We start from the raw sequence: 56,424 nt of genomic DNA, 5'->3' as shown, positions 1-56,424 counted from the left end.
GTGCATCGTGTTGGTGCACAGCACGATCAGCTCAGCGCCTCCGGCCTCGAGTCCCGCGGCGGCCGCGGCGAGCAGCACGCCGGCCTCGTCCCAGCGGTCCTCGGCCTGCAGGCGCTCGACCTCGGCGAAGTCGACGGAGTGCAGCAGCAGTCGCGCGGAGGCGAGCCCGCCGACCCTCTCTCGCACGAGCTCGTTGGCGAGCCGGTAGTACTCCGCGCTCGACTCCCAGCTCATGCCGCCGAGCAGGCCGATGAGCCTCACGCCGGTCTCGCGCTGGGGAGTGCGCCGAGCTCGGTCTCTGCGTCGCGCGGGTGCACGCACCTGGCGCCGTGGGCCTGTGCCTCGGCGACCACGTGCGGCTCGTCGCACCAGAGGGCGATCCCGCGGCGGACGAGGATGTGGGGGGGTTTCCGTCGCTCGGACAGGTCCCGCACGAACCGGCGCAGGGCCGTCAGGGTGCGGTTCTGCCGTACGCACAGGGCGTCGGCGAGCAGGGCCTCGCGCTGCAGGGGCTCGACGAGCCGGCCGGCGAAGAGACCCTCGGCCAGCACGAAGTCGGTCGGGCCGGCGTGCACGACGTGCCGACCCGTCACGGCGGACGCGCCGATGTCGTAGACGGGGACCTCGACGTGCCCCTCGTCGACGAGCCGACGCAAGGCGTCGACCGCGGCCTGGCTGTCCCACGAGTCGGCGTGGTCCCAGTCGGGGATGCCGATGGGGGACCGCGGCAGTCGGGGATCGCTCGCCTCGCGGTAGAAGTCGTCGAGGCGCACGACCGGCCACCCGTGGGCGGCGCTCAACCGAGCCGAGAGGCGGCTCTTGCCGGCGCCGCTGGGTCCGGTGAGGAGGATGACGCGGCGACGACCGGCACCCGTCTCGCGGTTGCCGCCCGCGCGGTGGTCGACCGACGCCACCTCGTCTCCTCCCACCGAACCAGGGGTCCGACCCGAACCGGGCTCAGAGACCCTTGGGGTGCCAGACGGTCTTCGTCTCGACGAAGGCGCGGATCCGACCGAGCCCCGGGTCGGCGTTCCAGTCGGGCTCGACGGGGGCGCCGTCGGCCAGGGCCGGCCGGTAGACACGCTTGAGGTTGCCCGCGGCCTCGGCCTCGAGCGCGGCCCAGTCGACGCCGTTGGCGCCGGCCACTCCGGTCAGGTCGATGGCGTTGACGTCGCGGTGCGCGGCGAGCCACGTCGCGACCTCGGCGGTCTGCGCGGTGACGATGTTGACGACGCCACCCGGGACGTCGGACGTCGCGAGGACCTCGCTGAAGGTCACCGCCGGGAGCGGTCGGGCAGCCGAGGTGACGACCACGGCGGTGTTGCCCGCCGCGATGACGGGGGCCACGACCGACACGAGACCGAGCAGCGAGGAGCCTTGGGGCGCAAGGACGCCCACCACACCGGTCGGCTCAGGAGCCGACACGTTGAAGAACGGCCCGGCGACGGGGTTGAGGTTGCCGAGCACCTGGGCGATCTTGTCGGTCCACCCGGCGTACCAGACGACGCGGTCGATCGCGGCGTCGACGACGGCACCTGCGGCACGGACCGTGAGCCCCTCGCTCGCGGCGACCTCGTCGACGAACTGGGCTCGGCGGCCCTCGAGCACCTCCGCGACGCGGTAGAGCACCTGGCCGCGGTTGTAGGCCGTCGCGCCCGCCCAGCCGGCCAGCGCGCCCCGAGCGGCGACGACGGCGTCCCGGACGTCCTTGCGAGAGCCCATCGCGGCGTTGGCGAGGAACTCGCCCGAGGCCGAGACGACCTCGTAGGAGCGACCGGACTCGCTGCGCGGGAACTTGCCCCCGATGTAGAGCTTGTAGGTCTTGCGCACGTCGAGGCGGCTCATCGGGCGGCTCCCGTCAGGGTCGAAGGGGCGGTGGTGACGTAGGCCTCGAGGCCGTGGCGGCCGCCCTCGCGGCCATAGCCCGACTCCTTGTAGCCACCGAACGGCGACGTCGGGTCGAAGCGGTTGAAGGTGTTGGCCCAGACCACGCCGGCCTTGAGCTGGTCGGCCATCCAGAGGATGCGCGAGCCCTTCTCGGTCCAGACGCCGGCCGAGAGGCCGTACGCCGTGTTGTTGGCCTTGGCGACCGCCTCCTGCGGTGTGCGGAAGGTCAGCACGGACAGGACCGGGCCGAAGATCTCCTCGGTCGCGACACGGTGCGTCTGCGAGACGCCCGTGAGCACCGTCGGCGGGAACCAGTAGCCCTTGGCCGGCAGGGTGCACTCGGGGCTCCAGCGCTCGGCACCCTCGGCGACGCCTGCCTCGACGAGCGAGGTGATGCGGTCGAGCTGCGCCTTGCTGTTGATCGCGCCGAGGTCGCTGTTCTTGTCCATCGGGTCACCGACGCGCAGCGTGCCGAGACGACGCTTGAGCTTCGCGACGACCTGGTCGTGGACGTTCTCCTGCACGAGCAGGCGCGAGCCGGCGCAGCACACCTGGCCCTGGTTGAAGAAGATGCCGTTGACGATGCCCTCGACGGCCTGGTCGAGCGGGGCGTCGTCGAAGACGATGTTCGCGGCCTTGCCGCCGAGCTCGAGCGTGGCCTTCTTCGACGTGCCGGCGATGGTCCGGGCGATCGCCTTGCCGACCTCGGTCGAGCCGGTGAAGGCGATCTTGTCGACGTCGGGGTGCTCGACGAGGGCCTGACCCGTGCGGCCGTCTCCGGTGATGATGTTGACGACGCCGGCGGGCAGCTCGGCCTGCTGGCAGACCTCGGCGAAGAGCAGGGCCGATAGCGGTGTCGTCTCGGCGGGCTTGAGCACGACGGTGTTGCCCGTCGCGAGGGCCGGGGCGATCTTCCACGCGAGCATGAGCAGCGGGAAGTTCCACGGGATGACCTGGCCGACCACGCCGTGCGGGCGCGGCACGTCGGCGCCCGAGGCGGACAGGCCGGCATACTCCAGCTTGTCGGCCCAGCCCGCGTGGTAGAAGAAGTGCGCCGCGGCGACCGGGACGTCGACGTCGCGGGTCTCCTTGATCGGCTTGCCGTTGTCGAGCGTCTCGAGCACGGCGAACTCACGGGCCCGCTCCTGGAGGATGCGGGCGATGCGGAAGAGGTACTTGCCGCGCTCGGCGCCGCTCATGCGACCCCAGACGCCCTCATAGGCGCGGCGAGCCGCAGCGACCGCCTTGTCGACGTCCTTGGGGCCGGCCTGGCTCACCTCGGCGAGGACCGTCTCGTCGGCGGGGTTGAGCGTGGGGAAGGTCGCCTTGGGGCGCGTGAAGGCGCCGTCGATGAAGAGCCCGTAGGACTTCTCGATCGTGACGATGGCGCGCGACTCCGGCGCGGGGGCGTACTCGAACTTCGGCATCAGGGTGTCTTTCGTGGGCGCTGTCGTGTGGCGCGGTCGGTCAGTCGCGGTCAGTCGATCGTCACGTAGTCGGCGCCGGAGTAGGCACCGGTGGCGAGCTTCTGCCGCTGGAGGATGAGGTCGTTGAGCAGGCTCGAGGCACCGAAGCGGAACCACTCGGGGGTGAGCCAGTCGTCGCCCGCGATCTCGCTGACCATGACGAGGTACTTGATGGCGTCCTTGGTGGTCTTGATGCCACCGGCCGGCTTGACGCCCACCTGGGTGCCGGTGAGGTCGCGCCAGTCGCGCACGGCCTCGAGCATGATGAGCGTGACGGGCAGGGTCGCCGCAGGCTGGACCTTGCCGGTGGACGTCTTGATGAAGTCGCCGCCGGCGAGCATCGAGAGGTAGGACGCGCGGCGGACGTTGTCGTAGGTGACGAGCTCGCCCGTCTCCATGATGACCTTGAGGTGCGCCGTGCCGCAGGCCTGCTTGACCTCGGCGATCTGGTTGAAGACCGTGAGGTAGTCGCCCGAGAGGAACGCCCCGCGGTCGATGACCATGTCGATCTCGTCGGCTCCGGCCTCGACGGCGTCACGGGTGTCGGCGAGCTTGACCGGCATGCTCGCGCGCCCGGACGGGAAGGCGGTCGCGACGGCCGCGACGTGGATGCCGCTGTCACCGAGCGCGGCCTTCGCGGTCGCGACCATGTCGCCGTAGACGCAGATCGCGGCGGGCCGCGGCGTCGTGGGGTCGAGCGGGTCGGGCACGAGGGCCTTCGCGCACAGCGAGCGGACCTTGCCGACCGTGTCGGAGCCCTCGAGGGTCGTCAGGTCGATCATCCCGATGGCGGTGTCGATCGCCCAGGCCTTGCTCGTCGTCTTCACCGAGCGGGTGCCGAGGGACGCGGCTCGCGCCTCGCAGCCGACCTGGTCGACCCCGGGCAGGCCGTGCAGCCAGGAGGTCAGGGCATGGTTCGTCAGGCGCGACACCCCGAGGACGTCCCGCGCCTGCGCGGTGAGGTCCTGCGCGGTGCGCGTCGTGGTGCTTACTGTCACCACGGGAGTCTATCCACCTATCGAGACGGCCCGTCACGCGTGAGAGAGTCGGTCCGTGAGCCCTGACGTGTCCCCACCGCCCTCCGACTCACCGGCCGAGGCCCCCGACGAGAGCGACGCTCTGCGCGATGCCCGCACCCTCCGGCCGGGCTCGTCGATCGTCGTCGGCGTCGTCGGCGGGGTCGCCGGACTCGCCCTGCTCGTCCTCGCCGCGCTGACCGAGCCGCGGAGCTGGACGCTCATCTCGACCGTGGTGCTCGCCCTCGCGCTGCTGTGGCTCTTCGTCGTGCGACCGTGCGTCGTCATCCACGCCGAGGGCATCCGGCTCGTCAACCCGCTGCGGGTCGTCGACGTCACGTGGCCCGCCATCGCCGAGGTGCGGTCGAGGTGGGCGCTCGAGATCGTCGCGGAGGGCCGGCGCTACACGGCATGGGGCGTGCCGGCCGATCCCGGCCGTCCGAGGTACGGCCGCGGCATGCTGACCGTCGGCGCCAACAAGGTGCGGGGCAAGGGGACCACGGAGGAGCCGACGAAGTCCAAGGTCGAGGCGCAGGCCGTCGCGGCCGAGGTCGAGGCGCGCATGAGCGCCGACCGCAAGCGCAAGGACGGCCGGACGCCGCGCATCGCGCACCAGGCCTGGGACCCGGTGTCCGTCGGCCTGCTCCTCGCCGCCGCGGCCTTCTTCGTCATCGGCACGTTCGTCGTGTGACGGGCTGCCGCTCACCCTGCCCCACGCGTACGCCGTCGATGGCGTACGCGTGGGGCTCCCTCAGAGAGACGTGAGGCGTTCCATGTCGGCCCGGACGCGGGCGAGCCGGGTCTCGGCGAGCGCGCGTGACTCGCCGAGGGCCGCCGGACCGGCGACCGGCTCGATGACCTCGAGGTAGACCTTCACCTTGGGCTCGGTGCCGCTCGGGCGCACGATGACGCGGGAGCGGTCGACGAGGTGGTAGCGCAGGCCCTCGGTGGGCGGCAGCCCGCCGTCGCCCCGGGCGAGGTCGTCGATGCGGTCGACCTCCACGCCGGCCACCGAGGCCGGCGGCTCGGCGCGAAGGCGCCCCATCAGGGTGTCGATCTGGGCGAGGTCCGAGACGCGCACCGAGAACGAGTCGGTCGCGTGCACGCCGTGCTCGACGGCGAGGTCGTCGAGCTGGTCGATGAGCGTGCGCCCCTGTGCCTTGAGGGTGGCTGCGAGCTCGGCGAGCAGCAGGGCGGCGCTGACGCCGTCCTTGTCGCGGACGAGCTGCGGCGCGACGCAGTAGCCGAGCGCCTCCTCGTAGCCGTAGCGCAGCCGGTCGACGCGGGAGATCCACTTGAAGCCGGTGAGCGTCTCCTCGTGGGCGAGTCCGGCGGCCTTCGCGATCGACGCGAGCAGGCGCGAGGACACGATCGAGTTGGCGAAGACGTCGCGGCGCGAGACGCCACGCCGGACGATGTGGGCACCGAGGAGCGCCCCCACCTCGTCGCCGCGCAGCATCCGCCAGTCGCCGAGGGCCGGGTCGAGCACGGCCGCAGCGCACCGGTCGGCGTCCGGGTCGTTGGCGATGACGAGGTCGCACCCGACGGCGCGGGCTCGGGCCAGCGCGAGGTCGATCGCGCCCTTCTCCTCGGGGTTGGGGAACGCGACGGTCGGGAAGTCCGGGTCGGGTACGGCCTGCTCGTCGACGACGACCGGCGCCGCGAAGCCGGCCTGGACGAAGGCGGTGTGCACCGTGCCGTGACCGACGCCGTGCAGGCTCGTGTGGACGACGCGGAGGTCGCGCGGCGAGCTCGGGTCGACGACGCCGACGACGGCGTCGACGTAGTCCTCGAGGAGGTTGTCGCCCAGCATCTCCCAGCCATCGGCGGCGCGCGGCACGTCGGCCACCCGCTCGACGCGGCCGATGTGGGCGGCGATCCGGGCGTCGGCGGGCGGCACGATCTGGCTGCCGTCGCCGAGGTAGACCTTGTAGCCGTTGTCCTGCGGCGGGTTGTGGCTCGCCGTCACCATGACGCCGGCATCGGCGCCGAGGTGACGGATCGCGAAGGCGAGGACCGGCGTCGGAAGGGGCTGGGGCAGCAGCAGCGCCCGGCCGCCGGCCGCGACGACCACGGCGGCGGTGTCGCGGGCGAAGACGTCCGAGTTGTAGCGCGCGTCGTAGCCGACGACGACCGTCGGCGCGTCGCCGGCGCGCCCCTCGTCCTTGAGGTATGCCGTCAGGCCGGCCGCCGCTCGGATGACGACGCTGCGGTTCATCCGGTTGGGGCCGGCGCCGAGGGCCCCGCGCAGCCCGGCGGTGCCGAACTCGAGCAGTCCGGCCATGCGGTCGGCGAGGTCGGCGGCTGCGTCCGCGTCGCCCGCCGTCGCCCTGCCGAGGACGGCGTCGAGCTCGGCCCGCGTCGTCGGGTCGGGGTCGTCGTCGCGCCAGGCCCGCGCCGCGGCATACAGCGTCTCGGTGGTGTCGATGGTCGTCATCAGAGGCGCCCCACGACCTGGGCGAGCAGCCGGCCGCAGCGTTCGGCGGCGGCCTGTCCGGCCTCGAGCACCTCGGCGTGGCTGAGCGGTTGGTCCGAGATGCCGGCCGCGAGGTTGGTCACGAGCGAGATGCCGAGCACGTCGAGCCCGGCCTGGCGCGCGGCGATCGCCTCGAGGCTCGTCGACATGCCGACGAGGTCGCCGCCGATGACCTTGGCCATCTGCACCTCGGCCGGCGTCTCGTAGTGCGGCCCTCGGAACTGGACGTAGACGCCCTCGTCGAGGTCGGGGTCGACCTCGCGGGCGATGTCGCGCAGGCGTGGGGTGTAGAGGTCGGTGAGGTCGACGAAGTTCGCACCCTCGACGGGGGAGTGCGCGGTGAGGTTGATGTGGTCGCGGATGAGGACGGGGGTGCCGGGCGCCCATGCGGGGTTGAGGCCACCGCAGCCGTTGGTCAGCACGACGGTCGAGCACCCCGCCGCCTTCGCGGTGCGGACGCCGTGGACGACGGCCCGCACGCCGCGCCCCTCGTAGAAGTGGGTGCGGGTGCCGAAGACGAGCGCCCGGCGGCCGGTGTCGCCGATGGCCACCGAACGCATGCTGCCGGAGTGTCCGGCGACGGCGGCCTTGTGGAAGCCGGGGACGTCGGCGTTCTCGACGGTCGCGAGCGTCTCACCGATGAGGTCGGCGGTCTGGCCCCAGCCCGATCCGAGCACGAGGGCGACGTCGTGGTGGTCGGCGCCGGTGCGCTCGGCGATGACGGCGGCGGCGTCGGCGGCGACGGCGAAGGGGTCGGTGGAGGGGTCGCTGAGATCACGGTGGGAACTGGTCACGCTCAGGACTCTAGCGAGGTCGACCCGGTGCAGGAACCGGCCCGGTCGGGTCGGCCCAGACTCTCCGCGAACGCCGTGAGCACCGTGTCGACGGTGCGCGTGACGAAGGCCCGCCGGCGCCGCGCCGGCTGCGCCAGGGCGCTGAGCAGGACGCCCTCGAGGGCGGCCACGACGGCCTCTGCGCGGGTCCTCGTGTCGCCGTCTCGGCTGCGGCTCACGACCTCCTCGACGACGTCGAGCAGCCGGATGCGCCACTGCGCGAAGGCGGCGGCCAGCTCGTCGTCGCGGGCCGCCTCGAGCGTCAGCTCCAGACGGGCCAGCACGACGTCGGGATCGCGCAGCCAGCCGGCGAAGAGGTCGGAGACCTGGGCACCTGCGAAGGTCGGGTCGCCGGGTCGAGTGGCGAGGCGGCGGGCGAGTGCCTCGACGTCGTCGGTCAGGCCCGTGGCGACGTGCTGGGCGAGGGCGTGGACCAAGGCGGCACGCGTGCGCAGGTAGGCCGAGCAGGTCCCCGGCGGCAGCCCGGCCCTGGCGTCGACGGCGCGATGGGTCAGTCCACGGAGCCCGCCCGCGGCGACCACCTGCACGGCGGCCTCGAGCAGCTGTCGGCGGCGCGGGGAGAGGGGGGCGTCCGTCGGGGACATCGGTCCTGCCTGTCGCACGAGTGGGAGTCGTCACACCGAGGGTAGCCGGGAATGTGTGGCGGCTCGGACGGTGTTTCTACATATGTAGAATCTACGGATGTAGAAACCTTCAGGAGGTCCACCATGCAGATCCTCACCGGCATCACGCCGTTCCTCGTCGTCTTCTTCTCTCTCGCCGCGATCGCCGCGCTGCTCGTCCTCGGGGCTGCAGGCGCCTTCCTCGTGCGCAACCGCTCCCTGCGTGTCCGCGCCGGAACGCCCCTCGTGCCCTACTACCGTGGGCTTGCCCTCAGCCACTGACGGCCGGCTCCGCCCGGTCGCCGGGCGGTCGGACGCCCGTCCGAGGGATGGTTGGATGGTCCCGTGATCACGCGCGAGACATCCGTTGTCATCATCGGCGGCGGCCCCGGGGGCTATGAGGCGGCGCTCGTCGCGGCCCAGCTCGGGGCGCAGGTCACGATCGTCGAGAAGGACGGCCTCGGCGGCGCGGCCGTCCTCACCGACTGCGTCCCCAGCAAGGCCCTCATCGCGACCGCCGACTACATGTCCGACTTCGAGACCGCGTCGCGGCTCGGTGTGCGGCTGCAGGACGACGACGGTGACGAGGTGTCCGACGCCGTCGCCCAGGCGCACACCGTCAACGACCGCATCCTCGAGCTCGCCGCCGCTCAGAGCGCCGATATCCAGGGGAGCCTCGAGGCGGTCGGCGTCACCGTGCTGCGCGGCACCGCCCGGATCGTCGGCCGTGAGCGCGTGGTCGCCGAGCTCGCGGACGGGACGACGCAGGAGCTCACCGCGCACGTCGTCCTCGTCGCCACCGGCGCTGCACCTCGCGTCATGGACACCATGCGGCCGGACGGCGAGCGCATCCTGACGTGGCAGCAGATCTACTCCCTCGACGAGCTGCCCGAGCGGATCATCGTCATCGGGTCAGGTGTCACCGGCGCCGAGCTCGCCCAGGCCTACCTCGGCCTCGGCTCCCAGGTCGTGCTCGTCTCCTCACGCGACCGGGTGCTGCCCGGCGAGGACGCCGACGCCGCCACCGTCATCGAGGACGTCTTCCGCAAGCGCGGCATGGAGGTCCTCAACAAGTCGCGAGCGGCGTCCGTCGAGCGCACGGCCGACGGCGTCGTCGTCACGCTCGTCGACGGGCGCACCGTCGAGGGGTCGCACGCCCTGCTCGCCGTCGGATCCGTGCCGAACACCGACGGTCTCGGCCTCGAGGAGGCCGGTGTCGAGCTCAGCCCCTCGGGGCACGTCCAGGTCGACCGGGTCTCGCGCACCAGCGTCGGCGGCGTCTACGCGGCCGGCGACTGCACCGGCGTGCTGCCCCTCGCGTCCGTCGCCGCCATGCAGGGACGCATCGCCATGTGGCACGCGCTCGGCGACGCCGTGTCGCCCCTCAACGTGCGGGGCGTCGCCGCCAACATCTTCACGGAGCCCGAGATCGCGACCGTCGGCATCAGCCAGAACGCGGCCGACGAGTCACCCGACGTCGAGTCCGTGACCCTGCCGCTCGCACGCAACCCGCGCGCCAAGATGCAGGGCATCAGCGACGGCTTCGTCAAGCTCTTCTGTCGCAAGGGCTACGGGACGGTGCTCGGCGGGGTCGTCGTCGCGCCGAAGGCGTCCGAGCTGATCTACCCCGTCGCGCTCGCGGTGCAGAACCGCCTCAGCGTGGACCAGGTGTCGAGCACCATCACGGTCTACCCCTCGCTGTCGGGCTCGATCGCCGAGGCGGCGCGCCAGCTGCACCAGTCCGACTGACCTCGACCGAGGCCGCGCCGTCCCGGGGTGAGCAGACGTCCGACGCGGGACGACCGACCCGGCCGGACGGCATACCGTGTCGGCGGCTGCTCAGTGCTCGTCGTCGCGCGGCGCCGGGCGGTCAGCCTGCCCGCGCTCGAGCTCGGCTCGACGGTCCTCCTCAGCCCATCGTTCGCGCCGGCGGCGCGAGACCACCTCGCGCAGCTTCTTCTGCAGCGGGTAGACGATCGCGGCCACGATGACGAGGATGACGAGGTTCGCCACGGAGAAGACGGGCTGGTCGGCCGAGGCAGTGGGGAGGGTCGCAAACACATGAGCAGTGTGCCAGAGGCGTAGCGTCGGGCCCGTGGCGGCGTCGTCGCCATGTCAGGGATGGCTGTCCACCCGCGGGCGGTGGTTCCTGAGCAGGTCGGACCGTGGAGGCAAACGCAGTGAGCGACTGGATCCAGAAGGCCAAGGACTTCGTCAAGGGCCACCCCGAGCAGGCCCAGCAGGGACTCGACAAGGCCGAGGAGCTCATCAACGAGCGCACCGGGGGGAAGTACGCCGACCAGGTCGACCAGGGCAGCGACAAGCTGAAGGAGGGCCTCGGGCTGCCGCCGGACGCCGAGGGCACCCAGCCTCCCGGCGCCCCGGAGCCGCCGGCCACCCCGCCGCCGGCCACCCCGCCGCCGGCTCCGAGCCCGCCGCCGGCCCCGACGCCCGAGCCCACGCCGACACCGGAGCCCGTCCCGACGCCGGAGCCCGTTCCGACACCGGAGCCCGGACCCGTCGAGCCGAGGCCGCCGGTCGACCCGACCGACCCGGCTCCCGTCGACCCCCACCTGCCCGGCGGACCCGGCCCGTCGGAGATCCCGCCGGCGGGAGGGCCTGCCGGCGAGCAGGAGCTGCCCGGAGTCCCCGACCCCAACCTGCCCGGCTCGGGCGACGGCGACGTCACCCTCGGCGACCCGCCCGCCAAGCAGGGCTGACGAGACGCTGCCGGCGACGGCGGCACACGACGAGGGCCGACCCCGCCACGCGGGGTCGGCCCTCGTCGTCGGTCCGGTGGGTGGGCTCAGCCCTCGGCGACGTCGGTGATCTCGGCGAGCACGGCACCCGACGTGACGGTCTCGCCGACCTTCGCGGTGAGGCCCGACACGACGCCGGCCTTGTGGGCGGTGATGGGCTGCTCCATCTTCATCGCCTCCAGGACGATGACGAGGTCGCCCGCCGCGACGGTCGCGCCCTCCTCGACGGCGATCTTGACGATCGTGCCCTGCATCGGGGCGGTGAGGGAGTCGCCGGAGGCCGCGCCCCCGGACTTGCCGCCACCGGACCTCTTGGGCGCCTTCTTCTTGGCCGCAGACGCACTCCCGCCGCCGCCGAGCGACAGACCGCCCGGGAGCGAGACCTCGAGGCGCTTGCCCCCGACCTCGACGACGACGGTCTGGCGCTCCTCGGCCTCGGCCGCGTCGGCCGACCCACCGGCATACGCCTCGATCGTGTTGTCGAACTCGGTCTCGATCCAACGGGTGTGGATCGTGAAGGGCGCACCGTCGGCCGGCGCGAAGGCCGGGTCGGCGACGACGGCCCGGTGGAACGGCACGACGGTCGGCATGCCCTCGATGGTGAGCTCGGCCAGGGCCCGGCGCGACCGCTCGATGGCCTGCTCACGGGTGCGGCCGGTGATGACGAGCTTGGCGATCATCGAGTCGAAGGCGCCGGCGACGGTGTCGCCCTCGACGAGGCCGGCGTCCCAGCGCACACCGGGACCCTGCGGGACGACCATGCGGCTGACGGTCCCCGGTGCCGGCAGGAAGCCGCGGCCGGCGTCCTCGCCGTTGATGCGGAACTCGATCGAGTGGGCGTGCGGCTCGGGGTCGCCGTAGTCGAGGGACTCGCCGTTCGCGATGCGGAACTGCTCCCGCACGAGGTCGATGCCGGTGACCTCCTCGGTCACGGGGTGCTCGACCTGCAGACGGGTGTTGACCTCGAGGAAGCTGATGTCGCCGGCCGGGCCGACGAGGAACTCGCACGTGCCGGCTCCGACGTATCCGGCCTCCTTGAGGATCGCCTTGCTCGCGCGGAGCAGCTCGGTGTGCTGCGCCTCGGAGAGGAACGGTGCGGGCGCCTCCTCGACGAGCTTCTGGTTGCGGCGCTGGAGCGAGCAGTCGCGCGTCGACACGACGACGACGTTGCCGTGCTGGTCGGCCAGGCACTGGGTCTCGACGTGGCGGGGGTGGTCGAGGAAGCGCTCGACGAAGCACTCGCCGCGGCCGAAGGCCGTCACGGCCTCGCGGACCGCCGAGTCGTAGAGGTCGGGGATCTCCTCCATGGCGCGGGCGACCTTGAGGCCGCGGCCGCCGCCGCCGTAGGCCGCCTTGATCGCGACGGGGAGGCCGTGCTCCTTCGCGAACTCGACGACCTCGTCGGCTCCCGAGACGGGGTCCTTCGTGCCGGGCACGAGTGGCGCGCCGGCCTTCGTGGCGATGTGGCGCGCCTTGACCTTGTCGCCGAGGGAGTCGATCGCCTGGGGGCCGGGGCCGATCCAGATCAGGCCGGCGTCGATGACCGCCTGCGCGAACGAGGCGTTCTCGGCGAGGAAGCCGTAGCCGGGGTGGACCGCGTCGGCGCCCGCCTGACGGGCGATGTCGAGCAGCTTCTCCTGGACGAGGTAGCTCTCGCCGGGGGTCGAGCCCCCGAGGGCGTACGCCTCGTCGGCGACCTTGACGTGCAAGGCATCCCGGTCAGGCTCGGCGTAGACGGCGACCGAGGCGATCCCGCTGTCCGCGCACGCCCGCGCGATGCGGACGGCGATCTCACCACGGTTTGCGATCAGTACCTTGCTGATGGATGCCATGGTTCGGACTCTATCGGGATGACGTCGCGTCAATTCGGCGTCCTCGGGTCTATTCCCGGTCGTCTCGGAGTGAGGTCGGGCACACCACCCCGAGCGGCACCGACCTAGCGTGGGCAGCATGACGACACACGAGCCAGTCCACACCCTCGGCCTCGGCCACGCCTCAACCCCGGGCCTCGCTATCCCGCAGGTCGGCTTCGGTGTCTGGGAGGTCCCGGACGCCGCCGTCGACGCCGCCTTCGGCCGTGCGCTCGATGCCGGCTACCGCCACATCGACACCGCGCGGATCTACGGCAACGAGGAGGGCGTCGGCCGGGTCCTCGGGCGCAGCGACGTCGACCGCGACGACGTCTTCGTCACGACGAAGGTCTGGAACGACGACCACAGGAGCGTGCCCGCGGCCTTCGACGCCTCGATGCAGCGCCTCGGCATCGAGGTCCTCGACCTCTACCTCATCCACTGGCCGGCCCCGCAGCAGGATGCCTACGTCGACGCCTGGCGGGCGATGCTCGACCTCCAGCGCGAGGGACGGGTCCGCTCGGTCGGTGTCTGCAACTTCCAGGTGCCCCACCTCGAGAGGCTGCTCGAGGAGACCGGGGTCCTGCCGTCGGTCAACCAGATCGAGCTGAGCCCGTACCTCCAGCAGAGGGAGCTGCGCGCCTTCCACGCCGAGCACGGCATCGTCACCGAGGCCTGGAGCCCGCTCGCCGTCCGTGCCGGGCTGCTCGACGACCCGGTCGTCGTCGCCCTCGCCGCGACGCATGCCGTGACGCCCGCCCAGCTCGTGCTGCGCTGGCACGTCGAGCTCGGCAACGTCGTGCTCACGCGCTCCGTCACCCCGGCACGCATCGCGGAGAACGTCGAGATCTTCGGGTTCAGCCTCGGCGAGGACGACCTCGAGGCCCTCGCCGGGCTCGACCGGGGCACCCGTACCGGGCCCGACCCGGACGCCTTCGGCTGACCGGACCCGGGCCGCGTCCGAGCCACTAGATTGGCGGGCATGGGACTGTTCTCGCGCAAGGGCAAGGACGACACCGACGAGCCGGCGGGCGCGGCCCCCACGGTCGACGAGGACGCCGACGACGCCCTTGCCGCCGACTTCACCGGACGGCCGGTCGCGGTGCCGCTCGGTGACGAGGAGCGCGCGCGCATCACCGCGGCCCTCGAGCACGCGACGGATGACGGGGTGGACGTCGACGACCTCGCGTCCATCGGCGCGCACTACGACGCGGCCTACCGCCGCTGGGCCGACGCGGGCGGTTCGGGCGAGGGGCCGGACATCGTCGTCGAGACGTATGCCGTCGCCATCGGCGAGCACCTCGCGCGCCACAGCGCGCGTGACTGGGCGATCGTCACCGACGTCTTCGGCACCGACCTCGGTCTCGTGGCTGCACGTGCCGACACCGTGGTCGTGCCGCACAACCTCGTCGGCGCCCGGTGGATGCGCGGTGAGACCGGCTGGGTCCCGGGCGTCGTCTCCCACCTCGTGAGCATCCGCCCGCGCTCGCGCTGACGCGACCTCTAGGATCGCGGGCATGGACAGTGCCGCCCAGGGTGGGCTCGACCGGCGGAGCAAGCGCGACCTCGAGGAGGGCATCCAGCGTGACTTCACGCGCAGGATGTCCTACGGCGACTACCTCCGGCTGGACACCCTCCTCAGTGCGCAGCAGCCACTGAGCGAACCGCCCCAGCACGACGAGCTGCTCTTCATCATCCAGCACCAGACGTCGGAGCTGTGGCTCAAGCTCCTGATCCACGAGCTCCGTTCTGCCCGAAGCCTGCTCCGCGACGACGAGCTGGCTCCGGCGCTCAAGCGCCTCGCCCGGGTCAAGCACATCCAGCACACGTTGACCGACCAGTGGTCGGTGCTCGCGACCCTGACCCCGAGCGAGTACGCCGAGATCCGACCCTTCCTCGCCACGAGCTCGGGCTTCCAGTCGGCGCAGTACCGGGAGGTCGAGTTCCTCCTCGGCAACAAGAACGCCGACATGGTCGCCGTCTTCTCGCACGACGAGGGCGCCCGGGCGGCCCTCGACGCCCTGCTGCACGAGCCGAGCCTCTACGACGAGTTCCTCGCCTACCTCTCCCGACGGGGGTATGCCGTCCCGCCGGCTCTGCTCGACCGTGACTGGACGCAGCCCTACCGCCATGACGAGGGGCTCGTCGACGTCTTCGCGGCCGTCTACGCGCAGCCGAACGAGCACTGGGGCGTCTACGAGACCTGCGAGGAGCTGGTCGACCTCGAGGACAACTTCCAGCAGTGGAGGTTCCGGCACCTCCAGGTCGTGCAGCGCACGATCGGGCAGAAGACCGGGACCGGTGGCTCGACGGGTGTCGACTTCCTGCGCCGCGCGCTCGACCTGACCTTCTTCCCGGAGCTCTACGAGGTGCGCACCCGCATCGGCGGCTGACGAGCGTCTCGGGAGCGGCGGCGCGCGCAAGGGTGACCTTTCGGACAGGTCTGTCGTTGCCGACCCGTGGGCTCATCACCTACGTGTCGGGCGCCAGCGAGGACGCCGTCGCCGCTCTGGGCGGTACGACCTCCCTGCTGCTGCTCGGTGTGTTCACGATCGTCAACATCGTCGTCCTCGTGCTGCGCCGCGACCGGCAGACGAGCGACCACTTCGTCACGCCGTCCGTGCTGCCGGTCATCGGTGCCGTCCGCTGCTTCTTCCTGGTGCTGCCCTTCTCGGGACGACCGTCGGAGCACTACAGGATCGGCGGCGGACTGCCCGCGCCCGGCGTGGTGCTCTGGGCGTTGACGTGGATGGCCAACCGCGGCCTGCGAGCGAAGAAGACCTACTTCCGTGACACCGACGACCTCGGGGGCGGTGGGCCCGTCAACTAGGGGTGCCGTCACCCTCGAGCTCCCCGCGCTCCTCGTCGACCACGTCGGCGGGGAGCGCTCGGCGTCTGCCCAGCCGGTCGCGTCCCGGCTCGCACTGGCACGGGCACGCGGCGACGCAGAGCTCCTCGAAACACCTGTCGAGGCAGTGGCACTCGATGTCGGCCGTGGGTGGCGCGTCGACGCGCGGCTGCCGTCCACGCATCAGTCGACGCCGGAGCAGCAGCTCGCCTTCGGTCGGGTGGTCGGCCGGCCGCTCGCGGTGCGGGGCGTCGTCCGCGAGCTGGTCACGCGTCGAGCGGTGACGGAACCAGGCGCGTGCATCGGGACGGTCGTAGCGTGGGAAGGCCCAGCGTTCGAAGGGCACCTCGTCGGGAGGCGCGACGTCGAGGTGGGCGGGAAACCGTCGCCCCTGGTTGTCGCGCACCGTGTCGACCGGCACCGGCAGGACCTCGTGCCCCTCGCGGTCGACGACCACCAGCCGGAGTTCCGCCAGTGCGAGCAGTCGGACGTAGAGGGCGATGCTGGGCACCACGGCGCCGGACTCGATGCGACTCACGGTGCTCGCGGAGATGCCCACGAGGGCGGCGAGCTCCCGCTGGCTGAGGTCGGCGCGACGCCGCGCGCGAACGACATACCGTCCTGGCTCGTCGTCGGGGGCAGGGCTGCCTGCTGTTGCGCTCATGCGGACACGTTCGGTGTCGGCACCGACAGCGCCGTGCGCTCGAAGGGCCCTGTCCACATGTCCGGTGACCGACTCAGAGGGGTGTGGACATCCCGTCCACGGCTACGTCACTGCTGCATGGGGTGCAACAGTGACGTAGCGGGTGGGTCTGGTCACCCGGCGGGCGGTGGGGGTCCAGCGGCTACGTCACTGCTGCATGGGGTGCAACAGTGACGTAGCGGTTGGGTCTGGTCACCTGGCGGGCGGTTGGGGTCCAGCGGCTACGTCACTGCTGCACGGGGTGCAGCACTGACGTAGGAGGTGTGCCGGGGTTCTGCTGGTCAGGAGGCGGTCTTGGCGCGGACCTGGCGCTTGATGCGGCCGAGCATCGCGACCATGCCGCGCATCCGCAGCGGTGACACCGCTTCGGCGAGGCCGAAGCGCATCGGGGCGTCGTCGGGGACGTCGAGCACCTCCGCAGCCGAGAGGCCGTCCAGGCCCTCGTGCAGGATGCCGGCGAACCCGCGGGTCGTCGGTGCCTCGGGCGGGGCGTCGAAGAACAGGCTGACGACGCGGTCGTCGAGCGAGGCGCCGTCGCCCACCTCGACGGTGAGGAAGAGGGGTGACTGGCACTCGTCGACGCGTTCGAGCTGGTCGAGGTGGCCGGCATACCGCTCGGGAAGGCCCGGCAGCTCGTCGCTGAACTCGAGCAGCAGCTGGAGCTTGAGGTCGTTGCTCGCCGACCGGAAGTCCTCGGCGATCTCGGCGAGGGGGGCTGGCAGTGGGGTGTCGCTCACGAGAGACTCCTGGCTCGCATCCGGGTCACTTCTCGATCGGCACGCGCACGGCGTTGCCCCACTCGGTCCACGAGCCGTCGTAGTTGCGCACCGTCTCGAAGCCGAGCAGGTGGGTCAGCACGAACCACGTGTGCGACGAGCGCTCACCGATGCGGCAGTACGCGACGACGTCGTCCGAGGCCGTGAGGCCCTGCTCCTCGAGGTAGATCGCCTCGAGGTCCTCGCGCGACTTGAACGAGCCGTCCTCGTTCGCGGCGCGTGCCCACGGCACCGACCTGGCGCCGGGGATGTGCCCGCCGCGCATCGCCCCCTCCTGGGGGTAGTCCGGCATGTGCAGCAGCTCGCCGGAGTACTCGCCGGGGGAGCGGACGTCGACCAGAGGCTTGCCGAGGTGGGCGAGCACGTCGTCCTTGAAGGCGCGGATGGGGGCGTCGTCACGCTCGGCCACGGGGTAGTCCACCGTGGCCGGCGACGACACGTCGCGGGTGAGCTCGCGGCCCTCGGCGACCCACTTGGCCCGGCCACCGTCGAGGAGCCGGACGTCCTCGTGCCCGAAGAGGCTGAAGACCCACAGGGCGTACGCCGCCCACCAGTTGCTCTTGTCGCCGTAGATCACGACGGTCGTGTCGCGGCTGATGCCGCGGGCGCCCATCACCTCGGCGAAACGCGCACCGTCGACGTAGTCGCGCGCCACCGGGTCGTTGAGGTCGACGTGCCAGTCGATCTTGAGCGCCCCTGGGATGTGGCCGGTCTCGTAGAGCAGCACGTCCTCGTCGGACTCGAGCAGCACGATGCCGTCCGGGCCCCCGAGGCCGCCGGCCGCGATCTGCTCCGCGAGCCACTCGGTCGTGACGAGGCGCTCAGGGTGGGCGTAGGCGGAGATCTTCGTGTCTTCAGCGCTCATGCACCCATCGTGTCACGCGCGACGAAAGGCTTCACACGTGGTCGAGGCGCCCGAGGTCGTCGCGGCAGCGCCGCTCGAACTCGCCCAGCTCGGCGATGGCGTCCTGCACGTCGCGCAGGCGCTGCTCGAGGTCGGTGCGACGCTCGTCGATCTGGCCGAGGACGTACTCGAGCTGCGTGCGACGGCCGCGCGGCGCGTCGAAGAGGTCGATGATCGTGCGGATCTCCTCGAGCGGGAAGCCCAGCCGCTTGCCGCGCAGGATGAGGCTGAGGCGCGTGCGGTCGCGGCGGTGGTAGACGCGCTGGGTCCCGCGCCGCTCGGGCGAGATGAGGCCGAGGTCCTCGTAGTGGCGAACCGTTCGGTGGGTGACGTCGAACTCCTCGGCCACCTGGGCGATGGTCCACGTCTCGCCGGTCCGCGAGGACGGGCGCGCGATCGAGGTGTCACTTGTCATGCGGTCGATAGTGCTTTACGTTTACGTCAACGTCAAGCATGCGTCACGAGCGCGTGATGGCCGCCACCCCTTCAGGAGAACAGCGATGTTCGAGCTCAGCCAGGACCACGAGGACTTCCGGATGGTCGTCCGCGACTTCGCCGAGAAGGAGGTCGCGCCCAACATCGCCAAGTGGGACGCCGCCGCGTACTTCCCGACCGACCTCGTGCCGAAGATGGGTGACCTCGGGCTGTTCGGCCTCGTCGTGCCGGAGGAGTACGGCGGCGCGGGGGAGTCCGGCGACTTCACGAGCCTCTGCGTCGCCATCGAGGAGCTGGGCCGCGTCGACCAGTCGATCGGCATCACGCTGTCCGCGGGCGTGGGGCTCGGCATCAACCCGATCCTCACCTACGGCACCGAGGAGCAGAAGCAGCGCTTCCTGCCCGACCTCGTCGCCGGCCGCGCCCTCGCCGGCTTCGGGCTCACCGAGCCCGAGGCCGGCTCCGACGCCGGCGCGACCCGCACGCGAGCCGTCCGCGACGGCGACGAGTGGGTCGTCAACGGCGCCAAGGCCTTCATCACGAACTCCGGCACCGACATCACGTCCGTCGTCACCGTGACCGCGCGCACCGGCACGAACGAGGACGGGTCACCGCAGATCTCGGCGATCATGGTGCCCGCCGGCACCCCCGGCTTCATCGTCGAGCCGGCGTACCACAAGCTCGGCTGGCACGTCTCCGACACCCACGGCCTCACCTTCGAGGACTGCCGCGTCCCCGCCGACCACCTCCTCGGCCAGGAGGGTGAGGGGTTCAAGCAGTTCCTCAAGACCCTCGATGACGGCCGCATCGCCATCTCGGCGCTGGCCGTCGGCTGCGCGCAGGCCTGTCTCGAGCTCGCCACGGACTACGCGAAGACCCGCGTTGCGTTCGGCCGCCCGATCGGCGTCAACCAGGGCGTGTCGTTCCAGCTCGCCGACCTCGCGGTCATGGTCGAGGGAGCCCGGCTGCTGACCTACAAGGCGGCCTGGCTCAAGGACGAGCTCCACGCGGGCAAGCGCTCCGTCAAGGAGGTCAAGCAGGCTGCCGCCATCGCGAAGCTCTACTCGACCGAGGCCGCCGTCACGGCCACCCGGATCGCGACGCAGGTGTTCGGCGGCAACGGCTTCATGGAGGAGTACCCCGTGGCCCGGTTCTACCGCGACGCCAAGATCCTCGAGATCGGCGAGGGCACGTCCGAGGTCCAGCGCATGCTCATCGCCCGCGGGATGGGGCTGCCGGCATGACCGAGCCCGCGCCCGGTGCGAGCCCCCACGGCGACCCGCGCGTGGCCGACGTCCGCGCGCGCCTCTCCGCCGCCCACGCCGCATCGGCCAGCGCGCCGGAGAAGGCGCAGGCCAAGCTCGACGCGCAGGGCAAGATCTACGTCCGCGACCGCATCGCCCTGCTCTTCGACGAGGGCTCCTTCGTCGAGGACGGCCGATACGCCAACGCCCTGCAGCCGGGCCTCCCGGCCGACGGCGTCGTCACCGGGCGTGGCACGGTCGACGGTCGGGCGGCGATCGTCATCGCCAACGACCCGACCGTCAAGGCCGGTTCCTGGGGCGCGCGCACTGTCGAGAAGATCGTGCGCGCCACCGAGATGGCGCTGCGCGAGGAGCTGCCCGTCTTCTGGTTCGTCGACTCGGCCGGCGCCCGCATCACCGACCAGGTCGAGATGTTCCCCGGCCGTCGCGGCGCCGGGCGCATCTTCCACAACCAGGTCGCCCTGTCGGGCAAGGTGCCCCAGATCTGCTGCCTCTTCGGCCCAAGTGCCGCCGGTGGCGCCTACATCCCCAGCTTCTGCGACCTCATCATCATGGTCGAGGGCAATGCCTCGATGTACCTCGGCAGCCCGCGCATGGCCGAGATGGTCGTCGGCGAGAAGGTCTCCCTCGAGGAGATGGGCGGCGCCCGCATGCACTGCACCGTCTCCGGTGTCGGTGACCTGCTCGCCCACGACGACGCCGAGGCCATTGAGCTGGCCAAGCTCTACTTCTCCTACGTCCCCGGCAGCTGGCGCGACCACCCGCCGACGTATGCGGCCGAGCAGCCGGCGACGCCGCTGACCCGGGAGACCGTGCCCGAGCGCGAGTCCGTGCCCTTCGACGTCCACGAGGTCATCGACGGTCTCGTGGACGACGACTCCTTCTTCGAGCTCAAGCCCCTCTGGGCCGGCGAGCTCGTCATCGGCTTCGGGCGCCTCGAGGGGCAGACCGTCGGCATCGTCGCGAACAACTCCATGGTCAAGGGCGGCGTGCTCTTCACCGACAGCGCCGACAAGGCCGCGCGCTTCATCTGGCTCTGCGACGCCTTCAACGTCCCGATCGTCTACCTCGCCGACGTGCCGGGCTTCATGATCGGCTCGGAGGTCGAGCGCGGCGGCATCATCCGGCACGGCGCCAAGATGGTCAGCGCCGTCTCGTCCGCGACCGTGCCGCAGTTCTGCGTCGTCGTGCGCAAGGCCTACGGGGCGGGCCTCTACGCCATGGGCGGTCCCGGTTTCGGTCCCGACGCGACCATCGCGCTGCCGACCGCGCGGATCGCCGTGATGGGCCCGGAGGCCGCCGTCAACGCCGTCTACGCGAACAAGATCGCCGAGATCGCCGACCCCGACGAACGGGCACGATTCGTCGCGGATCGCCGTCGCGAGTACGAGGAGGACGTCGACATCGAGCGTCTGGCGGCCGACCTCGTGCTCGACTCGATCATCGAGGCGGATGAACTGCGCTCGGACCTGGTGCGCCGTCTGGCCTATGCTTCCCGGCGTGACCGTCACTTCAGCGAGCGCCGACGCTCCGTCCCGCCGGTCTGAGCCGCGCCTCGGTCACAGGCTCGAGCACCCCGACCGCGACGCCGAGCGAGAGCAGCCGTTCTGGCGCCGGTTCCCGGTCTGGTTCCCCTTCGCCGTCTTCGGCGTCTCACGCATCTTCGTCTGGGTCGCCGCGACGTACCTCTCGCGCTACCAGATCCCGCTGCCGATCGGGACGGCGAACATCCGCATCTTCTACCCCTCGCCCGCGGACCCCGGCTATGCCGCGGTCATGACGGGCTGGGACGGCCAGTGGTACCGCGTCATCGCCGAGCAGGGCTACCCCGCGGTACTGCCTCGTGTCGGCTGGGGTGGCATCGACATGAACCCATGGGCCTTCTTCCCGGTGTTCCCGATGACCGCCGGCCTCATCATGAAGGTGACCGGGCTGCCCTTCTCCGTGGTCGCCCCGATGCTCTCGATCGTCATCGGCTTCGCCGCGATGCACGTGCTGTTCAAGCTCGTCGACCAGGCGGTCGGTCGCTGGGAGGCGATCGTCGCCGTCGTCGCGACCTGCTTCTTCATCGCGTCCCCGGCCTTCTCGGCCTCCTACACCGAGTCGACCGCCCTCCTGGGCGTCGTCACGGTGCTGTGGCTGCTGCGCAAGCGGCAGTACTGGTGGGTCGCCCTCGCGCTCCTCGTGCTGTCCCTCAGCCGCAACGTCGTCATCGCGATGGTGCCGGTCATCATCGCCCACGCCGTCGTGCGCTGGCGGCAGGGCGACGAGGGCGAGCACCCGGTGCGCCTGCGCGTCGGGCTGGGCGTGCTCGCGGCGTACGCCGGCGCCCTGACCTTCCTCTGGCCGACGATCGTGACGATCGCGACCGACACGCCCAACGCCTACAACGACACGATGCTCGCCTGGAACATCGAGACGAAGATCAAGCTCTACCTGTGGTGGAACCTGCTCTACGACTACTGGGGCGTCATCGGCCAGGTCGCGGGCGTGCTCGGCATCGCCGCGTTCACGTGGTTCATGCTGACGAAGAACTCGTGGCGCTGGGGCCCGGAGATCTGGGGCTGGGCCGGCGCCTACCCGGCATACATCATCCTCGTGACGAGCACGACGCCGAGCCGCGTGCGCTACGCGCTGCTGGCCTTCCCGATGACGCTCGTCATCGCCTGGTTCCTCAAGCTGCGCTGGTGGCGGCGCTACCGCTACTGGCTGCTCGGACTCATCGTGGTCATCGGCGCGGCCCAGATGTGGTGGTGGACCGAGCACTACCTCGTCATCGAGAACCTCACCGACGACCTCTACCCCTGACCGTCGACCCCGCCGACGACGTCGAACCACTCGATTCCGGCGTCGGCGAGCAGGTCGCGCAGCAGCGGCAGGGACAGGCCGACGACGTTGTGGTGGTCGCCCTCCACGGAGGTGACGAACGCGCCGCCGAGGCCGTCGATGGTGAAGGCTCCGGCGACGGTGAGTGGTTCGCCCGTGGTGACGTAGGCCTCGATCTCCTCGTCGGAGAGCTTCGCGAAGTGGACGGTCGTCGACGCCGTCGCGCCCAGCGTGGGGCCGCCGCTGCCGCGTTCGTCGATGAGCCAGTGGCCCGTGTGCAGCACCCCTGACCGGCCCCGCATCCGGCGCCACCGGGCCACAGCCTCCGCGGCGTCGCCCGGCTTGCCGTGGACCTCGCCGTCGAGCTCGAGGACCGAGTCGCAGCCGAGCACGACCACGCCGGCGTCGACCCGGGCCGCGACGTCCTCGGCCTTGGCGCGCGCGAGCAGCAGCGCGATGTCGGCCGGCTCGAGCGGGCCGTAGCGGTCCGTGGCCTCGGCGACGGTGAGGTCCTCGTCGACCTCGCTCACGACGACGACCGGCTCGATGCCGGCGGCACGGAGGGTCGAGCGGCGGGCGGGCGAGGCAGAGGCGAGGACGAGCTGGACGGTGGGCACGTCGGGGAGGGGACTCGGCGGCATGACGCCATGCTAGGCGCGCGGCCGGCCGATGGGACGCCGACGGCGCCGCTCCGGGAGCGGCGCCGTCGGAGCGTGGTCAGATCTCCCGCAGGACCGCGCTGCGCAGGGTGTCGAGGCCGACGCCACCGATGTCGAGCGCCCGCCGGTGAAAGGCCTTGAGGTCGAAGGCGTCCCCCTCGCGCTGCTTGACCTCGTCGCGCAGCTGCAGCCACAGTCGCTCACCGATCTTGTAGCTGGGCGCCTGCCCCGGCCAGCCGAGGTAGCGGTTGAGCTCGAAGCGCAGGATCTTCTCGTCCATGAAGCCGTAGCGGGTCAGGTAGGCCCACGCCTTGTCGTAGTCCCAGGCACCGCCGCCGACCTCGTCAGGTGCGTCGAAGCCGCAGTGCACGCCGATGTCGATGACGACGCGTGCGGCCCGGAGTGACTGTCCGGCAAGCCAACCCATCCGGTTGCCGGGGTCGTCCATGTAGCCGAGCTCGGCCATGAGCCGCTCGGCGTAGAGGGCCCAGCCCTCGCCGTGGCCGGAGGTCCAGGCCTCGAGGCGACGCCACTTGTTGAGCAGCTCGGAGCGGTACACCGTCTGGGCGACCTGGAGGTGATGACCGGGGACACCCTCGTGGTAGACCGTGGTCAGCTCGTTCCACGTGCGGAACTCGGTGTTGCCCTTGGGAACCGACCACCACATCCGGCCGGGTCGGCTGAAGTCGTCGGACGGTCCGGTGTAGTAGATCCCGCCCGTCTGCGTCGGCGCGATCATGCACTCGATGCGCTGGACCGGCTCCGGGATGTCGAAGTGGACGTCCTTGAGGTCGGCGATGACCTCGTCGGCCCGCTCCTGCATCCAGGCCCGGAGCGCGTCGGTGCCGTGCAGGGCGTAGCGGTCGTCGGCGTCGAGGATCTCGACCCCGCGCTGGACGCCGGCCCCGGCCTCGAGGCCCTCGGCGATCTCGCTCATCTGCGCGTGCAGGCTCGCGACCTCCTGCTGGCCCCAGCGGTAGGTCTCCTGCAGGTCGACCGCGGCGCCGAGGAAGTAGCGCGACTCGAGCCGGTAGCGCTCGATGCCGCAGGCGTCGGCCTCGGGGGCGTGCGGCAGCAGCTCCCTCTCGAGCCAGTCGGCGATGTCGCCGTATGCCGCCGCGGCCATCCTCGCGCCCTCGGCGAGCCGGTCCCTCACCTCGCCGGCGAGCGGCGCGTCTGCGACCGTCGCGTCGGCCACGACCTTGGCGAAGTACCCGTCGTCGGCCACGAGGTCACGCGTCTGCTCGGCGCAGGCCTCGACCTGCCGGCGTGGGGAGACCTGCCCACGCTCGCGCGCGAGGAGCAGCGACTCCTTGTACCCCTCGAGGGCGGCCGGGATCTTCGTGAGGCGGACGGCGAAGGTGCGCCAGTTGTCCTCGGTCTCCTGCGGCATGAGGTCGAACACGTCGCGGACGGCCTGGAGCGGGGACGCGAGGACGTTGAGGGACATCTCGTCGAGTCCCGCGGCATACCGGTCCTCGGAGAGCTGTAGGCGCTCGGTCATCGCGTCGACGGTGACCCGGTCGACGTCGTCGGCCGGGGTCGCCGCGGCGAGCTCGGAGAGCGTCGTGCGCCGCAGCTCGGAGGCGGCGGCGTTGCCGGCGGGGGAGAGGTCGTCGAGCTCCTCCTCGGCGCCGGGGACGCCGAGGAAGGTCGCGTTGATGGGACTGAGGGCGACGGAGGCGTCGAAGTAGGTCTCCGCGATGCGGTCGACGTCGGTCTGGGGTCGCGCTGTCTGGGTGTTGGCGGTCACCCGGCGAACGTAATCCAGCCCGCGGTCACGTGCCAGTGCATTGTGGTCGCGCGGGTCGGACGCGTCCGGGGCTCAGCCGTCGCCGTCGGACGAGCCGCCCTTGTCGCCGCCCGAGACGACGAGCACGACGATCCCGTCGGCCGTCGGGGTGCCGGCAGCAGGCCAGGTCGCGATGACCTGACCGCTCTCACCGTCGGAGGGGACCGTGACCCGCGTGACCCGGACGTCCTCGCGGTCGAGTGCCTTCTCCGCGTCCTTGGCGCTCGTGCCGACGAGGCCCTCGGGCACGACGAAGGAGGAGTTGACCTGGTCCGGGGCGTGGCCACGGCTCACGACGAGGGCGACCGTCTGGCCCTTCGTCATCGGCTGGCCCTCGGCGGGGAAGCTGCCCATGACCGCGCCGTCCGGCTGCGCCGAGCGCACGAGCACCCAGCGCACGTTGACGCCGAGGCCGATCAGCTCGTCGACCGTCGCGTCGCGCTGCTGTCCGACGAGGCCGCTGGGAACGGTGCTGCCGTCGGACGGCGGGTCGGTCTTCGAGGGGGCGGAGGTGGGCTTCGCGCTCGCCGACGGGCGCGTGCCCGAGGTGGCGGTCGGTGCGTCCGAGCCCGACAGCAGGACGTAGCCGAGGATCCCGACGAGCGCCACGACGGCGGCGAGGAGCACCCAGACGACGGGGCTCGGCCCGGACCGGCCGCGGCCGGCCACGCTCGAGCGCCGGGTTGCGGCGGCCGTGGGGCCCACGGGCACGGGCGCGGGTGCGGGTGCGGCGACTCCGGTGGGCACCCTGCGCGCGGCGGCCGCGCTGGGCACGGGGTGGACCGCCGTGCGCTCGCCGCTCGGCTGGAGGTCGACCGCGGGCATCATCGCCGTGCTCGTGCCGATGTCGAGGACCGAGGTGGCCTCGCCGGCGGGCAGGGCCCGGGTAGCGGCATCGGCACGCATCTCGTGGCCGAGCAGGGCCGCAGCCATGGCGTCGGCGTCGGCGTAGCGGTCGGTCGGCGACTTCGCCGTGGCGCGGACGACGACCTCGTCGAGGTTCGCCGGGAGGTCCGCGACGCGCGAGCTCGGCAGGGGCACCGACTCGTCGAGGTGCCGCATCGCGATCGCGACCGGGGTGTCGCCCTCGAAGGGGACGGCTCCGGTCAGCATCTGGAAGAGCAGGATGCCCAGCGAGTAGAGGTCCGACGACGGCGTCGTGGCCTCACCGCGGGCCTGCTCGGGAGCGACGTAGGCCGCCGTGCCCATGACGGTGCCGGTGTCGGTGAGCGATGCCTGTCCGAGGGCCCGGGCGATGCCGAAGTCGGTCACCTTGACCGTGCCGTCGGGGCGGACGATGACGTTGCCGGGCTTGATGTCCCGGTGGACGACGCCGGCGCGGTGGGCGGCACCGAGGGCTGCGCAGACCTGCTCCGCGATGCGCACGGCGTCGCTGGGGGTGAGCCGGCCGTGCTCCCGGATCACGTGGGCGAGGTCCTGGCCCTCGGCATACTCCATGACGATGAAGTGGGAGTCGCCGTCGACGCCGTAGTCGTAGACCTGGGCGATGTTGGGGTGCGACAGCGCCGCGGCAGTGAGGGCCTCGCGGCGGAACCGCTCGACGAAGTCGGGGGAGTCGGCGAACCCCGCGCCGAGCACCTTGACGGCGACGAGCCGACCCAGGCGGTCGTCGGTCGCGAGGTGGACCTCACCCATGCCACCGACGGCGAGGCGCTCCCGGAGGGAGTAGCGCTCGGCGATCCGGACGGTGGGGCTCGACTCGACAGACATGAGGAACGAGCGTAGGGCAGTGGGCCGGGTGACGGCCAACCGAAACGGGCCTCGCGTCAGCGGGGCAGGCCCGTGCGCCGCCACCCGCCGTGGCGGGCCGAGGGGCCGACGAGCGACCAGGAGGGGTCGGACCAGGCCGAACGGGCGTGCTCGGGCACCGCCTCGTCCCCACCGAGCGCGGACAGCACGGCGACGAGCGCCGCGACCTCCTCGGGCGTCGGGTGGCCCGAGACGCGGATCGTGGGCGGGACCGGGCCCGCCGCGGGCGTCGTGGGATCGCTCACAGCGGGATGTTCCCGTGCTTCTTGGGCGGCAGCGTCTCACGCTTGTTCTGCAGGGCGCGCAGGGCCCGGGTGACGTTCATCCGCGTGTTGGAGGGGCTGATCACCGTGTCGATGTAGCCACGCTCGGCCGCGACGTACGGGTTGGCCAGCGTCTCCTCGTAGTGGGTGATGAGCTCCTGGCGCTGGGCGTCGACGTCGCCGCCCCGCTCCGCGGTGTGCTTGAGCTCCTTGCGGTAGAGGATGTTGACGGCGCCCTGGGCGCCCATGACGGCGATCTGCCCCGTCGGCCAGGCGAGGTTGATGTCGGCGCCGAGGTGCTTGGAGCCCATGACGTCGTAGGCGCCGCCGTAGGCCTTGCGCGTGATGACGGTGATCTTGGGGACCGTGGCCTCGGCGTAGGCGTAGATGAGCTTGGCACCGCGACGGATGATGCCGTCCCACTCCTGGCTCGTGCCGGGGAGGAAGCCCGGCACGTCGACGAGGGTCAGCACGGGGACGTTGAAGCAGTCGCACGTGCGCACGAAGCGCGCGGCCTTCTCGGACGCGTGGATGTCGAGGCACCCGGCGAACTGGAGCGGCTGGTTGGCCACGATGCCGACCGACATGCCGTCGATGCGGGCGAAGCCGGTGAGGATGTTGGGCGCGAAGAGCGGCTGCACCTCGAGGAACTCGCCGTCGTCGACGAGGTGCTCGATGACCTGCTTCATGTCGTAGGGGACGTTGGGGGAGTCCGGGATGCACGTGTCGAGCCAGCGGTCGTCGTCGGTGACCGCGAGGTCCGCCTCGCCCTCGCCGTAGGCCGGCGGGGTCTCCATGTTGTTGCTCGGCAGGTAGGAGAGGAGCGCCTTGACGTAGTCGATGGCGTCCTGCTCGTCGGTGCCCATGTAGTGCGCGACACCCGACTTGCTGTTGTGCGTCAGCGCACCGCCGAGCTCCTCGAAGCCGACGTCCTCGCCCGTCACGGTCTTGATGACGTCCGGACCGGTGATGAACATGTGCGAGGTCTGGTCGACCATGACGGTGAAGTCGGTGATGGCGGGGGAGTAGACCGCGCCGCCGGCGCACGGGCCCATGACGAGCGAGATCTGCGGGATGACGCCCGACGCGCGGACGTTGCGGAAGAAGATCTCGCCGTAGAGGCCGAGCGAGACGACCCCCTCCTGGATGCGGGCGCCGCCGGAGTCGTTGAGGCCGATGACGGGGCAGCCGATCTTCATCGCGAAGTCCATGACCTTGACGATCTTCTCGCCGAAGACCTCACCGAGGGACCCGCCGAAGACGGTGAAGTCCTGGGCGAAGACCGCCACCTGGCGACCGTCGACCATGCCGTAGCCGGTGACGACGCCGTCGCCGTAGGGCCGGTTCTTGTCCTGGCCGAAGTTGTTGCTGCGGTGCCGGGCGTACTTGTCGAGCTCGATGAAGGTGCCCTCGTCGAGGAGCATCTCGATGCGCTCGCGGGCGGTCTTCTTGCCGCGGGCGTGCTGCTTCTCGACCGCGCGCTCCGACCCGGCGTTGGCCACCTCGGCGACGCGTCGCTTCAGGTCGGCGAGCTTGCTGGCCGTCGTGCCGAGATCGGGCCCGGGGGCCGACCCCGCCTCGGGCGACGTGCGCTCCGGCGACGTGCTGGTCGGCTGTTCTGCGACGGCATGATCGGTGGCCATGTTCGGCACTCTAGCCTTGTGGACGTGCGCGATTCGCTCGACATCGAGACTGTGAGTGCGGCCTTGGTCACGTCCGGACGGCCCTGGCGCGGGGTGGAGTTCCACCCGGCCCTCGGGTCGACGAACACCCGGCTGCGCGAGCTGCTCGCCGGGACGGCCCAGCCGACCGGTCCGTATGCCGTGGGGCGGGCGGGCGACGACCGCTGCCTCTGGTGGGTCGTCCTCACCGACCACCAGACCGGCGGGCGCGGACGGCTCGGGCGGGCCTGGACGGTGCCCGACCGGGCCTCGATCGCCATCAGCGTCGCGGTCCCGGTCGCCGACCCCGCGCAGGCGGGCTGGATGCCGCTCCTCGCCGGGCTCGCGCTGTCGCGCGCCGTGCGCCGCGTGACCGAGGCAGCCGGTCACGCGCTGACGGCCCGGCTCAAGTGGCCCAACGACGTGCTCCTGGCCGACGACGGCGACCGCAAGCTGAGCGGCATCCTCTGCGAGCTCGTGGCGGTGTCCTCCGGACAGGCAGTCGTCGTCGGCACCGGCGTCAACGTCGACCAGACCCGCGAGGAGCTGCCCGTCGACACCGCGACGTCCCTGGCGGTCGCCGGGGCCACCGTGCGCCGCGAGGACCTGCTGGTCGCCTACCTCGACGAGCTGACGGCCGTGCTCGCAGGAGCGGGGGCGGACATCGGCACCGACCCGTCGAGGGCGGCCGGGGTGGCTGGGGCGGTCGGGGCGGTCGGGGCGGTCGGGGCGGCCGGGGCGGCCGGGGCACGGACGGCGTACCGCGAGGCGTGCTCGACCATCGGGCTGGAGGTCCGGGTGCACCTGCCGACGGGCGAGGCGATCGAGGGCGTCGCGGTCGGCGTCGACGACGGCGGAGCCCTCGTCGTACGCACCGACCACGGGGAGCGGAGCTTCGCGGCCGGTGACGTCGTCCACGTCCGGCCCGCGGCCGGCGGGCTGGCATGATCGGGCCATGACCGAGCCGGGCACCACGGGCGCCGAGCCAGTCGGGCGGGCCAGCGAGGACTACACCGAGCGGCTGCTCGGGCGTCCGCTCGAGCTGCGCCGCCGCGAGGTGAGCCGCGGTGCCGAGGTGTCCCTGCTGTCCGCGCGCAAGTTCTGGCACGCGCTCGGCTTCCCCGTCGTCGACACCGACGACGAGCTGTTCACCGAGGCCGACCAGAAGGCGCTCGCGGCGGTCGCGGGCATCGTGCGCGACGGGCTGCTCGACGAGCCGACGGCGCTCGCCATGACCCGGGCCTTCGCCCGCTCGGCCGACCGCCTCGCGGGCTGGCAGTCGCAGCTCATCGCCGAGGCCGTCGAGAACCACATGTCGGCCGCGCTGGCCGAGGAGAGCGACGACGACGACCAGGAGTCGCGGTCGGTGCCCAGCATCGAGACCGCGACCGAGACGGCCAAGCGCCTCGCGGTGCTCACCGACCGCCTCGAGCCCCTCCTCGTCTACGCCTGGCGCCGTCACCTGTCGGCCACGGTGGCGCGCATGCTCGCCGACGCCGACCCCGAGTCCTACGGCATGACGAAGATGCGCTCGGTGGGCTTCGCCGACCTCGTCAACTTCACGGCGCTCGTGCGTCGGCTGTCCGAGCGGGACCTCGCGCGCCTCGTCTCCCGCTTCGAGGCGCTGTCGGCCGACGTCATCACGGCCCACGGTGGCCGCCTCATCAAGACGGTCGGCGACGAGGTCCTCTTCACCACGATGGGGGCCGCGCCCGCCGCGGCCATCGCGCTCGACCTCGTCGAGACGATGACCCACGACGACGTGCTGCCGGACGTGCGCTGCGGGATGGCGCGCGGCCCGATCATCTCCCGCCTCGGCGACGTGTTCGGCACCACCGTCAACCGCGCCTCGCGCCTGACCGCCGTGGCCCAGGCCGGGAGCGTCCTCGTCGACGCGACGATGGCGCGCGAGCTCGCGAGCCTCTCCGGCTTCGAGCTGACCGGGCAGCGCCGGCGCATCCTGCGCGGGGTCGGGCCGGTCACGCCCTCGCTCCTGCGCCGGGCGACGTCCGCCGGCCGCCGCTCCGTCTCGGGGGACCCGGTCCCCGACACCGCCCGCCGACCCACGTCGCCCACCGACACGTGACCCCAGAAGGAGACCTTCGTATGCCGTCAACGCCGACCGCAGCCGACGACACCGCGAGCGCGGGGTCATTAGAGCCCGTCCTCGTGCGCGTCGAGCGCTTCGAGGACCCCGAGCTGGCGCACGTCGCGGAGATCGTCCTCGACCGGCCGGAGGCCATGAACGCCGTGTCGACCGCCATGGCCCGCGCCATCGCCGCGGCGACGGCCCGCGTGGCCGCGGACGAGTCGGTGCGCTGCGTCGTGCTGAGCTCGAGCCATCCGAAGGCGTTCTGCGTCGGCGCCGACCTCAAGGAGCGCAACAGCTTCACCGACGCCGACCTCATGGAGCAACGCCCTGTCGCCCGGGCGGCCTACGGCGGCGTGCTCGACCTGCCGGTGCCCGCGATCGCCGCCGTCGACGGTTTCGCCCTCGGCGGTGGCTTCGAGCTGGCGCTGTCGTGCGACGTCGTGGTCGCGGGCGAGGGTGCCCTCGTCGGACTGCCGGAGGTCAGCGTCGGCGTCATCCCCGGCGGCGGCGGCACGCAGCTGCTCGTGCGCCGGGTCGGGTGGTCGCGGGCCGCGAGGGCCATCTTCACGGCGGCGCGGCTCCCAGCGGCGGAGGCCCTCGAGCTCGGCGCCGTCGACGAGGTCGTGCCGGCCGGAACCGCGCGTGATAGGGCGCTCGAGCTGGCTCGGACGATCGCGGCGAACTCGCCCGTCGGGCTGCGCAACGCCAAGCGGGCGATGCGTCTCGGCGCCGACGTGGGCCTCGACGCGGGCCTGGAGATCGAGGACGGCTGCTGGCGGGCGACGGCCTTCTCGGGCGACCGGCGCGAGGGTGTGGCCGCGTTCGCGGAGAAGCGTCGCCCGGTCTGGCCGGGCCGCTGACCGGCGATCTGCCATGTCGCCGTGCCGTCAGGGTGCAATTCGGTCCGTTGTCGATAGGCTCACGACGGTCGGTGCGCCCCCGGGCCGGCAGATCTTGAGGACGGTGACATGACCCGAGTGCTCCTGGCGGAGGACGACCCAGCCATCTCCGAGCCGTTGGCGCGTGCGCTGCGGCGAGAGGGCTACGACGTCGACGTGCGCGAGGACGGTGTTGCTGCCCTCGACGGTGCCAAGGAGAACCCCGACCTCGTGCTGCTCGACCTCGGACTGCCGAAGATCGACGGGCTCGAGGTGTGCCGTCGCATCCGCGCCGAGGGCCGTGCCATCCCCGTCCTCATCCTCACGGCCCGCGCCGACGAGGTGGACACCGTCGTGGGCCTCGACGCCGGTGCCGACGACTACGTCACCAAGCCGTTCCGCCTCGCCGAGCTGCTCGCCCGTGTGCGGGCACTGCTGCGACGCACCCCCACCGAGGTCGTCGCCACCGGCGAGCTCGTGCGCATCGACTCCGACGGGCGCCGCGCCTGGTTCAAGGGAGAGGAGCTGCAGCTCACGGCCAAGGAGTTCGACCTGCTGCGGGTCCTCGTGCGCGAGCAGGGCAAGGTCGTATCCCGTGAGCAGCTGATGCGCGAGATCTGGGACACCGCGTGGTTCGGCTCCACGAAGACCCTCGACATGCACATCTCGGTGCTGCGCCGAAAGCTCGGCGACGACGCGACCTCCCCTCAGTACATCGCCACCGTCCGTGGCGTCGGCTTCCGCTTCGAGCGTCCCCAGGTCGACTGACCGTGCGCCGGGTGCTCGACCGGATGGCACTCGTCGGGGCCGTCGTGGGCGCCGGGCTCTTCGTGCTGCTCTCGACGGCCGTCGTCGTCTGGGCCGTGACGCAGCGGCCGAGTGCCCTCAGGGCCTGGGTCCTCTCGGACCCCTCGCTCGGGATCGCCCGGTTCGGCGCCGCCATGCTCGGGGTCGGTGCGCTGAGCGGGGCCGCGGCCTACCTCGCCACGACGAGCACCCGGGCGCACGTCGAGCGGTCCTCCCAGGAGCTCGTCCACCTCGCCACCCGGTTCGCGGCGGGAGAGGCGCGCCTGACGCCCGTGCACTCCGACATCGACGAGATCGACCACGTGTCGGGCGTCATGACCCGCCGGGCCCACGACATGACGAAGTCGCTCGCCGCCGAGCGCGACTTCGCGGCGGACGCCTCCCACCAGCTGCGCACGCCCCTGACCGCCCTGCTCATGCGCCTCGAGGAGATCTCCGAGACCGACGACGCCGAGGTGGTCAAGGAGGAGGCGACCATCGCGATCGCCCAGGTCGAGCGGCTGACCCGGGTCGTCGACGACCTCCTCGGGCGCACCCGCGGATCGGGCGGACCGTCACCGGCCGTGTCGCTCGACTCCGTGATCGCCGCCCTGCAGCGCGAGTGGCAGCCCGCCTTCGAGCAGGCTCGCCGCTCGGTGCGGGTGCGCGGCGAGCGCGGCCTCTTCGTCCGGTCGACGCCGGTTGCCCTCTCCCAGGTGCTCTCGACGCTCCTCGAGAACTCCCTCGTGCACGGCCGGGGCACCGTCGACGTGCACGCGCGCCGCTCCGGCCCGTCGGTCATCGTCGAGGTCAGCGACCAGGGTGACGGCGTGCCGGCGGCGATGGCCCCCCACATCTTCGAGCGCTCCGTCAGCAGCGGCGCCGGTGGCAGCACCGGTCTGGGCCTCGCCCTCGCCCGCGACCTCGCCGAGTCCAACGGCGGGCGACTCGACCTCGTCCAGGCGCAGCCGGCCCGCTTCGCGCTCTTCCTGTCCGAGGCCGAGACCGACTGACGTCGGCCCTCGAGGGTTCCCGAACCGGCCCGGGACTCCCGGCAACGCGGGGTAGGGTGCCCCGGTGAGGCGCCTGCATGAGTTCCTGTTCGTGCGCCACCGGCACAACTGGCTGCTGCTGCTCCGGTTCGCGGTCGTTGGCGTGTCGGGCGTGCTCGTCAACCTCCTCACCCTGGTCGTCGTCAAGAAGCTCGGGCCGGGCTTCAACCAGCCGATCGTCGGCGTGCCGGGCACCGAGTTCAACGTCCGCTGGTACCACGTCTACTCGACCATCGCGTTCCTCGTCGCGAACCTCTGGAACTTCCAGCTCAACCGGACGTGGACCTTCCGCACGAGCAAGCACGCCCGGTGGTGGCACGAGTACTGGCCGTTCCTCGCCGTGGGGCTGCTCGGTCAGGTCATCGGCCTCGTGCTGCTGACCCTGCTCATGCACCTCGACTCACCGATCCATCTCTCGCCCACGGTGTTCGACGACTCGACGGGCTTCCGAACCCGCCTCTACTGGGCGCAGCTCATCGTCATCGCCGTCGTCACGCCCATCTCGTTCGTGCTCAACAAGCTGTGGACGTTCGCGGCGGTGCGCACCCACCACCCCGACCTCGCCGACCCCAGCCACGTCGAGGCGGTGCTCGCCGACGAGGGCGACGTGGCCACCGCGTCGACCGATGCGGACCGGCGGGCCGGCGCCCTGCCGGGCCGCCACGACCCACTCGCCTGACGGCGACTACGCTTGGGCGTCGTGACCCAGCCGAAGCGCGCCCCCGGAGGATTCCCCGTCGTCGGCGTCGTCGGTGGCGGACAGCTCGCCCGCATGATGCAGGGCCCCGCCGTCGAGCTGGGCGTCCAGCTGTCGGTGCTCGCCGAGAGCGACACCGCGGCAGCCGCCCTCGTCGTGCCGAGCTCACCCGTCGGCGAGCACACCGACCTCGAGACAGTCCGCGCCTTCGCCCAGCACTGCGACGTCGTCACCTTCGACCACGAGCACGTGCCGCCCGCCGTCCTCGAGGCGCTCGAGGCCGACGGCGTCGCCATCCACCCCACCCGCGCCGCCCTCAACTTCGCGCAGGACAAGCTCGCGATGCGCGAGCGCCTCACCGCCCTCGGGATCGCCTGCCCCCGCTGGGCCCGCGCGACCACCGCCGAGGAGGTCACCGCGTTCGGCGACGAGGTCGGCTGGCCGGTCATCGCCAAGACACCCCGGGGTGGCTATGACGGCAAGGGCGTGGCCGTCGCCTCCTCCGCCGACGACCTCACCGAGTGGATCTCCCGGATCGGGGAGCCCGGCCCGCTCGAGGGCGGCCTGCTCCTCGAGGAGAAGGTCGACTTCGTCCGTGAGCTCGCCGTCCTCATCGCCCGCAGCCCGTCAGGCCAGGCGGCGGCGTGGCCGGTGGTCGAGACGGTCCAGACCGACGGCATCTGCACCGAAGTGCTCGCCCCCGCACCGTCCCTCGACGCCGACCTCGCATCGGTGGCCACCGAGGCCGCCCTGCGGATCGCCGGGGAGCTCGGCGTGACGGGTGTCCTCGCCGTGGAGATGTTCGAGGTGCGCCCCGGGACGGGCGGCGCGGCCGCCTACGTCGTCAACGAGCTCGCGATGCGGCCGCACAACAGCGGTCACTGGTCCATGGACGGCGCCGTCACCGGGCAGTTCGAGCAGCACCTGCGTGCCGTGCTCGACCTGCCGCTCGGCGACCCTCGTCCCCGGGCCCCGTGGACCGTCATGGCCAACGTCCTCGGCGGCGACTACGAGCACCTCTACCCGGCGTACCGCCACATCATGGCGCGCGACCCCGGCGCCAAGGTGCACGTCTACGGCAAGGGCGTGCGTCCCGGCCGCAAGATCGGGCACGTCAACGTCAGCGGCGCCGACCTCGACGACGCGCGCGAGCGGGCCGGGCACGCAGCCGGCTACCTCCGAGGAGTGATCACCGAATGACCGACAGCCCCCGGAGCAGCGCGGTCGCGCCCGCTTCCGCCCCCGTCGTCGGCATCGTCATGGGCAGCGACAGCGACTGGCCCGTCATGCGTGAGGCCGCCCGCGCGCTCGAGGAGTTCGGCATCCCCTACGAGGCCGATGTCGTCTCGGCCCACCGGATGCCCGACGAGATGATCGCCTACGGCCAGAACGCCGCCGGACGAGGCCTGCGGGTCGTCATCGCCGGCGCCGGGGGAGCCGCGCACCTGCCGGGCATGCTCGCGTCGGTGACGCCGCTCCCCGTCGTCGGGGTCCCGGTGCCGCTGAAGTACCTCGACGGCATGGACTCGCTGCTCTCGATCGTCCAGATGCCCGCCGGGGTGCCCGTCGCGACCGTGTCGATCGGGGGCGCCCGCAACGCGGGCCTGCTCGCTGCCCGCATCGTCGGCACCGGGAGCGACGAGCTCGCCGCCGACGTGCGTGAGCGGATGGTCACCTTCCAGGCCGACCTGCGCGACCAGGCGCATGCCAAGGGAGCGTCCCTGCGCGAGCAGGTCGCTCGGGGCCTGACCGACTGAGCCCACCCCGCCCCACACCCGCCGCGGGCGACCGTGGGACCGTGGCGGCCGGCATACGGCCTCGGTCAGTCCGGCAGTGCGAGGAAGCCGCGCACGGCAGCCGCGAACGCCTCCGGCCGGCGGGCGTGCACGAGGTGTCCCGCGTCGATGCGCACGAGGCGACCGTCGGCGACGGTCTCGGCCATCTCGGTGACGTGCTCGGGCGGCATCGGGCTGCTCGGTCCGCCCCACACGACGAGCGTCGGGGCGGTGACCGCCGCGACCACCTGCGGCCATCGGGGGTCCGGGCGGTCGAACTGCGCGCGCACCTGGAGCACCGCCTCCCAGTCGAAGGCGAGCTCGCCGTCGGGGCGCGCCGGAGGGTGCGGCTCGCGGGGGTGCGGCACCGGTACGTCCTCGAGGACGAGCCGTCGCACGAGGTCGGGCCGACGGCTCGCGAGCAGGCACGCGACGAGACCGCCGAGGGAGTGCGCGACGACGTCGACCGGCCGGCCGTGCTCGGCCGCCAGGCCCGCTGCGACGACGACGAGGTCGTCGGCGAGCTCTGTCAGGGCGTAGCTGCCGGGCCACGGGCTCGCGCCGTGCCCGCGCAGGTCGACGGCCACGACGAGTCCGTCGTGCGCGAGGCCGGTCGCGACCTCGCCCCAGTCCGCCGAGGTGTCGCCCGTGGCATGGACGAGCAGGACGGGCGCGGGCTCGCCGGGGCTGCCCCAGCGCCGGACGTGGAGGGCGACCGCTGCCACGGTCGGGTCAGTCGGTCACGGCCGAGGCGCCGTCACCGGGCTGGATGCGGGGGTACTCGATCTTGGGGCACGTGTCCATGACGACCGCGAGCCCGGCCGCCTCGGCGCGGGCGGCCGCGTCCTCGTCGATGACCCCGAGCTGCAGCCACAGCGCCTCGATGCCGAGGCGGTCGCGCTCGGCGATCGCCTCGTCGACGACGGCGCCCACCCGGGAGCTGTTGACGAAGCAGTCGACGACCTTGACGACCATGCCGTCCGGGATGTCGGCCAGGGTCTTGTAGCCCGTCGCCCCGTGCACCGTCGCGGCGCTCGGGTGGACCGGCACGAGGCGGATGCCGAGCTCGCGCTGGAGCCACAGCGACACGCGGTATGCCGTGCGGTCGGGGTTGTCACCGAGACCGACGACGGCCCACGCGGCCGGGGTGTGGAGCAGGTCCCGGATGACGTCCGGGTCGTTGTGGTGCGGACTCATGCCGCCATCCTCACACGCTGAGCCGTGCGGGTCGCGTGCTGATCGCACCCGGATCGCACCCTGAGGGCGTCGAGCGGGCCGTGGTTGGATGGCGGGATGCGATTCGGAATGTTCGTTCCCCAGGGCTGGCGTATGGACCTCGTCGGCATCGAGCCGGCCCAGCACTGGGAAGCCATGGTCAACCTCGCCAAGCACGCCGACGACGGAGACGTCTACGAGTCCATCTGGGTCTACGACCACTTCCACACCACGCCGCAGCCGTCGGGCGAGGCGACGCACGAGGCGTGGTCGCTCATGGCGGGCTTCGGCGCCGCGACGAGCCGGGTGCGGCTCGGCCAGATGTGCACGTGCATGGCCTACCGCAACCCCGCCTACCTCGCCAAGGTGGCCGCGACCGTCGACGTCATCTCCGGCGGCCGCACCGAGATGGGCATCGGCGCCGGCTGGTACGAGCACGAGTGGCGCGCCTACGGCTACGGCTTCCCCAAGGCCGGCGACCGTCTCGGTGCCCTCCGTGAGGGCGTCCAGGTCTTCCGCGACATGTGGACGAAGGGCTCGGCCACGCTCGACGGGACGTACTACCAGGTCGACGGCGCCCTCTGCGCCCCGCGGCCGCTGCAGGGCACGAGCCACCCGGGCAGCGCCCTCAACGGCATCCCGATGTGGATCGCCGGGGGCGGCGAGAAGGTGACGCTGAAGATCGCGGCCGAGTACGCCGACTACACGAACTTCGACGGCAGCCCCGAGGGCTTCGACCACAAGAGCGCGATCCTCAAGGGCCACTGCGACGACCGTGGCCGCGACTTCGGCGAGATCGTGCGCTCGGCCAACTACAACGTCGTCATCGGCGAGACCGACGCCGACGTCGAGGACCGCCTCCAGTTCTACGGTGAGCTGCTCCGCAAGGGTGGCGTGGCCGACGACAAGGCTGCCGCGTCAGTCGAGGACCTCCGCAAGCAGCCCGCGGTCGGCACGCCAGACAAGATCGTCACCATGCTCAAGGACATGGAGGCACGCGGGATGACGTATGCCATCACGTACTTCGCGGAGGCCGCCTACGACCGCTCGGGCATCGAGCTCTTCGAGCAGACGGTCGCCCCCGAGCTCAAGGCCTGAGGGCCCTCGTCCTCGTTCGATGTGTTCTGCCGTCACCCGTGACCGCAGAACACATCGAATCGGGTCGGCCGCTCGTCACCAGGCCGTCCAGCCGCCGTCGACGGCGACGACCTGGCCGGTGACGTACGCGGACGCGTCCGACGCCAGCCACGTGACGACCCCGCGGAAGTCGTCCTCGGTCCCCATCCGCCCCAGTGGCGTCAGGCGCTCGTAGCGCTCGACGAACGCGTCGTCCTGCCCACGGGCGATGCCACCGGGCGCGAACGCGTTGACCCGCACGTCGGGCGCGAGCACCGTCGAGAGGTAGCGCGTCAGCTGGGCGATGCCGCCCTTGCTCGCGGCGTAGGCCGCCGGGTTGCCCATCCGGGTGCCCTCGTAGAGCCCCATGTTGGGCCCGACGAGGCCGTAGATGCTCGAGACGTTGACGACGCTCCCGTGCCCGGAGGCGCGCAGGAGCGGGGCGAGCTGCCGGGTGAGCGAGAAGGGCGCGGTGAGGTTGAGCGCCAGCGCCATCGCGAAGGCGTCGTCGGTCTGCTCGTCGAAGGGGACGGCATACCCCGGCACCCCGGACGTGCCGGTGAAGGCCGCGTTGTTGACGAGGACGTCGCAGGCTCCGAGGTCGCGCACGGCATCGACGACGCTCGAGATCCCTGGTGGGGCAAGCAGATCGGCCCCGACCGGCACGTGTCCGGAGCCGGGGAGCGCGCTCGAGGTCGCGGCGCAGGCCGCCTCGTCGAGGTCGACGACGACGACCCGGGCGCCTGCCGTGGCCAGGGCGTCGGCCAGCACGCTGCCGAGCGGACCGGCGCCTCCGGTCACGACCGCGGTGCGACCCGCGAGGGACGGGGTCGGTGCGCTCGTCATGGGCTCTCCTTCGTCGGGGTGGCACCCGTGCCGGCGGCGAGGTCGGTGACGTCGAGCCAGGGCAACGTGATGAGCCCCGAGCCGATGAGGGACTCGATGAGCCGGAACTCGTACTCGTCGTCGATCGAGAAGGCCTGCGCCTCGGGGATCTCGAGGCCCTCGTGGGTGCCCTCGTCGAACCACGACGACTCGAGCCGACGCACGAAGTCGGCGCGCCAGAGGTAGAAGTTGCCGTTGATCCGCAGGAAGCGACCCACCTCCTGGCGTCGGGTCACCCCGGTGCCGGCCTCGAAGTAGCGCGTCAGGGCCCCGGCGCGCCCCTCATCGGGTCGCACGCCGACCCAGACGGGGTTGAAGGTGGGCTCGGAGACGCTGACGACACCGTCGAGGGCCGGGTTCGTCGCGAGGCGGGCCACGGCCTCGGCGAGCTGGGCGGGCACGCGGGCCGGGCTCGTCGGGTCGAGGAGCAGCACGGCGTCGTAGGCGGTGCCCTCGTCGCCTTCGACCCACTCGAGGGCGTGCCGGACCACCGGGGCCATCGGGGTGTCGTCGGCCGCGAGCTCGGCCGGGCGCAGGAAGGGGGCGTCACCGCCGTGCGCCCGCACGACGTCGGCGATCTCGGCCGAGTCGGTCGTGACGACGCAGCGCGTCACCTCGGGCGTCAGGGCAGCGGCGCGGACACTGTGCGCGATGAGGGGCAGTCCCCACATGGGGCGGATGTTCTTGCCCGGCAGTCCCTTCGAGCCTCCCCGCGCGGGGATGACGGCGAGGACGCGGGGCGGGTGGCGGTCGGTCACGAGGCGTCCTCGGGGTCTGCGGCCGGGTCGGCCACGTGCAGCCCCGTCGCACGCGCCTCGTCGCACACGCGCAGGGCGTCGATGCCCTCGGCGAGGGTGGCGGGGGCTCCGCGTGCGAGGCGCTGGTCGGCCGGTGCCGACGGCCGGAGGTCGAGGGCCGCGCGGGCCTGGGTGCCCATGACGATGTCGCGGTCGAGGTCGTGGTCGAAGACCTGCTCGCTGACCTCGCCGTCGGCCGTCGTGTGCCGCACCATCGCTCGCGTGACGTCCCACTCGAGGATGCCGTCGTGGGAGTGGACGACCACCCCGCGTGACGTCGGTCGGGTGACGTAGTCGAGCCGCGCCGTGACCGTGAAGGGGTGCCCCGTCTCCCACAGCAGGGTGGCAGCCTGCTCGGCCTCGATGTCGAGCGGCCCGCTGGTCTCGAGGCGAGAGCCGATGAGCTCGGGGCGACCGAAGAGCACGGTGGCGTAGTCGATCTCGTGCACCATGTCGCGCAGCACGCCGCCCTCGTCGGGACGCGCGGAGTAGGAGGTGCGGTAGTCGCGGTCGGGCCGCCAGCCGGGCAGCCAGGACTGGGACCTCACGTGGGCCGACGCGCTGCCGTCGATGCGCCCCACGAGCCGGCGCAGGTGGCGGAACGCCTCGTGGGCGCGCAGCGGGGCGGCGACCCACACGTCGACGGACCGTGGGTGGCCGCGCAGCGCGTGGGCGTCGTCGACCGTCGCCGCGACGGGCTTCTCGACGAGGACGGCGAACGCGCCGGCGTCGAGGGCGGCGATCGCATCCGCCACGTGTCGGGAGGTGTCGGTGGCGACGACGACGAGCGTGTCGCGCAGCGAGCCCGGCCCGGTGGAGTCGTCGAGGAGCCGCGCGCCCGTGGCCTCGTCGACGGCATCGGGGGCGGCATCGGGGGCGGCGCCGCGGTCGCGGACCGGCCACAGGGAGACCTCGGCGCCGACCTGCCGGAAGACGCGCGCGTGGCGCTGCCCGATCGAGCCGGAGCCGCGCACGACCACGCGCATCGACGAGGAGGACGGGCTGGGCACACCTGCAGGCTAGAGGACGCGGTCGCCTGCCGCGCACGACGGCGGGTGGCTGACCGGTCGGCGTGCCGCGCACCGGTACCTTCGGGTCTGTGACGAGCCCGCCCGGAAGCCCCGCGCCCACCGCCGGCCGTCCCGGCGCGTCGCTCGGGGCGCACTCGGTGGTCTACCTCGTGGGCACGGCCCTGCAGGGCCTCGGCGTGCTCCTCGTGCTGCCCTTCGCCACCCGGGTGCTCGGGGCCGTCGAGTTCGGCCGGGTGGCAACGGGTCTCGTGGTCGTGCAGATGGTGGGCACCATCGCCGCGGCGGGCCTGCCCCAGGTCGTGCTCCGCGAGCACCACCGCGGCGCCGAAGGTCCGCGGGTCGCGAGGGCGCTGGCCGGGACGATGGTGCTGCTCGCCCTCGGTCTCGGTGTCGTCGGTCTGCTGCTCGCGCTCGTCCTGTCCGCCACCGGGCACGCCGACCTCGGACAGTGGGTGCCGCTCGTCGTCGCCGCGGTCGCGCTGACGACCGTCGTGGCCGGCCAGACCCTGATGCGGGCCCGGCTGCAGCCGTGGGGGTTCCTCGCGCTCGCCGTGCTCGCGACCGTCGGCGCGCAGCTCGCGGGACTGCTCGCCTCGCGCACCGAGCCGACCGCGGAGACGTACCTGACGGCATACGCCGTCGTCGTCGTGCTCGCCGCCGTCGTCGCCCTCGTGCTCGGCCGTCCGCTGCCGCCCACCGTCGAGCGCGAGCGCGTGCGGGCCGGCATCCGCCTGGCGACGCCGCTCCTGCCGCAGGCGGCCGCGATGCTCGGGCTGCTCTCGGGGGACGTCCTGCTCGCCCGCATCCTCGTCGGGGAGGCCGGCGCCGGCAGCTACCAGGTGGCCCTCCAGCTCGGGAACATGCCCTTCGTCCTCGCGGTCGCCCTCTTCAACGCGTGGGGTCCCCTCGTGCTCTCCCACCCCCTGGAGCGCCGCTGGGCCTGGACCGCCCGGACCGGCACCGCGCTGACGACGGTCGTCGCCGCGGGAGCGGCCGGGGTGGCGCTGCTCGGGCCCTGGCTCGTCGCCGTCATGGCCGACCCCGGCTTCGACCACGTCGCGATGGTCGGCGCGCTCGGCGTCATCTGCACCGTCTCGGTGTCGTACATGCTCTACCAGGGCTCCTCGCTGGCCGTGCTCGACGCGGAGCGCACCGGCCGGCTCGCGTGGGCTGCCCTCGTGGCACTCGCCGTGCTCGTCCTCGTCGCCCTGTGGCTCGCCCCACGGGCCGGCTCGACGGGCGGGGTCGTCGGCGTGGCCATCGCGAAGGCCGCCGGCTACGTCGTGCTCATGGCGCTGACGACGTGGTTCGCCCGGACCCACTCGCCGCTGCGGTGGCCTCCCCGGGTGGCCGCGGTGGCGCTCGCCGGCGTCGCCCTCGCGCTCGTCGGTGCCGTGCTGCCGCTGGACGGACCGGCCGCGTGGGTGCGGGTCGCCCTCACCGTCCTCGTCGGGGCGGCGGCCGTGGCCGTCGCGCCGCGGATCCTGCGCACGCTGCGCGGATAGGATGGGGCGCTCGCCCGGCTCGCCTCGATCCGGCACGCACCGACACGCAGGAGAGACGCTTTCGTGGTGACACCGCTCGTCCACATGGGGTTGGGCTACGACGACCTCCTCGTGCCGGCCCTCGTGCACGCCGGCTTCGAGACGAAGGACCTCGTGCTCGTCGTGCGGACGGACGCCAACCTCGCGTGGGTGCGCAAGCACGCGCCGCGTGCCACGACCGTCCGGCTGCCGTATGCCGCAGCGCGCAAGGCCAACGTCGTCAGTGGCCTCGCGCCCCACGCGGCTCTCAAGCGGGCCTGTGCCGGCGTCGGCCTCGACCCGCTCGACCTGCTCGTGTCGGAGCGGGCGCTGCGCCGCAACCGCGTCGACACCGCGATGAACTTCCTCAACCTCGCCGCCGAGGAGCTCGAGGCGGCCATCGAGGGTCGCGGTCCCGTGCTCGCCCTCGTCGAGTTCACCGTGACCTCCGAGCTGCTCACGGCGGGCCTCGTGACCCACCACGGCGGCCTCGCGACCTGGCCACGCGGCATCCGCCTCCCGTCCGACCGCTTCGGCCTCATCGGCGCGCCCAAGGGGATCACCCTGTGGGAGCGGCAGGTCGAGGACCCGTCGGCGGTGGCAGCGGGCCAGGCGTTCATCGACACGTGGCGGGCCGAGCACGGGCGCCCGATGGGCTTCGCCCGCAACCTGCAGGTCGAGAACGGCCAGGAGATCTGGCGCCTCGCGAGCGACCGCATCAAGGAGTTCGCCGTCGACCGGGGCGCGAACCTCCAGCTGCCACGGCCCTCCGACTACGCGCGGCTGCCGTGGCTCAACCCCGTCAAGGCCCGCCTCAACCTGCGCGAGTACCAGGACCGACGCTGGGACCCGGTGCCGGAGAAGTTCGTCTTCCTGCCGCTGCAGGTGCAGCCGGAGTCGAGCGCCGACGTCATGGGCCAGGAGTGGCGCGACCAGGCCTACACCGCACGCGTCCTCGCCGACGCGCTCGCGCCGCTCGACATCGGCGTCGCCGTCAAGGAGCACGCGCACTTCATGTGGCGGCGTGACCCCGACTACTGGCCGCAGTTCGACGCGCACCCCAACATCGCGACGATCGACCCGTTCGCCGACTCCCGTGAGCTGATGAAGCAGGCGGTCTTCACCGTCACCGCGACCGGCACGGTCGGTCTCGAGGCGGGGCTGCTCGGGCTGCCGGTCGTCACCGGGGCCGAGATGCCCTGGAGCGGCCTGGGCAACGTGGCCCGGCTCGACTCGCCCGACGACCTGACGCAGTTCGTCGCCGACCGCGGCTGGGAGTCGCTGCGTGCCGACCAGGCCTCGATCGACGAGTGGTTCGTCCACGGCTACGTGCGCAACTCGTGGGAGGGACTGGTGCTCGACCCGCCACGCGTGCCCGCCGTGCTGGAGCCCGACAACATCCGCAAGGTCGGCGGTGCGCTCGGCGAGGCCGCGGCGTCGCTGGGTCATCGGGACGGCCTGACGTGACGGCGGGCGGCGCCGGCTGGGTCGTCCTCGGCGCGGGCGGCCACGCGCGCTCGGTCGTGGACGTCCTCGAGCGAGCCGGGCACACCGTCGTCGCGGTCTCGGGCACGGTCTCGGGCGCGGCCCCGGGCGGCGAGCGCTGGCACGTCGACGTGCTCTCGGACGACCGCGCGGCCTTCGAGCTGATCGAGGCGCAGGGGCTGCAGGCCGTGGTCGCCATCGGCGCCAACCCGGCTCGCGCCCGCCTCGTCCGAGAGCTCGTGGCCCGCGGACTGCCCGTCCCCCCGGTCGTCGCCGCGACGGCCACCGTCTCACCCCGCAGCGTCCTCGGTGCCGGCTGCGTCGTGCTCGAGCACGCGCACGTCGGAGCCGCGAGCAGTCTGGGTGTCGCCGTCGTCGTCAACACCGGCGCCGTCGTCGAGCACGACTGCACGGTCGGCGACGGTGCCCACATCGCGCCCGGCGCCGTGCTCCTCGGGGCGGCGTCCGTCGGCGACGGCTCTCTCGTCGGCAGCGGCGCGCGCGTCCTGCCGGGCGTCACCGTCGGAGCCGGCGTCACCGTCGGCGCGGGCGCCGTGGTCACCGCGCGCGTCGCCGACGGGGAGACCGTCGTCGGAGTCCCCGCCGAGACGCGCGACCCCCGCAGCACCCCCGACACCCGCCCGCCTGGAGGCACTGCATGAGCGACCACCTGAACGCCGTCACGCCGGTCGCGATCGGCGACGTCGACGTCCCCACTCCCGGCGACGTCTACCTCATCGCCGAGGCGGGCGTGAACCACAACGGCGACATCGACCTGGCGCACCGCCTCGTCGACATCGCGGTGGCCTCTGGCGCCGACGCCGTGAAGTTCCAGACGTTCTCGCCCGACAAGCTCGTCTCGTCGGCGGCGGCGACGACGCCCTACCAGCGCGACCGGGGTGGCAGCACCGACCAGCGCAGCCTGCTCGAGGCGCTCACCCTGCCCAAGGAGGCCTGGGTCGAGCTGCGCGACCACGCGACCGAGGCCAGCACGACCTTCCTGTCGACCCCCTTCGACCTCGACAGCGCCGAGATGCTCGTCGAGCTCGGCCTGCCCGCGCTCAAGGTGAGCTCGGGCGAGCTGACGAACCTGCCCTACCTGCGCGAGATGTCGCAGCTCGGCGTGGTGCTGCTCGTCTCGACCGGCATGGGCACCCAGGACGAGGTCGAGGCGGCCGTCGAGGCCTGTGCCGACGCGCCGGGTCTCGTCCTCTTCCACTGCGTGTCGGCCTACCCGGCGCCGGTGGAGGAGTGCAACCTGCGGGTCATCCCACGCCTGACCGAGCTGCACGGCATACCCGTGGGGTGGTCCGACCACACGCCCGGGCTCACGACGGCCCTCGGCGCCGTGGCGCTCGGCGCGCCGATCCTCGAGAAGCACTTCACGAGCGACCGCACGCTGCCCGGACCCGACCACCTCGCCAGCCTCGAGCCCGAGGCCCTCACCGAGTACGTCGCGACGACCAAGCAGCTCGCCCGCGCGCTCGGCGACGGCGTCAAGGTGCGCATGCCGTCTGAGGAGGAGAACGCCGTCCTCGTGCGTCGCTCCTGGCACGCCGCGCGCGCGATGCCGGCCGGCACCGAGCTCGCGGGCACCGACCTCCAGCTGCTGCGCCCCGAGGGCGGCGTCAGCCCCGCCGTCGACATCCGCGGACGCGTCCTGGCCCGTCCCGTCGAGGCCGGGGCCCCCGTGACCGACGCCGACCTCGCCGGCTGACCCGCACGATGACCCCTCTGCCCACGGTCGCCGTCTTCGTCGGCACCCGCGCCGACCTCGGACCGCTGTCGCCCGTCCTCGAGGCGCTGCAGTCGGTCGACGACGTGACCCTGCGCGTCCTGACGGGGGTCATGTATGCCGCTGACGACCTCGTCGCCGCCCTGCCCGCGAGTGCCACGGCGGACGCGTGGCGCGCGGCGGTCGTGCCGCTCGCCGAGCCGATGACCGAGGTGACCGTCGACGCCCAGCTCGAGCAGGGCGCGGTGCTCGCCCGCGCCGCCGGCCGAGCGCTGCGCGACGAGCACGTCGACGTCCTCGTGGTGCTCGGCGACCGGTGGGAGCTGCTCTACGTCGTGCCCGCGGCCGTCCTGCTCGGCGTGCCGGTCGTGCACCTGCACGGGGGAGAGGTGACGGAGGGGGCGCTCGACGAGCGGGTCCGCCACGCGGTCACCAAGCTCGCCGACCAGCACTGCGTCGCGTCCGAGGACGCCGCGGCGCGAGTGCGACAGCTCGGCGAGCCGGCCGACCGGGTCCACGTGACCGGGGCGCCCGGCCTCGACCGGCTGGCGACCGCGTCGCCGATCTCCGACGCCGACCTCGGCGAGCTGCTCGGAACGGCCGTGGAGCGGCCGCTCGCGCTCTTCACCTACCACCCGCCGACCGCCCAGCGGGGCGCGCCGGTCGGGGAGTGGGCCCGAGAGGCGGCCGAGGCGGTCCTGGCCACGTGCGGCACGGTCGTCGCCACCCACCCGGGCATGGACGAGGGACGCGACGAGATCCTCACGGAGCTGACCGCCCTCGCCGAGCGCGAGCCGCGGCTGCGACTCGTCGCCGCCCTGGGCCGGGACTACCCACGCGTCCTCGCCGCCAGCGACGTCGTCGTCGGCAACTCGAGCTCGGGCGTCATCGAGGCGGCGACGCTGCACGTGCCCGCCGTCGACATCGGCGAGCGCCAGCGGGGTCGCCTCCGGGGCGACAACGTCGTGCACGCTGCAGAGGGGCGCGACGCGGTCGAGGCCGCGCTGGGCACGGCCCTCAGCCCGCGGTGGCGGGAGCACTCGGCCCACGTCGCCAACCCCTACGGCACGGGTACGGCCAGCGCCGCCATCCTCGATATCGTTCGGACAGCGGCGCTCGCCCCGCGGTCCAAGCACTTCGTGGACCTCGCGCCGGCGCCGACTCCGGGCCGGCAGTGGGACGGCGACACGAACGAGGAGGATGAGGAGTGACGGCGCGAGACCTGCGCGCGGCCTGCGCGCCGACCACCGCGACGATCCGGGACGCCCTCGAGGTCGTCGACCGCAGCGGCAACCTCGTGTGCCTGCTCGTCGACGACGACAACCGCCTCGCCGGGCTGCTCACCGACGGCGACCTGCGCCGTGCCTTCCTCAAGGGCACGAGCCTCGACGACGTCGCCCTCGACCACGCGACCCGCACCCCGCACTTCGTCGCGGCCGGGTCGCCTCGGGCGCTCGTGCTCGACCTCATGCAGGCGCTGCGGATCTCGGCGGTGCCCGAGCTCGCCGACGACCGCACCCTCGTGGGCCTGCACACGCTCTCCGACGTCGTCGGGTCGGCGCCGCTGCCCAACGTCGCCGTCGTCATGGCCGGTGGCCGCGGCACCCGCCTCGGTGACCTGACCAAGGACACCCCGAAGCCGCTCATGACCGTGGCGGGACGCTCGATCCTCGAGTGGATCGTCCTGGGCCTCGTCGGTGACGGCATCCGCGAGATCTACGTCAGCGTCAACTACCTCGCCGAGCAGATCGAGGAGCACCTCGGCGACGGCTCGCGTCTCGGGTGCACCGTGCGCTACCTGCGCGAGGACCCCGACCGCCCGCTCGGCACCGCCGGCTCGCTGACGCTCCTGCGCGACGAGCGACCCGACCTCGAGCACGCCGTCCTCGTCATGAACGGTGACCTCATGGTCGAGTTCGACGCGGGCGACCTCCTCGACGCGCACCGGCGCACCGGCGCCGCTGTCACCGTCGCGACCCGCACCTACCAGCACGAGGTGCCCTTCGGTGTCGTCGAGAGCACCGACGGCCGCGTCACCGGCGTCTCGGAGAAGCCGACGCTGAGCTTCGACATCAACGCCGCCGTGTATGCCGTCGAGCCCCGCGCGCTCGCCTGGCTGCCCACCGGGCGGGCCAGCACGATGCCGGGCCTCGTCGAGACGTGTCTCGAGCGCGACGAGCCGGTGACGGCGTGGCCGATCCAGAACGACTGGATCGACGTCGGCACCCCCAAGGACCTCGCCCGCGCGAAGGGTGAGACATGAGCATCCCCGTGACCGGCACCGACGCGCACGACGTGGCTGACGGCATACGAGCACACATGAACGACGAAAAGGCAGCTGTGACAACACTTTCCGGCCTGAGCACCAACGCTGACGTCCCCGACATCGAGCTGACCGCGAGGCCCGTCGAGGGGTCCGTCGCCGGCAAGACCGTCCTCGTCACGGGCTCCGACGGCTTCATCGGGTCGCACGTCGTCGAGCGGCTCGTCGCCGACGGGGCGCACGTGCGGGCCTTCTGCCTCTACAACTCCAACGGGTCGACGGGCTGGCTCGACGAGTCCGACGTCTTCAAGGCCGCGGTGCGCGACGGGCAGGCCGAGGTCGTCCTCGGCGACATCCGCGACCCCGAGCACGTCATGGCCACGACCGAGGGCGTCGACGTCGTGCTCCACCTGGCGGCCCTCATCGCGATCCCGTTCTCCTACGTGGCTCCCCGCTCCTACGTCGAGACCAACGTCATCGGCACGCTCAACGTCCTCGAGGCCGTCCGCCGTCACGGGACACCGCGGATGGTCAACACGTCGACGTCCGAGGTCTACGGCACGCCGGAGTCGGTGCCGATCACCGAGGCGCACCCGCTGCGCGGCCAGTCGCCCTACTCGGCGACGAAGATCTCGGCCGACAAGATGTGCGAGTCCTACGCCCTGTCCTTCGAGACGCCGGTGACGACGCTGCGCCCGTTCAACACGTTCGGTCCCCGACAGTCCACGCGCGCCGTCATCCCGACCGTCCTGTCCCAGCTGCTCGCGGGCGCGAGCCAGCTCAAGCTCGGCGACCTCACGCCCAAGCGCGACTTCACCTTCGTGGCCGACACGGCCGACGGCTTCGTCCGCGCCGCCCTCGCCGACGTCGCGCCCGGCACGACGATCCAGCTCGGCACCGGGCGCACCGTCTCGGTCGGCGACGTCGTCGAGCTGTGCCGCAAGGTCACCGGCAGCGACGCCGAGATCGTCACCGAGAGCGACCGCATCCGCCCCGAGGGGTCCGAGGTGCAGATCCTGCTGTCCGACCCGTCGCTCGCCAACGAGGTGCTCGGCTGGGCGCCCACCGTGTCGCTCGAGGAGGGCCTGTCGGCCACGGCGGAGTGGCTGCGGCCGCGCGTCGACCCCGAGACCGCCGGGCGGTACCACCGGTGACCGAGGCCCACGCTCCCGGAGCCCGCGGGCCCGAAGGGACGATCCCGCTCGCGGTGCCCAACATCGGCGAGCTCGAGCGGCGCTACGTCCTCGAGGCCGTGGAGTCCGGCTTCGTCTCGTCCGTCGGTCCCTTCGTCTCGGAGTTCGAGCGGCGCTTCGCCGCGCGGGTCGGGTCGAAGCACGCCATCGCCTGCGCGACCGGCACGGCCGCGATCCACATCGGCCTGCTCCTGCTCGGGGTCGGGCGCGACGACGACGTCGTCTGCTCCGACTTCACCTTCGTCGGCTCGGTCAACCCGATCGCCTACTGCGGCGCCCGCCCGGTGCTCGTCGACGCCGAGACGACGACGTGGAACATCGACCCGGCCCTGCTCGCCGCCGAGCTCGACCGCCGCGCCGCCGCGGGGGAGGCCCAGCCGAACGTCGTCGAGGTCGTGCACGTGCTCGGGCAGCCCGCCGACATGGGACCGCTCATGGACGCCTGCGAGCGACACGGCATACCCGTGCTCGAAGACGCCGCGGAGTCGCTCGGGGCGACGTGGACGTCCGGTCCCTACGCCGGGCGGCACACCGGCACCGTCGGCCGCATCGGCTGCTTCTCCTTCAACGGCAACAAGATCGCGACCACCGGCGGTGGCGGCATGATCGTCACCGACGACGACGACCTCGCCGCACGCGCCCGTCACCTCACGACCCAGGCGAAGGTGCCTGACGTCGGCTACCTCCACGACGAGGTCGGCTACAACTACCGGCTCACCAACATCGCTGCCGGGCTCGGGCTCGCCCAGCTCGAGCGGCTCGACGAGTTCGTCTCCGCCAAGCACCGCATCGCGGCCCGCTACGACGCGGCGTTCGCCGACCTCCCGCTCGTCCTGCCGCCGCGGGTCGAGGGACTCGACGCGACGTACTGGCTCTACTCGGTCCTCGTACCAGAGGCCGACGGGCGCGGTCGTGACGAGTTCCTGGCCCACCTCAACGGGGCCGGCGTCGGGGCCCGGGCTTTGTGGCGGCCGCTGCACGCGCAGCCGCCCTTCCTGTCGGCGCCGCTGCTCGGTGGGGCGGTCGGCGACGGGCTCTTCGCCCGCGGCCTCTCGCTGCCCTGCGCGACCGAGCTGACCGAGGCCGACCAGGACCGCGTCATCGCGGCGGTGCGCACCTTCTTCGCCTGACGCGCGGACGGCCGACGCAACCACGACCCGTGTGGGGCAGGATGTCGTCGTGGAGATCGCCATCGGGCTGCTCGCGATCGCAGCCACCGTGCTCGGCGGGTCGTGGCTCGCCGACCGGTTCGACCTGCCGGCGCCGATCGTCCTCATCGTCATCGGCATCCTCGGGTCCTACCTCCCGTTCGTGCCCGAGGTGGCCCTGAGCCCTGACGTCGTGCTGCTCGGCATCCTCCCGCCCCTGCTGTACGCCGCCGCGATCCAGACATCGCTCGTCGACTTCCGCAACAACCGGGCAGTCATCCTCAGCCTGTCGGTCGGGCTCGTGCTCTTCACCGCACTCGGGGTGGCGCTCTTCCTGCAGTGGGCGCTCGGCCTCGACTTCGCGGTCGCCTTCGCGATCGGTGCGGTCGTCGCGCCGCCGGACGCGGTCGCGGCGACGGCGGTCGGCCGCCGTATCGGGCTGCCGCGGCGCCTGGTGTCGATCCTCGAGGGCGAGTCGCTCGTCAACGACGCCACGGCGCTCGTGTCGCTGCGCACGGCGCTCGCCGCGGCCGGGCTCGCGACGGGGTTGGCCTCCAACGGCGTGACCTTCGGCGGTGTCGTGCTCGACTTCGCCTGGGCGTCGGTGGGCGGCATCGCGATCGGCGTCGTCGTCGCACTCGTCGTCTCGGTGCTGCGCCGGCACTTCTCGACCGAGCCGGCCTTCGACACGGTGCTGTCGTTCATGGTGCCCTTCGCGGCCTACGTCCCTGCCGAGGAGCTGCACGCCTCCGGCGTCATCGCCGTCGTCACGGCAGGCCTCGTGCTCGGCCACAAGTCGCCGCGGACCCAGACGGGGGCCTCGCGCCTCAGCGAGCGGATCAACTGGAGCTCGATCCAGTTCCTCCTCGAGAACGCCGTCTTCCTCCTCATCGGCCTGCAGGTCTTCTACGTCCTCGCCGAGGTCCGAAGCTCCCCGCTGTCGGCCGGGCAGATCACGCTCGCCGCCGTCGGCACGCTCGTCGCCGTCCTGCTCCTCCGGCCGCTCTGGATCGTGCCGTTCCGATTCCTCAGGACGCGCGTGTTCCGCATCGAGGCACACGCGCCGTGGTCCCACACCGTCGTGCTGTCGTGGGCCGGCATGCGTGGCGTGGTGACCCTCGCCGCGGCCCTGCTCCTGCCGCCGGAGACCCCGCACCGCGACGTGCTGGTCCTCATCGCCGTCGTCGTCACCATCGGCACCCTGCTCATCCAGGGCGCGACGCTGCCGGCACTGGCCCGCTGGCTCGACGTGCGGGGGCCGGACCCCCGCGAGGACGCGCTCCAGGCGGCGACGGTGCTCCAGGCCGCGACGCGCTCGGGCCTCGACGCGCTCGACCGCATGGACGACGTCGACGAGGCGACGCGCGAGATGCTGCAGTCGCGCTCCGAGGACCGGCTCAACCAGATGTGGGAGCGGCTCGGGCCGCGCAGCGGCAACGACGACGAGACGCCGAGCGCCCGCTACTGCCGGGCCCGGTTGCAGATGCTGCAGGCCGAGCGCGACGAGGTCCTGCGCCTGCGCGACGAGGGGCGGGCCGACCAGGTCGTGCTCCGCGTCGTCCTCAGCAGCCTCGACCTGGAAGAGACCATGCTCGACCGCATCGACGACCAGGAGAGCCGTCTGGCAGAGAGTGAGATGTTGCCCGTGGACACCATCGAGGCCCCGTGCGAGCACCTGCAGGAGACCGACTCGTGCGTCGAGCCGCGCACGCCCGAGGGGTGCGAGGAGTGCCTGCGCGACGGCACGACGTGGGTGCACCTGCGTCTGTGCCTCCGGTGCGGGCACGTCGGCTGCTGCGACTCCTCGGAGATGAAGCACGCCACGGCGCACTTCCACGAGACGCAGCATCCCGTCATGCGCTCCATCGAGCCGGGCGAGGCGTGGCGCTGGTGTTTCGTCGACGAGGTCGTCGGCTGAGCCGAGCCGTCGGCGGTCTCAGGAGAGGCGCTGCGTGACGTCGTGCAGGTCCCCGTCGTGGACCACGCTGGTCGTGGCGCCCTGGACGAGAGCGAGGAACGGCTGCACGTGCCCGCACTCGACGTCGGCGAGGATCGGCACGCCCAGCATCCCGAGCGCATCGACGACGGCCGCGTGCTGGGTGAAGCCGTGCGGCTCGGGCGCATGGGTGCGTGAGACGAGGACGCCCGTGGCGGCGTCGAACCAGCCGCGCAGGCGCATGGCGTGCAGGGCCCGGCAGATGTCGTAGGAGCTCCACTCGGAGATGTCGAGGAGCACGACGACGCCCTCGGGCGCGTGGTCCCGCGCGAAGGCACCCATGTCGGAGAAGCGCCCGCCGGCCAGGAAGCTCACCGTCTCGACGCAGCCGGCGACGAGGCGGCCCGAGAAGCTGGCCGGCTCGTCCTCGTGACCCGGGTCGATGCGCGTCCACGTGCCGCGCCCCTCGAGGGTCATCTCGGAGACCGTCGGGTTGCCGGCGTAGTCGTCCCAGCCGCCGGTGCGGTGCCGCCCGGGGGAGTGCTGGCGCAGCTCCGCACCTGCGGCGGCGGAGGCGACGTCGACCCAGTGGAGTATGCCGTCCGGCACGGCGAACGGGGTGTCCATGAGGTTCTGCCCGTGGATCGTCGCGATGCCCGTGGTCAGGGTGAGCGGGGTCAGCCACGTCGACGTGTCGGAGAAGCCGACGCACCACGTCGGCTCGGCCGCCGAGACCGCGTCGAGGTCGAGCAGGTCGAGCAGGTCGATGCCCGTCTCGCCGCCCCACGGCGGGACGACCGCGCGGATGCTCGGGTCGAGCAGCATCGACATGAGCTCGTCGGCGCGCGCCTCGCGCGGCCCGCTCACGTGGGTGGGCGCGTGGTTGAGCTCGCCCACGACGATCTCGAAGCCGCGGTCACGGAGGCACTGGACGGCATACGCGAACCGCCCCCAGAGGGCGTCGGAGACGCCGGAGCTCGGCGAGGTCACGCCGATCCGGTCGCCGGGGCGCAGCGGGGCGGGGTAGCGGATCGGCATGGCTGCCATCGTGCCAGCCGTGCCGATCCGCTTCAGCCCGGTTTCGGGCGGTGTCAGGCCTTGGCGGCGGTGAAGCCCTGCTCGAGGTCGGCGACGATGTCGTCGATGTGCTCGATGCCCACCGAGAGGCGCACGAGGCCGGGCGTCACGCCCGCGGCGAGGCGGTCCTCGTCGGGACCCTGCGAGTGCGTCGTCGAGGCGGGGTGGATGACGAGCGAGCGCACGTCGCCGATGTTGGCGACGTGGCTGTGGAGGGTCAGCGCCTCGACGAACTTCTTGCCGGCCTCGAGCCCGCCCTCGATCTCGAACGAGAGCACGGCCCCGGCGCCGCGCGGCGTGTACTTCTCCGCGAGGGCGTGGAACGGGCTGTCGGGCAAGGACGCCCACACGACCTTCTCCACCTGGTCGTGGCCCTGGAGGTAGGCGGCGACCCGGTGCGCGTTCTCGATGTGACGCTCGATGCGCAGCGACAGCGTCTCGATGCCCTGCGCGATGAGGAAGGCGTTGAAGGGCGAAGCGGCCGGGCCGAGGTCTCGAAGCAGCTGCACCCGTGCCTTGAGGATGAACGCGAGGTTGGCGCCGAGGGGGCTGCCCACGCCGAGGTCGCGGGCGAACACGAGCCCGTGGTAGCTCTCCTCGGGCGTGTTGTAGTTGGGGAACTTCTCGGGGTCCGCGCCGAAGTCGAAGTTGCCCGAGTCGACGATGACGCCGGCGATCGAGGTCCCGTGGCCGCCGAGGTACTTGGTCGCCGAGTGCACGACGATGTCGGCGCCCCACTCGATCGGGCGGATGAGGTAGGGCGTCGCGACGGTGTTGTCGACGACGAGCGGGACACCGTGCTCGTGCGCGAGGGCCGCGACCGCCTCGATGTCGAGGATCTCGCTCTTGGGGTTGGCGATGGTCTCGCCGAAGAGGAGCTTGGTGTTGGGCCGGATCGCCGCACGCCACGAGTCGATCGACGTCGGGTCCTCGACGAAGCCGACCTCGATGCCGAACTTCGGCAGCGTGTGCTTGAAGAGGTTGAAGGTGCCGCCGTAGAGGCTGGGGGAGACGACGACGTGGTCTCCAGCCTCGGCGATGTTGAGCACGGCGAGCGTCTCGGCGGCCTGGCCCGAGGCGACGAGAAGGGCGCCCACCCCACCCTCGAGCGCCGCGATGCGCTGCTCGACGACGTCGGTCGTCGGGTTCATCAGGCGGGTGTAGATGTTGCCGAACTCCTTGAGCCCGAAGAGGTTCGCGGCGTGGTCGGTGTCGTTGAAGACGTAGCTCGTCGTCTGGTAGATCGGCAGCGCCCGGGCGCCCGTGGCGCTGTCGGGGGACTGGCCGGCGTGGATCTGCTTGGTCTCGAAGGACCAATTGGGCTCGGTCATCGGTCGTTCCTGCTCTTCCTGGGTCGTGTCGATGACCAGGGCCCCGCGTGACCGGGCCCGGCGCACCGACGGGTCGGTGCGGGAGAGAGGCTCTCCGCGCTTGCCCGAGCGCCGGTGGCGTCGACGGGCCAGGTCTTCACCCGGGGCACCCCACCGCGGTTGGAGGGTTGCCGGCCAGCGAGCCGGGGCTTGTCGCTGGCGCTCATGACCTACCGGCGAGTGTACGTATGCGTGTCCGCCAGGTGGGAGCCGCTGTCCTCATCGTGGACGCGCCGACGCAGGCGCAATCGGGGAGGGATCGTTACGGCGTTGCTAGAACGGGTGAGATCCCCTGGGGTGCAGTCGAATTGGCTATCCACAGATTTGCCAGCAGCCCTTGAAAGGCCCTCGAACACGTGTTCTCATTGAGGCATTGGGACGCCATCGAGAGGAGGGGCCCGTGCCGTTCACCCCGTCGCCGGTCGAGCTGTCCGGTGCGCCTTCGGGCGGACGTTGGACCTCCGTTCGGGTGGCGTGGTCGACCGACCTGGACCGATTGGCGCGCTCGCTGGACCCGGTGCTGGCGCGGCTGCGAGCCGACGCCCGCGCGGAGGCGGCGACGGCCCTGGAGGAGCTCGCGCGTGCCGGTGAGCGGGTGCTGGCCGAGATCGAGGCGCTCGAGGTCGCCAAGGCGCGCCTCGAGGCCGACCTGCTCGCCTCCTACGGCGCGCTGCGCACCATCGAGGCCCAGCAGATCGACGCCCTCCCCGCCGGCGCCGTCGCCCGGGTGTCCGCGCGGGTCTGCCCGGACCGGGTCGTGACCGAGGAGATCGCCCTCGCGACCGGGGTCGGCACCGGCGAGGTCGCCCGCCGGCTGTCCCTGGCGACCGCGCCGCGCCGGCACCGGGTCGTCCTGGGCGCGCTGCGCGCCGGGGCGACCTCGCTGCACCGTGCGCTGCAGGTCGCGTCCGAGACCGCGCAGCTGCCGGATCCGGACGTGACCACCGTCGCCGAGGCCGTGCTCGCCCCGTCCCGCGACGGTCGACCCGTGCCGCAGCGGACGTTCACCGCGCGGCTGCGGCGGGCGGTCGCGTCGGTCGACGCCCGCGGCAGCCAGGAGCGGCACGCGCCACCCGGTCCCGGCGCGGGGTCTTCGGCCGCCTCACACAGGACGGGATGGGCTGTCTCACCGTCACCACCGACGCCGCCACCGATCGCCACGGTCCTGGACCGCCTCGACACGCACGCGCGTGGCCGGCGCGGGGCCGGGGACCCCCGCACCCTCGACCAGCTCCGCGCCGACCTCGCCACCCACGCCCTCCTGCACGCCACCGGCCACCCCGGACCCACAGCCGGACCCACAGCCGGACCCACAACCGGACCCACGGCCGGACCCACAGCCGGACCCACGGTCGGGGACGTCCCCGCTCCGGCGCCTGGTGCCGCATCCGGCGCGGTGTCCGGCGGGGCGGCGGCGCTGGCGTGGATCGTCGTGCCGTTCGAGGTCGCGACCGGCGAGAGCGACACCGCCTGCGAGCTCCCCGGCCACGGCTGGGTCACCGCCGCCCACGCCCGCGAGATCATCACCCGCCCCGGATCGGTCTGGCGCACCTTGCCC

Annotated in this window: 56 protein-coding genes and 1 riboswitch (1 of these 57 only partly in view); of the genes, 30 read left to right on the top strand and 26 right to left on the bottom strand. The window is 72.4% G+C overall.

Annotation, left to right across the window (positions count from 1 at the left end):
• The 5 genes in view from ASD90_RS22665 to deoC are tightly spaced (at most 50 nt apart) and all read right to left on the bottom strand, a layout consistent with a single transcriptional unit that may run on beyond the window.
• A protein-coding gene (locus ASD90_RS22665) for an aspartate/glutamate racemase family protein (RefSeq protein WP_056761773.1) crosses the window boundary here: on the bottom strand, positions 1–261 show its beginning. 435 nt of this gene lie to the left of the window's left edge; only the first 261 of its 696 coding nucleotides appear in the window; it begins with the start codon at positions 259–261; its stop codon lies beyond the left edge, outside the window.
• Positions 258–914 (bottom strand): uridine kinase, encoded by a 657-nt coding sequence (locus ASD90_RS22660; RefSeq protein WP_235506892.1) that lies wholly within the window; start codon positions 912–914, stop codon positions 258–260. The genes ASD90_RS22665 and ASD90_RS22660 overlap by 4 nt, the downstream gene beginning before the upstream one ends.
• A 43-nt stretch (positions 915–957) precedes the next feature.
• Complete coding sequence (locus ASD90_RS22655) at positions 958–1,845, bottom strand: aldehyde dehydrogenase family protein (protein ID WP_056761770.1); 888 nt, start codon at positions 1,843–1,845, stop codon at positions 958–960.
• Positions 1,842–3,314 carry an aldehyde dehydrogenase family protein gene (locus tag ASD90_RS22650; protein WP_056761767.1) on the bottom strand — a complete coding sequence of 491 codons (1,473 nt, stop codon included), beginning with the start codon at positions 3,312–3,314 and terminating at the stop codon, positions 1,842–1,844. Before ASD90_RS22650 ends, ASD90_RS22655 begins: the two co-directional genes overlap by 4 nt.
• A gap of 50 nt (positions 3,315–3,364) precedes the next feature.
• Positions 3,365–4,351, bottom strand: a complete 987-nt coding sequence (deoC, locus tag ASD90_RS22645) for a deoxyribose-phosphate aldolase (RefSeq protein ID WP_082588988.1) — start codon at positions 4,349–4,351, stop codon at positions 3,365–3,367.
• A 55-nt stretch (positions 4,352–4,406) separates the two neighbouring features.
• Between deoC and ASD90_RS22640 the strand changes: the two genes are divergently transcribed.
• A complete protein-coding gene (locus tag ASD90_RS22640; protein WP_056761761.1) occupies positions 4,407–5,060 on the top strand; it encodes a PH domain-containing protein in 654 nt (217 codons plus the stop codon).
• Positions 5,061–5,120: 60 nt separating this feature from the next.
• On the opposite strand, the gene ASD90_RS22635 is transcribed toward ASD90_RS22640, so the two are convergent.
• The 3 genes from ASD90_RS22635 to ASD90_RS22625 are packed head-to-tail and all read right to left on the bottom strand — an operon-like array spanning position 5,121 to position 8,283.
• Positions 5,121–6,806, bottom strand: a complete 1,686-nt coding sequence (locus ASD90_RS22635) for a phospho-sugar mutase (RefSeq protein ID WP_056761757.1) — start codon at positions 6,804–6,806, stop codon at positions 5,121–5,123.
• The gene (locus ASD90_RS22630; protein ID WP_056761755.1) at positions 6,806–7,639 is read right to left on the bottom strand and encodes a purine-nucleoside phosphorylase; all 834 of its coding nucleotides are present in this window, start codon (positions 7,637–7,639) and stop codon (positions 6,806–6,808) included. Before ASD90_RS22630 ends, ASD90_RS22635 begins: the two co-directional genes overlap by 1 nt.
• Positions 7,640–7,641: 2 nt before the next feature.
• Positions 7,642–8,283 carry a TetR/AcrR family transcriptional regulator gene (locus tag ASD90_RS22625; RefSeq protein WP_056761752.1) on the bottom strand — a complete coding sequence of 214 codons (642 nt, stop codon included), beginning with the start codon at positions 8,281–8,283 and terminating at the stop codon, positions 7,642–7,644.
• A gap of 123 nt (positions 8,284–8,406) precedes the next feature.
• Between ASD90_RS22625 and ASD90_RS23710 the strand changes: the two genes are divergently transcribed.
• Entirely contained in the window at positions 8,407–8,583 is a 177-nt protein-coding gene (locus ASD90_RS23710) for a hypothetical protein (RefSeq protein ID WP_157610909.1), read from the top strand.
• 63 nt (positions 8,584–8,646) lie between these two features.
• Entirely contained in the window at positions 8,647–10,050 is a 1,404-nt protein-coding gene (locus ASD90_RS22620) for an NAD(P)H-quinone dehydrogenase (protein ID WP_056761749.1), read from the top strand.
• A 90-nt stretch (positions 10,051–10,140) separates the two neighbouring features.
• On the opposite strand, the gene ASD90_RS22615 is transcribed toward ASD90_RS22620, so the two are convergent.
• Positions 10,141–10,362 (bottom strand): hypothetical protein, encoded by a 222-nt coding sequence (locus ASD90_RS22615; RefSeq protein WP_056761747.1) that lies wholly within the window; start codon positions 10,360–10,362, stop codon positions 10,141–10,143.
• Positions 10,363–10,481: 119 nt separating this feature from the next.
• Here ASD90_RS22615 and ASD90_RS22610 point away from each other — a divergent pair, with 119 nt between their 5' ends.
• Positions 10,482–11,021 carry an antitoxin gene (locus ASD90_RS22610; protein WP_056761744.1) on the top strand — a complete coding sequence of 180 codons (540 nt, stop codon included), beginning with the start codon at positions 10,482–10,484 and terminating at the stop codon, positions 11,019–11,021.
• 86 nt (positions 11,022–11,107) lie between these two features.
• On the opposite strand, the gene ASD90_RS22605 is transcribed toward ASD90_RS22610, so the two are convergent.
• Positions 11,108–12,892 (bottom strand): biotin carboxylase N-terminal domain-containing protein, encoded by a 1,785-nt coding sequence (locus tag ASD90_RS22605; protein ID WP_056761741.1) that lies wholly within the window; start codon positions 12,890–12,892, stop codon positions 11,108–11,110.
• Between the two features lie 118 nt (positions 12,893–13,010).
• On the opposite strand from ASD90_RS22605, the gene ASD90_RS22600 reads away from it, so the two are divergent.
• The 4 genes from ASD90_RS22600 to ASD90_RS22585 are packed head-to-tail and all read left to right on the top strand — an operon-like array spanning position 13,011 to position 15,740.
• Entirely contained in the window at positions 13,011–13,853 is an 843-nt protein-coding gene (locus ASD90_RS22600; RefSeq protein ID WP_056761799.1) for an aldo/keto reductase, read from the top strand.
• 39 nt (positions 13,854–13,892) lie between these two features.
• Positions 13,893–14,405 carry a DUF3806 domain-containing protein gene (locus ASD90_RS22595; RefSeq protein ID WP_056761736.1) on the top strand — a complete coding sequence of 171 codons (513 nt, stop codon included), beginning with the start codon at positions 13,893–13,895 and terminating at the stop codon, positions 14,403–14,405.
• Positions 14,406–14,427: 22 nt separating this feature from the next.
• Entirely contained in the window at positions 14,428–15,303 is an 876-nt protein-coding gene (gene kynA / locus ASD90_RS22590; protein ID WP_056761733.1) for a tryptophan 2,3-dioxygenase, read from the top strand.
• Between the two features lie 56 nt (positions 15,304–15,359).
• On the top strand, positions 15,360–15,740 hold the full coding sequence (locus ASD90_RS22585; protein ID WP_056761731.1) for a hypothetical protein: 381 nt from the start codon (positions 15,360–15,362) through the stop codon (positions 15,738–15,740).
• Here the strand turns inward: ASD90_RS22585 and ASD90_RS22580 are convergent.
• The 4 genes from ASD90_RS22580 to ASD90_RS22565 all read right to left on the bottom strand — a co-directional run bounded on the left by ASD90_RS22580 (position 15,733) and on the right by ASD90_RS22565 (position 18,556).
• The gene (locus ASD90_RS22580) at positions 15,733–16,422 is read right to left on the bottom strand and encodes a helix-turn-helix domain-containing protein (protein ID WP_056761728.1); all 690 of its coding nucleotides are present in this window, start codon (positions 16,420–16,422) and stop codon (positions 15,733–15,735) included. The genes ASD90_RS22585 and ASD90_RS22580 overlap by 8 nt on opposite strands.
• Positions 16,423–16,742: 320 nt before the next feature.
• Positions 16,743–17,198 carry a SufE family protein gene (locus ASD90_RS22575; protein WP_056761725.1) on the bottom strand — a complete coding sequence of 152 codons (456 nt, stop codon included), beginning with the start codon at positions 17,196–17,198 and terminating at the stop codon, positions 16,743–16,745.
• Between the two features lie 25 nt (positions 17,199–17,223).
• On the bottom strand, positions 17,224–18,102 hold the full coding sequence (locus ASD90_RS22570; protein ID WP_056761722.1) for a sulfurtransferase: 879 nt from the start codon (positions 18,100–18,102) through the stop codon (positions 17,224–17,226).
• A gap of 31 nt (positions 18,103–18,133) precedes the next feature.
• Complete coding sequence (locus tag ASD90_RS22565) at positions 18,134–18,556, bottom strand: MerR family DNA-binding transcriptional regulator (RefSeq protein WP_056761719.1); 423 nt, start codon at positions 18,554–18,556, stop codon at positions 18,134–18,136.
• 85 nt (positions 18,557–18,641) lie between these two features.
• Here ASD90_RS22565 and ASD90_RS22560 point away from each other — a divergent pair, with 85 nt between their 5' ends.
• The 3 genes from ASD90_RS22560 to ASD90_RS22550 are packed head-to-tail and all read left to right on the top strand — an operon-like array spanning position 18,642 to position 22,649.
• A complete protein-coding gene (locus ASD90_RS22560) occupies positions 18,642–19,820 on the top strand; it encodes an acyl-CoA dehydrogenase family protein (RefSeq protein WP_056761716.1) in 1,179 nt (392 codons plus the stop codon).
• Positions 19,817–21,388 carry an acyl-CoA carboxylase subunit beta gene (locus ASD90_RS22555; protein WP_056761714.1) on the top strand — a complete coding sequence of 524 codons (1,572 nt, stop codon included), beginning with the start codon at positions 19,817–19,819 and terminating at the stop codon, positions 21,386–21,388. Before ASD90_RS22560 ends, ASD90_RS22555 begins: the two co-directional genes overlap by 4 nt.
• Positions 21,342–22,649, top strand: a complete 1,308-nt coding sequence (locus ASD90_RS22550) for a hypothetical protein (protein WP_235506891.1) — start codon at positions 21,342–21,344, stop codon at positions 22,647–22,649. The genes ASD90_RS22555 and ASD90_RS22550 overlap by 47 nt, the downstream gene beginning before the upstream one ends.
• Here ASD90_RS22550 and ASD90_RS22545 read toward each other — a convergent pair.
• The 5 genes from ASD90_RS22545 to ASD90_RS22525 form a co-directional block, all read right to left on the bottom strand.
• Positions 22,640–23,308: a nucleoside triphosphate pyrophosphatase gene (locus ASD90_RS22545; protein ID WP_056761708.1), complete on the bottom strand. Its 669-nt coding sequence runs from the start codon at positions 23,306–23,308 to the stop codon at positions 22,640–22,642. The two genes, ASD90_RS22550 and ASD90_RS22545, sit on opposite strands and share 10 nt — an antisense overlap.
• Positions 23,309–23,384: 76 nt before the next feature.
• Complete coding sequence (locus ASD90_RS22540; protein WP_056761705.1) at positions 23,385–25,079, bottom strand: DUF885 domain-containing protein; 1,695 nt, start codon at positions 25,077–25,079, stop codon at positions 23,385–23,387.
• Positions 25,080–25,151: 72 nt separating this feature from the next.
• Positions 25,152–26,849, bottom strand: a complete 1,698-nt coding sequence (gene pknB / locus ASD90_RS22535) for a Stk1 family PASTA domain-containing Ser/Thr kinase (protein WP_056761703.1) — start codon at positions 26,847–26,849, stop codon at positions 25,152–25,154.
• Between the two features lie 56 nt (positions 26,850–26,905).
• On the bottom strand, positions 26,906–27,133 hold the full coding sequence (locus tag ASD90_RS22530) for an acyl-CoA carboxylase subunit epsilon (protein ID WP_082588985.1): 228 nt from the start codon (positions 27,131–27,133) through the stop codon (positions 26,906–26,908).
• Positions 27,130–28,794, bottom strand: a complete 1,665-nt coding sequence (locus ASD90_RS22525) for an acyl-CoA carboxylase subunit beta (RefSeq protein ID WP_235506890.1) — start codon at positions 28,792–28,794, stop codon at positions 27,130–27,132. Before ASD90_RS22525 ends, ASD90_RS22530 begins: the two co-directional genes overlap by 4 nt.
• Before the next feature lie 24 nt (positions 28,795–28,818).
• Between ASD90_RS22525 and ASD90_RS22520 the strand changes: the two genes are divergently transcribed.
• The 8 genes from ASD90_RS22520 (at position 28,819) to purE (ending at position 36,074) form a co-directional block, all read left to right on the top strand.
• Positions 28,819–29,760: a biotin--[acetyl-CoA-carboxylase] ligase gene (locus tag ASD90_RS22520; RefSeq protein ID WP_235506889.1), complete on the top strand. Its 942-nt coding sequence runs from the start codon at positions 28,819–28,821 to the stop codon at positions 29,758–29,760.
• A 7-nt stretch (positions 29,761–29,767) separates the two neighbouring features.
• Entirely contained in the window at positions 29,768–30,898 is a 1,131-nt protein-coding gene (locus tag ASD90_RS22515; RefSeq protein WP_056761697.1) for an adenylate/guanylate cyclase domain-containing protein, read from the top strand.
• A gap of 20 nt (positions 30,899–30,918) precedes the next feature.
• Positions 30,919–31,764, top strand: a complete 846-nt coding sequence (locus ASD90_RS22510) for an enoyl-CoA hydratase/isomerase family protein (RefSeq protein WP_056761695.1) — start codon at positions 30,919–30,921, stop codon at positions 31,762–31,764.
• A 108-nt stretch (positions 31,765–31,872) separates the two neighbouring features.
• Complete coding sequence (locus ASD90_RS22505) at positions 31,873–32,550, top strand: response regulator transcription factor (protein WP_056761693.1); 678 nt, start codon at positions 31,873–31,875, stop codon at positions 32,548–32,550.
• Between the two features lie 2 nt (positions 32,551–32,552).
• Positions 32,553–33,581, top strand: coding sequence for a sensor histidine kinase KdpD (locus tag ASD90_RS22500; RefSeq protein WP_056761690.1), 1,029 nt, complete (start codon positions 32,553–32,555; stop codon positions 33,579–33,581).
• 64 nt (positions 33,582–33,645) lie between these two features.
• Positions 33,646–34,299 carry a GtrA family protein gene (locus tag ASD90_RS22495; protein ID WP_056761687.1) on the top strand — a complete coding sequence of 218 codons (654 nt, stop codon included), beginning with the start codon at positions 33,646–33,648 and terminating at the stop codon, positions 34,297–34,299.
• Between the two features lie 21 nt (positions 34,300–34,320).
• On the top strand, positions 34,321–35,517 hold the full coding sequence (locus ASD90_RS22490) for a 5-(carboxyamino)imidazole ribonucleotide synthase (RefSeq protein ID WP_056761790.1): 1,197 nt from the start codon (positions 34,321–34,323) through the stop codon (positions 35,515–35,517).
• Complete coding sequence (gene purE / locus ASD90_RS22485) at positions 35,514–36,074, top strand: 5-(carboxyamino)imidazole ribonucleotide mutase (protein WP_056761684.1); 561 nt, start codon at positions 35,514–35,516, stop codon at positions 36,072–36,074. The genes ASD90_RS22490 and purE overlap by 4 nt, the downstream gene beginning before the upstream one ends.
• Positions 36,075–36,139: 65 nt before the next feature.
• On the opposite strand, the gene ASD90_RS22480 is transcribed toward purE, so the two are convergent.
• Both ASD90_RS22480 and ASD90_RS22475 read right to left on the bottom strand, forming a co-directional pair.
• Positions 36,140–36,817, bottom strand: a complete 678-nt coding sequence (locus ASD90_RS22480; protein ID WP_056761681.1) for an alpha/beta fold hydrolase — start codon at positions 36,815–36,817, stop codon at positions 36,140–36,142.
• Between the two features lie 7 nt (positions 36,818–36,824).
• A complete protein-coding gene (locus ASD90_RS22475) occupies positions 36,825–37,289 on the bottom strand; it encodes a CoA-binding protein (protein ID WP_056761680.1) in 465 nt (154 codons plus the stop codon).
• 96 nt (positions 37,290–37,385) lie between these two features.
• Between ASD90_RS22475 and ASD90_RS22470 the strand changes: the two genes are divergently transcribed.
• Entirely contained in the window at positions 37,386–38,405 is a 1,020-nt protein-coding gene (locus ASD90_RS22470; RefSeq protein ID WP_056761677.1) for an LLM class F420-dependent oxidoreductase, read from the top strand.
• A gap of 75 nt (positions 38,406–38,480) precedes the next feature.
• Here the strand turns inward: ASD90_RS22470 and ASD90_RS22465 are convergent, their stop codons facing one another.
• Genes ASD90_RS22465 through ASD90_RS22455 form a run of 3 tightly spaced genes read right to left on the bottom strand, consistent with a single transcriptional unit; the run spans position 38,481 to position 41,115 of the window.
• The gene (locus ASD90_RS22465) at positions 38,481–39,269 is read right to left on the bottom strand and encodes an SDR family oxidoreductase (protein WP_056761675.1); all 789 of its coding nucleotides are present in this window, start codon (positions 39,267–39,269) and stop codon (positions 38,481–38,483) included.
• Complete coding sequence (locus ASD90_RS22460; protein ID WP_056761672.1) at positions 39,266–40,066, bottom strand: cytidylyltransferase domain-containing protein; 801 nt, start codon at positions 40,064–40,066, stop codon at positions 39,266–39,268. The genes ASD90_RS22465 and ASD90_RS22460 overlap by 4 nt, the downstream gene beginning before the upstream one ends.
• The gene (locus ASD90_RS22455; RefSeq protein WP_235506888.1) at positions 40,063–41,115 is read right to left on the bottom strand and encodes a Gfo/Idh/MocA family protein; all 1,053 of its coding nucleotides are present in this window, start codon (positions 41,113–41,115) and stop codon (positions 40,063–40,065) included. Before ASD90_RS22455 ends, ASD90_RS22460 begins: the two co-directional genes overlap by 4 nt.
• An 89-nt stretch (positions 41,116–41,204) precedes the next feature.
• Between ASD90_RS22455 and ASD90_RS22450 the strand changes: the two genes are divergently transcribed.
• From ASD90_RS22450 to ASD90_RS22410, 9 genes are all read left to right on the top strand, one after another.
• Positions 41,205–42,641 (top strand): lipopolysaccharide biosynthesis protein, encoded by a 1,437-nt coding sequence (locus ASD90_RS22450; protein WP_056761787.1) that lies wholly within the window; start codon positions 41,205–41,207, stop codon positions 42,639–42,641.
• A gap of 66 nt (positions 42,642–42,707) precedes the next feature.
• Complete coding sequence (locus tag ASD90_RS22445; RefSeq protein ID WP_235506887.1) at positions 42,708–44,126, top strand: hypothetical protein; 1,419 nt, start codon at positions 42,708–42,710, stop codon at positions 44,124–44,126.
• Complete coding sequence (locus tag ASD90_RS22440) at positions 44,123–44,806, top strand: acetyltransferase (RefSeq protein ID WP_056761667.1); 684 nt, start codon at positions 44,123–44,125, stop codon at positions 44,804–44,806. The genes ASD90_RS22445 and ASD90_RS22440 overlap by 4 nt, the downstream gene beginning before the upstream one ends.
• Positions 44,803–45,861 (top strand): N-acetylneuraminate synthase family protein, encoded by a 1,059-nt coding sequence (locus tag ASD90_RS22435; protein ID WP_056761665.1) that lies wholly within the window; start codon positions 44,803–44,805, stop codon positions 45,859–45,861. Before ASD90_RS22440 ends, ASD90_RS22435 begins: the two co-directional genes overlap by 4 nt.
• 8 nt (positions 45,862–45,869) lie before the next feature.
• Entirely contained in the window at positions 45,870–47,090 is a 1,221-nt protein-coding gene (gene neuC / locus ASD90_RS22430; protein ID WP_056761661.1) for a UDP-N-acetylglucosamine 2-epimerase, read from the top strand.
• Positions 47,087–48,142 (top strand): nucleotidyltransferase family protein, encoded by a 1,056-nt coding sequence (locus tag ASD90_RS22425; protein WP_056761658.1) that lies wholly within the window; start codon positions 47,087–47,089, stop codon positions 48,140–48,142. Before neuC ends, ASD90_RS22425 begins: the two co-directional genes overlap by 4 nt.
• On the top strand, positions 48,139–49,296 hold the full coding sequence (locus ASD90_RS22420; RefSeq protein WP_200958683.1) for an SDR family NAD(P)-dependent oxidoreductase: 1,158 nt from the start codon (positions 48,139–48,141) through the stop codon (positions 49,294–49,296). Before ASD90_RS22425 ends, ASD90_RS22420 begins: the two co-directional genes overlap by 4 nt.
• The gene (locus ASD90_RS22415) at positions 49,293–50,465 is read left to right on the top strand and encodes a DegT/DnrJ/EryC1/StrS family aminotransferase (protein WP_056761654.1); all 1,173 of its coding nucleotides are present in this window, start codon (positions 49,293–49,295) and stop codon (positions 50,463–50,465) included. Before ASD90_RS22420 ends, ASD90_RS22415 begins: the two co-directional genes overlap by 4 nt.
• A 49-nt stretch (positions 50,466–50,514) precedes the next feature.
• Entirely contained in the window at positions 50,515–52,401 is a 1,887-nt protein-coding gene (locus ASD90_RS22410; RefSeq protein ID WP_056761651.1) for a Na+/H+ antiporter, read from the top strand.
• A gap of 18 nt (positions 52,402–52,419) precedes the next feature.
• Here ASD90_RS22410 and ASD90_RS22405 read toward each other — a convergent pair whose 3' ends face one another.
• Together ASD90_RS22405 and ASD90_RS22400 are read right to left on the bottom strand one after the other, a co-directional pair.
• Positions 52,420–53,457, bottom strand: coding sequence for an LD-carboxypeptidase (locus tag ASD90_RS22405; RefSeq protein WP_056761648.1), 1,038 nt, complete (start codon positions 53,455–53,457; stop codon positions 52,420–52,422).
• Between the two features lie 53 nt (positions 53,458–53,510).
• Positions 53,511–54,860: a bifunctional o-acetylhomoserine/o-acetylserine sulfhydrylase gene (locus tag ASD90_RS22400; protein ID WP_255358601.1), complete on the bottom strand. Its 1,350-nt coding sequence runs from the start codon at positions 54,858–54,860 to the stop codon at positions 53,511–53,513.
• Positions 54,861–54,918: 58 nt separating this feature from the next.
• Positions 54,919–55,037, bottom strand: a riboswitch (SAM riboswitch).
• A gap of 229 nt (positions 55,038–55,266) precedes the next feature.
• Between ASD90_RS22400 and ASD90_RS22395 the strand changes: the two genes are divergently transcribed.
• Positions 55,267–56,424: PT domain-containing protein (locus tag ASD90_RS22395; protein ID WP_235506886.1), on the top strand; the 1,158-nt coding region annotated here is incomplete at its 3' end.

The sequence above is a fragment of the Terrabacter sp. Root181 genome (assembly GCF_001428505.1).
Lineage (GTDB): Bacteria > Actinomycetota > Actinomycetes > Actinomycetales > Dermatophilaceae > Terrabacter.
This window is presented reverse-complemented; position numbering and strand designations above follow the sequence as displayed.

Bases quoted from the DNA above. Each gene is read 5' to 3' on its own strand.
- ASD90_RS22655 (WP_056761770.1), bottom strand. From the start codon at position 1,845: ATGAGCCGCCTCGACGTGCGCAAGACCTACAAGCTCTACATCGGGGGC.
- ASD90_RS22650 (WP_056761767.1), bottom strand. From the start codon at position 3,314: ATGCCGAAGTTCGAGTACGCCCCCGCGCCGGAGTCGCGCGCCATCGTC.
- ASD90_RS22635 (WP_056761757.1), bottom strand. From the start codon at position 6,806: ATGACGACCATCGACACCACCGAGACGCTGTATGCCGCGGCGCGGGCC.
- ASD90_RS22625 (WP_056761752.1), bottom strand. From the start codon at position 8,283: ATGTCCCCGACGGACGCCCCCCTCTCCCCGCGCCGCCGACAGCTGCTC.
- ASD90_RS23710 (WP_157610909.1), top strand. From the start codon at position 8,407: ATGCAGATCCTCACCGGCATCACGCCGTTCCTCGTCGTCTTCTTCTCT.
- ASD90_RS22605 (WP_056761741.1), bottom strand. From the start codon at position 12,892: ATGGCATCCATCAGCAAGGTACTGATCGCAAACCGTGGTGAGATCGCC.
- ASD90_RS22600 (WP_056761799.1), top strand. From the start codon at position 13,011: ATGACGACACACGAGCCAGTCCACACCCTCGGCCTCGGCCACGCCTCA.
- ASD90_RS22595 (WP_056761736.1), top strand. From the start codon at position 13,893: ATGGGACTGTTCTCGCGCAAGGGCAAGGACGACACCGACGAGCCGGCG.
- kynA (WP_056761733.1), top strand. From the start codon at position 14,428: ATGGACAGTGCCGCCCAGGGTGGGCTCGACCGGCGGAGCAAGCGCGAC.
- ASD90_RS22580 (WP_056761728.1), bottom strand. From the start codon at position 16,422: ATGAGCGCAACAGCAGGCAGCCCTGCCCCCGACGACGAGCCAGGACGG.
- ASD90_RS22570 (WP_056761722.1), bottom strand. From the start codon at position 18,102: ATGAGCGCTGAAGACACGAAGATCTCCGCCTACGCCCACCCTGAGCGC.
- ASD90_RS22565 (WP_056761719.1), bottom strand. From the start codon at position 18,556: ATGACAAGTGACACCTCGATCGCGCGCCCGTCCTCGCGGACCGGCGAG.
- ASD90_RS22560 (WP_056761716.1), top strand. From the start codon at position 18,642: ATGTTCGAGCTCAGCCAGGACCACGAGGACTTCCGGATGGTCGTCCGC.
- ASD90_RS22555 (WP_056761714.1), top strand. From the start codon at position 19,817: ATGACCGAGCCCGCGCCCGGTGCGAGCCCCCACGGCGACCCGCGCGTG.
- ASD90_RS22545 (WP_056761708.1), bottom strand. From the start codon at position 23,308: ATGCCGCCGAGTCCCCTCCCCGACGTGCCCACCGTCCAGCTCGTCCTC.
- pknB (WP_056761703.1), bottom strand. From the start codon at position 26,849: ATGTCTGTCGAGTCGAGCCCCACCGTCCGGATCGCCGAGCGCTACTCC.
- ASD90_RS22525 (WP_235506890.1), bottom strand. From the start codon at position 28,794: ATGGCCACCGATCATGCCGTCGCAGAACAGCCGACCAGCACGTCGCCG.
- ASD90_RS22515 (WP_056761697.1), top strand. From the start codon at position 29,768: ATGACCGAGCCGGGCACCACGGGCGCCGAGCCAGTCGGGCGGGCCAGC.
- ASD90_RS22510 (WP_056761695.1), top strand. From the start codon at position 30,919: ATGCCGTCAACGCCGACCGCAGCCGACGACACCGCGAGCGCGGGGTCA.
- ASD90_RS22505 (WP_056761693.1), top strand. From the start codon at position 31,873: ATGACCCGAGTGCTCCTGGCGGAGGACGACCCAGCCATCTCCGAGCCG.
- purE (WP_056761684.1), top strand. From the start codon at position 35,514: ATGACCGACAGCCCCCGGAGCAGCGCGGTCGCGCCCGCTTCCGCCCCC.
- ASD90_RS22475 (WP_056761680.1), bottom strand. From the start codon at position 37,289: ATGAGTCCGCACCACAACGACCCGGACGTCATCCGGGACCTGCTCCAC.
- ASD90_RS22470 (WP_056761677.1), top strand. From the start codon at position 37,386: ATGCGATTCGGAATGTTCGTTCCCCAGGGCTGGCGTATGGACCTCGTC.
- ASD90_RS22465 (WP_056761675.1), bottom strand. From the start codon at position 39,269: ATGACGAGCGCACCGACCCCGTCCCTCGCGGGTCGCACCGCGGTCGTG.
- ASD90_RS22435 (WP_056761665.1), top strand. From the start codon at position 44,803: ATGAGCGACCACCTGAACGCCGTCACGCCGGTCGCGATCGGCGACGTC.
- neuC (WP_056761661.1), top strand. From the start codon at position 45,870: ATGACCCCTCTGCCCACGGTCGCCGTCTTCGTCGGCACCCGCGCCGAC.
- ASD90_RS22420 (WP_200958683.1), top strand. From the start codon at position 48,139: ATGAGCATCCCCGTGACCGGCACCGACGCGCACGACGTGGCTGACGGC.
- ASD90_RS22405 (WP_056761648.1), bottom strand. From the start codon at position 53,457: ATGCCGATCCGCTACCCCGCCCCGCTGCGCCCCGGCGACCGGATCGGC.